Annotated in this window: 25 protein-coding genes and 1 pseudogene; 8 read left to right on the top strand and 18 right to left on the bottom strand. The window is 73.9% G+C overall.

Annotated elements, in window-relative coordinates:
- Positions 1 to 19: 19 nt before the first annotated feature.
- The 5 genes from ACWGKU_RS22585 to ACWGKU_RS22605 form a co-directional block, all read right to left on the bottom strand.
- Positions 20 to 3172: a non-ribosomal peptide synthetase gene (locus tag ACWGKU_RS22585; protein ID WP_452191541.1), complete on the bottom strand. Its 3153-nt coding sequence runs from the start codon at positions 3170 to 3172 to the stop codon at positions 20 to 22.
- Entirely contained in the window at positions 3169 to 8739 is a 5571-nt protein-coding gene (locus ACWGKU_RS22590) for an amino acid adenylation domain-containing protein (protein WP_452178665.1), read from the bottom strand. The genes ACWGKU_RS22585 and ACWGKU_RS22590 overlap by 4 nt, the downstream gene beginning before the upstream one ends.
- Positions 8740 to 8794: 55 nt before the next feature.
- The gene (locus tag ACWGKU_RS22595) at positions 8795 to 11839 is read right to left on the bottom strand and encodes a non-ribosomal peptide synthetase (protein WP_452178666.1); all 3045 of its coding nucleotides are present in this window, start codon (positions 11837 to 11839) and stop codon (positions 8795 to 8797) included.
- A 499-nt stretch (positions 11840 to 12338) separates the two neighbouring features.
- On the bottom strand, positions 12339 to 14249 hold the full coding sequence (locus tag ACWGKU_RS22600; protein ID WP_452178667.1) for a glycoside hydrolase family 5 protein: 1911 nt from the start codon (positions 14247 to 14249) through the stop codon (positions 12339 to 12341).
- Positions 14250 to 14384: 135 nt separating this feature from the next.
- On the bottom strand, positions 14385 to 14570 hold the full coding sequence (locus ACWGKU_RS22605) for a hypothetical protein (protein WP_452178668.1): 186 nt from the start codon (positions 14568 to 14570) through the stop codon (positions 14385 to 14387).
- Between ACWGKU_RS22605 and ACWGKU_RS22610 the strand changes: the two are divergent.
- From ACWGKU_RS22610 to ACWGKU_RS22635, 6 genes and pseudogenes are all read left to right on the top strand, one after another.
- Positions 14535 to 15128, top strand: a pseudogene (locus ACWGKU_RS22610) (nitrate reductase subunit alpha); the annotation flags it as partial. The gene ACWGKU_RS22605 and the pseudogene ACWGKU_RS22610 overlap by 36 nt on opposite strands.
- Positions 15123 to 15461 carry a respiratory nitrate reductase subunit gamma gene (locus tag ACWGKU_RS22615; protein WP_452178682.1) on the top strand — a complete coding sequence of 113 codons (339 nt, stop codon included), beginning with the start codon at positions 15123 to 15125 and terminating at the stop codon, positions 15459 to 15461. The pseudogene ACWGKU_RS22610 and the gene ACWGKU_RS22615, both read left to right, overlap by 6 nt.
- A gap of 165 nt (positions 15462 to 15626) precedes the next feature.
- Complete coding sequence (locus tag ACWGKU_RS22620; RefSeq protein WP_452178669.1) at positions 15627 to 16256, top strand: DUF4255 domain-containing protein; 630 nt, start codon at positions 15627 to 15629, stop codon at positions 16254 to 16256.
- Complete coding sequence (locus ACWGKU_RS22625; RefSeq protein ID WP_452178670.1) at positions 16253 to 18343, top strand: ATP-binding protein; 2091 nt, start codon at positions 16253 to 16255, stop codon at positions 18341 to 18343. The genes ACWGKU_RS22620 and ACWGKU_RS22625 overlap by 4 nt, the downstream gene beginning before the upstream one ends.
- A 204-nt stretch (positions 18344 to 18547) precedes the next feature.
- Positions 18548 to 18925: a hypothetical protein gene (locus ACWGKU_RS22630; protein WP_401054600.1), complete on the top strand. Its 378-nt coding sequence runs from the start codon at positions 18548 to 18550 to the stop codon at positions 18923 to 18925.
- A 142-nt stretch (positions 18926 to 19067) separates the two neighbouring features.
- Complete coding sequence (locus ACWGKU_RS22635; protein ID WP_452178671.1) at positions 19068 to 19901, top strand: hypothetical protein; 834 nt, start codon at positions 19068 to 19070, stop codon at positions 19899 to 19901.
- A 15-nt stretch (positions 19902 to 19916) separates the two neighbouring features.
- Here the strand turns inward: ACWGKU_RS22635 and ACWGKU_RS22640 are convergent, their stop codons facing one another.
- Positions 19917 to 20606, bottom strand: coding sequence for a phage baseplate assembly protein V (locus ACWGKU_RS22640; protein WP_401049461.1), 690 nt, complete (start codon positions 20604 to 20606; stop codon positions 19917 to 19919).
- A gap of 290 nt (positions 20607 to 20896) precedes the next feature.
- On the opposite strand from ACWGKU_RS22640, the gene ACWGKU_RS22645 reads away from it, so the two are divergent.
- The gene (locus ACWGKU_RS22645) at positions 20897 to 22417 is read left to right on the top strand and encodes a phage tail sheath C-terminal domain-containing protein (RefSeq protein WP_452178672.1); all 1521 of its coding nucleotides are present in this window, start codon (positions 20897 to 20899) and stop codon (positions 22415 to 22417) included.
- Between the two features lie 30 nt (positions 22418 to 22447).
- Positions 22448 to 22888, top strand: a complete 441-nt coding sequence (locus ACWGKU_RS22650; protein WP_401049464.1) for a phage tail protein — start codon at positions 22448 to 22450, stop codon at positions 22886 to 22888.
- Between the two features lie 8 nt (positions 22889 to 22896).
- Here the strand turns inward: ACWGKU_RS22650 and ACWGKU_RS22655 are convergent, their stop codons facing one another.
- From ACWGKU_RS22655 to ACWGKU_RS22710, 12 genes are all read right to left on the bottom strand, one after another.
- Positions 22897 to 26748: a beta-propeller fold lactonase family protein gene (locus ACWGKU_RS22655; protein WP_452178673.1), complete on the bottom strand. Its 3852-nt coding sequence runs from the start codon at positions 26746 to 26748 to the stop codon at positions 22897 to 22899.
- A gap of 49 nt (positions 26749 to 26797) precedes the next feature.
- Entirely contained in the window at positions 26798 to 30115 is a 3318-nt protein-coding gene (locus ACWGKU_RS22660) for a putative baseplate assembly protein (protein ID WP_452178674.1), read from the bottom strand.
- Positions 30112 to 30645 (bottom strand): phage tail protein, encoded by a 534-nt coding sequence (locus tag ACWGKU_RS22665; protein ID WP_452178675.1) that lies wholly within the window; start codon positions 30643 to 30645, stop codon positions 30112 to 30114. Before ACWGKU_RS22665 ends, ACWGKU_RS22660 begins: the two co-directional genes overlap by 4 nt.
- The gene (locus tag ACWGKU_RS22670) at positions 30642 to 32780 is read right to left on the bottom strand and encodes a hypothetical protein (protein WP_452191542.1); all 2139 of its coding nucleotides are present in this window, start codon (positions 32778 to 32780) and stop codon (positions 30642 to 30644) included. The genes ACWGKU_RS22665 and ACWGKU_RS22670 overlap by 4 nt, the downstream gene beginning before the upstream one ends.
- Entirely contained in the window at positions 32777 to 33223 is a 447-nt protein-coding gene (locus tag ACWGKU_RS22675; RefSeq protein ID WP_401047200.1) for a GPW/gp25 family protein, read from the bottom strand. Before ACWGKU_RS22675 ends, ACWGKU_RS22670 begins: the two co-directional genes overlap by 4 nt.
- Positions 33224 to 33274: 51 nt before the next feature.
- Complete coding sequence (locus tag ACWGKU_RS22680; RefSeq protein ID WP_452178677.1) at positions 33275 to 34990, bottom strand: VgrG-related protein; 1716 nt, start codon at positions 34988 to 34990, stop codon at positions 33275 to 33277.
- On the bottom strand, positions 34987 to 35724 hold the full coding sequence (locus tag ACWGKU_RS22685; RefSeq protein ID WP_401054726.1) for a CIS tube protein: 738 nt from the start codon (positions 35722 to 35724) through the stop codon (positions 34987 to 34989). Before ACWGKU_RS22685 ends, ACWGKU_RS22680 begins: the two co-directional genes overlap by 4 nt.
- 35 nt (positions 35725 to 35759) lie before the next feature.
- Positions 35760 to 36191: a phage tail protein gene (locus tag ACWGKU_RS22690; protein WP_401054724.1), complete on the bottom strand. Its 432-nt coding sequence runs from the start codon at positions 36189 to 36191 to the stop codon at positions 35760 to 35762.
- Positions 36192 to 38089: 1898 nt separating this feature from the next.
- The gene (locus tag ACWGKU_RS22695; protein WP_401056713.1) at positions 38090 to 38266 is read right to left on the bottom strand and encodes a DUF6760 family protein; all 177 of its coding nucleotides are present in this window, start codon (positions 38264 to 38266) and stop codon (positions 38090 to 38092) included.
- On the bottom strand, positions 38263 to 38658 hold the full coding sequence (locus ACWGKU_RS22700) for a hypothetical protein (RefSeq protein ID WP_452178678.1): 396 nt from the start codon (positions 38656 to 38658) through the stop codon (positions 38263 to 38265). Before ACWGKU_RS22700 ends, ACWGKU_RS22695 begins: the two co-directional genes overlap by 4 nt.
- A 54-nt stretch (positions 38659 to 38712) precedes the next feature.
- A complete protein-coding gene (locus ACWGKU_RS22705) occupies positions 38713 to 40254 on the bottom strand; it encodes a hypothetical protein (protein WP_452178679.1) in 1542 nt (513 codons plus the stop codon).
- Positions 40254 to 41840, bottom strand: coding sequence for an NHL repeat-containing protein (locus tag ACWGKU_RS22710; RefSeq protein ID WP_401054486.1), 1587 nt, complete (start codon positions 41838 to 41840; stop codon positions 40254 to 40256). The genes ACWGKU_RS22705 and ACWGKU_RS22710 overlap by 1 nt, the downstream gene beginning before the upstream one ends.
- Between the last annotated feature and the right edge of the window lie 91 nt (positions 41841 to 41931).

The raw sequence follows: 41931 nt of genomic DNA on the forward strand, positions 1-41931 counted from the left end.
GAAGCCGGGCCCCGCCCGCTCAGCCGGAGAGGCGCCCGGCCGCCTCCTCCTCGGTGAGCGCGTCGATCTCCGCGATCAGCAGCGCCTCGATCCGGGCCGCGAGGGCGGCCGGTGTGCTGCTGTCGAACACGTCGCGGATGGGGATGTCGAGTCCGATCCCGGCCCGGATCCGCGCGGCGACCCGGGTGACCAGGAGGGAGTCCCCGCCGAGCGCGAGGAAGTCGTCGAACACCCCGACCCGCGGGACTCCGAGGACCTCCTGCCACAGGTCGGTGACCAGCTGCTCGGCGTCGGTGCGCGGCGCGACGTAGCCCGACCCGGCGGCCGGCCCGGGGTCGGGCAGGGCCGCGAGGTCGGGTTTGCCGTTCGGGGTCAGCGGCAGCCGGGCCAGGGTGAGCACGGTGTCCGGGACCATGTAGGCGGGAAGCCGCAGGGCGAGGTGCTCGCGCAGCTCGGCCGGTCCGGGCTCGGCACCCGGGCACGGGACGGCGTACGCCAGCAGTCTCCGGCCGTCGCGGACCAGCACGGCGGCCTGCGCGACGGCCGGGTGCGCGGTCAGCGCGGACTCGATCTCCGCGGGCTCGATCCGGTAGCCGCGCAGCTTCAGCTGGGCGTCGCCGCGCCCCAGGAACTCCAGCCGGCCGTCCGCCCGCCACCGGGCGCGGTCCCCGGTGCGGTACATCACGCCGCCGAGGAACGGATCGGGCACGAAGGCGGCCGCGGTCAGGTCGGGCCGGCCCAGGTAGCCCCGGGCCAGGCCGCTGCCGCCGATGTACAGCTCGCCCTCGGCTCCCCGGGGCAGCAGCCCGCCGCGCTCGTCCAGCACGTGCAGCCCGACCCCGGGCAGCGGGCGGCCCAGCGAGGGCCGGCGCTCGGTGTCGGCCGCCGTCAGCTCGGCCGCGGTGACGATCACGGTGGCCTCGGTGGGGCCGTAGGTGTTCACGAGCCGGACGGCGTCCCCGTGCCGTCGGCGCCACCGGGCGACCGTGTCGGCGCGCGCCTCGGAACCGCCGATGACCACCAGGCGCAGTGCCTCCGGCCAGCGGGTCTGCTCGCCGAGGCCGACGAGCTCCTCCCAGTAGGCGGTCGGCAGGTCGAGCACGGTGACGGACCGGCCGGACGGGCCGTCCAGCAGGTCGGGCAGGGTCCGGCCGCCGCCGGGCAGCAGCACCACGCACGCCCCGGCCGCCAGGGCCGGCCAGAGCTCCTCCACGTGGGTGTCGAAGCCGAGGGAGGCGAACTGGACGATCCGGTCGGCGGGGCCCAGCGCGTAGCCGTCCGGGCCCGTCATCCAGTCGACCCGGGCGGACACCGCCGAATGGTCGACGGCGACGGCCTTCGGCGTGCCGGTGGACCCGGAGGTGTAGAGGACGTAGGCCAGGCCCCGCGGGTCGGGCCGGGCGAGGTCGGCGGTCCCGGCGCCGGGCAGATCGGCGGTACCGGCGCCGGGCAGGTCCGCGCCGGTGAGGGTGAGGACGGCGTCGGCCTCGCGGACCATCAGGGCGCGGCGGTCCTCGGGGTGGGCCGGGTCGAGCGGGAGGTAGGCGGCGCCGGCCTTCCAGACCGCGGTCAGGGCGACGACCAGGTCGAAGGAGGGCGCCATCGACACCGCGACCACCCGGCCGGCCACCGGGCCGAGCCGGTGCGCCAGTTCGGTGGACCGCCGGTCGAGTTCGGCGTAGGACAGCGTCCGGCCGTCGCAGTCCAGGGCGGGCGCGTCCGGCCGCGCGGCGACCTGGTCCGCGAACCGCTCCAGCACCGTTCGCACGGTGGCGGGAGCCGTCGGCCCCGCGCCCAGGGCGAGCAGCGCCGCCCGCTCCCGCGCTCCGACGAACCATTCGCCGTGCAGGGGGAGTTCCGGGTCCTCGACGATCCGCGTGTACAGCTCGCGGCACCGGCCGCCGAGCGCCTCGACGGTCTCCCGGTCGAAGAGCTCGCGGTCGTAGCAGAAGGAGAGCGTGATGCCGCCGTCGGCGGTGCGCCAGCTGTCGAGCAGCAGGTCGGTCTTGGCCTGCTCGAAGCCGGAGTCCATGCTCGCGGTGCGGACGCCCGCGGGCAGCGCGGGTTCGCCGGAGCCGTCCGCGAGGTCGTTCTGGCTCTGGTGGACGAAGACGGCCTGGTAGAGCGGTCCGGCTCCGGTGTCCGCGGGCAGGCCGAGGTGGGCGGCGAGCCGCTCGGCCGGGGCGTCGGGACGGCTCAGGGCGGCGAGCGCGGCGGACCTGGTCCGCTTCAGCACCCCGCGGAAGTCGGGGTCCCCGGTCAGGTCCGACCTGATCACCGCGGTGCGGTTGAAGTAGCCGAGCAGCGCTTCGTGCGCCGCCTCGGTGCGGCCCGCCAGCGGGGTGCCGACCACGAAGTCCCGGCAGCCGGTCCAGCGGGCGAGCACGCACTGGTAGCCGGTGAGCAGCACCATGAACGGGGTGCACCGCTCCTGGCGGGCCAGCCGGTCGAGGGCGGCGGTCAGCTCGGGGCCGAGGTCGACGGTGACGAAGCCGGCGGGTCTGGTGGGGTCCGACGGTCTCGGCCGGTCGAACGGCAGGCGCAGCGCTCCGGTGCCGGCGAGCCGGTCCGCCCAGAACCGGAACGCCTCCTCGCCCGCCTCCCCGCCGGTCCTGGCCTGTTCGGCGCGGGCGAAGTCGCCGTACTGCAAGGGGAGTTCGGGAAGATCGGCCGGTGCCTCGCCGATCGCCTCGCGGTAGAGGGCCAGCAGTTCGCGCCACATCGTGCGGAAGGACCAGCCGTCGGCGACGATGTGGTGGACGACGACGCTGACCGCGTGTTCCCGCTCCCCCGCGCTGATCAGGGTCGCGCGCAGGGGCGGCGCGGCGGCGAGGTCGAACGGCGCGTTGACGTACGGGCGGCAGGCGTCGGTGAAGTCCGCCTCGGTGGCTCCCTCGGGCAGGCGGAGGACGACCAGGTCGATCGCGGCGGGGGGCTGGACCAGTTGGACGGGCTCCGCGGCCTCGGGGTCGTCGTACCCGAAGCGGGTGCGGAGGATCTCGTGCCGTTCGGCCAGTCGGCCGAGGGCGGTGCGCAGGGCCCGCGGGTCGATCGGCCCGGTCCAGCGCCGGTTGAGGTACATGTTGAAGCCGGCGTCGTCCGGGTGGAGCTGCTGGAGGAACCAGAGCCGGCGCTGTTCGGCGGTCAACGGGTGGGTGGCGGTGGTGGTCACCGGACGGTCACCTCGGTCTCGGAGCGGTGCGGGAGGGTGGGCGCGGCGGCGGCGTCGGCGTCGGCGTCACTGGACGGCCGGGCGGTGCCGGCGGCCCGGTCCTGGATGGCCTTCAGGCCGACCAGGTCGTCGGGCTCGGCGTCGGGGACGTCCCGGTCGAAGTGCCGCAGCACCGGGACGGCCAGGCAGACCAGCGCGAGGGCGGCCATGGCGAGGCCGAACAGCAGGTAGAGCAGTCCGATGCCGCGGCCCTCGCCGGTGCCGATGAGCCGGCCGACGGTGGAGGCGAGGGCGCCGCCGCGGTCCATCAGCGGCTGGAGGAGTCCGGGGCCGAAGGGGGCGACGACGGCGAACCCGACCGGCAGGGTCGACCAGGCGACCATGGTGTTGACCGCGATCACCCGGCCGTGGAAGCGCAGCGGCACCTTGGTCTGCACGATGGTCGCGTAGGCGCCGTTGAGCAGGGCGAGCGCGAAGGTCATGCCGAACGCGCCGAGGGCGACCGTCCAGATCGACGGGCGCAGCCCGGTGAGCAGGCAGGCCCCGGCGACCGCCAGGGTGGCGAGCAGCACCCCGCGCAGCTTCCGTCGGCGCGGTCCGCCCCAGGCCACCAGGGTGATCCCGCCGAGCACGGCGCCGAGGCCGGCCGCCGTGGACACCCAGCCGGCCGCGGAGAGCGGGGCGAAGGAGAGCACGAGCGGGGTGGTGAGCAGGAACAGCGGGGAGAGGAAGACGTTCAGGACCGCGAAGTACAGCAGCATCGCGCGGAAGTGGCTGCTGCCGAGGGCCCGTCGGAAGCCTTCGCGGATCTCGGCGGGAATGCTCTCCCGCCGGGTGGAGCCCATCACGTCCGGGAAGCGCACGGCCAGGGTGACGCCGACGGCGACCGCGTAGCCGGCCACGTCGAGGGCGAGGATGCCGCCGAGTCCGATGGCGGCGAGCAGGCCGACGGCGAACAGCGGGACGAGGAACTGGGCGAGGCCGAAGGCCATCTGGACCACGCCGTTGGCGCGGCCGAGGTAGCGCTTGGGGACGAGCTGCGGCACGGCCGCGTTCCAGGCGAGCCGTTGGAAGGAGAGGGCGGCGGACAGCACGGCGACGAGCGCGTAGGCGTGCCAGACCTCCAGTCCGCCGGTGGCGTACAGCAGGAGCAGGACGACCTGGGTGAGGCCGGCGGCGAGGTCGCCGAGGAGCATGGTCCGGCGCCGGTCGCCCCGGTCGACGATCGCGCCGGCGATCGGGGCGGCGAGGATGCCGGGCACCAGGCCGCAGGCGGCCAGCAGCCCGAACTGGGCGAGGGAGCCGGTGCGCAGGTAGATCCAGACCGGGAGGGCGAACTCGGTGAGCGCCGATCCGATCATCGACACCTGCTGCCCGGAGGCGACGGTGAGGAAGCGGCGCATGGTCGGGCGGACGGGCGCCTGCGCGTCCTGCGTGACCGGCCGTTCGGCGCCCCGGGAGAGCCCGGCCAGCCACCAGGTGGCGCCGTCCGTCCGACGGTGGCGGTCCTCCTGCCCCGCGGCGATCGACCGGTGGACGCCGGTGACGACGGCCGCGAGTTCGGCGGCCCGGTACTTGAGGTAGAAGTGGCCGGCCTCGTCGAGGACCACCACGGCGGTGGTGTCGGCGATCCGGTGCCACTCGCGGAAGCGCTCCTGGTAGAACTCGGTGGCCGGGTCGCGGTCGCCGCAGACCGCGATCACGGGGGCCTTGATCCGTCCGCCCTCGGTCCCGAACATCCGGGTGAAGTACCGTTCGACGTCCTTGGTGCCGGTGCGGCGGTTGCGGACGATCAGCCGCAGCTGCTCCGGGTCCAGGTCGTCGGTGTCCATCCCGGCGGCGGCCAGACCGTTGATCATGTCCTGGTCGCTGCGCATCCGGTCGAGGAGTTCGGCCCACCGCTCGCCGACGGCCGCGCCGCGTCCCCTGGGGCGGGCGAAGGGGAAGATGCCGCCGAGGTGGACGGCGTCGATCTCCCGGCCGGCGGCCTCGACCCGGCGGGCGATCTCGACGGCGAGGCGCACGCCGACCCCGCAGTGCCCGTACAGCACGATCCGGCCCTCGACGCCCTCGACGATCTCGCGCGCGCACCGGTCGGCGACCTCGTCGACGTCCATCGGTTCCTCGCCGAGTTCGTGGCCGGGGACGGCGATGGAGTGCAGCGCCCAGTCCTCGGGCAGGGCGTCGGCGAGCGGCTTGTAGATCAGCGCGCTGCCGCCGCCGTAGGGGGCGCAGACCACGCTCGCGGTGGTGCGGCGGCGTTCGGGGGTGAGCCGGTGCAGCAGCCGCTGCGGTCCGCGGTCGGCGCCCGGGTCGGTGACGAGCCCGGCGAGCTGCCGGACGGTCGGGAAGCGGAAGAGGTCCATCACGCCGACCGGGGTCGGCAGGTCGGGGAAGGTGCGGCGCAGCCGGGCGACGACCTGGGTGGCGAGCAGCGAGTGCCCGCCGATCTCGAAGAAGTCGTCCAGGGCGCCGACCTTCGCGACGTCGAGCACCTCGGCCCAGATCGCGGCGATCAGCGTCTCGGTGTCGCCCTCGGGTTCGACGTGTCCGGCGGCCGGGGCGGTGTCCTCGGGTTCGGGCAGCGCCTTGCGGTCGACCTTGCCGTGGGCCAGCAGCGGCAGGCGGTCCAGGACGACGTACCGGGCGGGGACCATGTAGTCCGGCAGGACCTCGCCGAGCGTCACCCGCAGTTCGGCCGCGGCGGGGACGGCCGCGTCGGCCGCGCGTTCGAGGTAGGCGACGAGGTTCTGCCGGATCCCCTCGCCCCGGACGGTGACGAAGGCCTGGGTGACGCCGGGCAGCGCGGTGAGCGCGGCCTCGATCTCGCCGGGCTCGACCCGGTAGCCGCGGACCTTGATCTGGTCGTCGGCGCGGCCCAGGTACTCCAGCACGCCTCCCCCGGCCTCCGGCCGCCAGCGGGCCAGGTCGCCGGTGCGGTACATCCGGCCGCCGGCGAACGGGTCCTCGACGAAACGTTCCGCCGTCAGCTCGGGACGGCCCAGGTAGCCGCGGGCCAGCCGGTCCCCGCCGAGGTACAGCTCGCCCGTCACGCCGGGCGGCACCGGCCGCCGGGCCGTGTCCAGGACGTAGCAGCGCGCGCCGGCGAGCGGGGTGCCGATCGGGGTGTTCCCCGGGCCGTGCTCCCCCGGCAGGACCTCGTGGACGGTGACGCCGACCGTCGCCTCGGTGGGGCCGTAGTGGTTGAACACCGCGCAGCCGCCCCGGCCGGCCAGGTCGGCGGCCCAGGCCCGGGACGAGGCCTCCCCGCCGAGCACCAGGGCGCGGCGCGGCAGCAGGCGTTCGAGCGGGGCGTCGGCGGACAGCGCGGCCAGGTGGGAGGGCGTCATCTTGAGGTAGTCGAGCGCCGACGCCTCGATGTGTGCGGCGAGTTCGGCGCCGGCGATGCGCCGCGGCAGCAGGTGCACCCGGCCGCCGGTGGTGAGCGCCAGGTAGAGCATGGTGATGCTGAAGTCGAAGGACAGGGACTGCAGCAGCCCGTAGCGGGCGCCGGGCTCGATCCGCAGCCGTTCCCGCACGCCGGCCAGGTAGTTGAGGATCTCGCGGTGCTGCACCGCGACGCCCTTGGGCTGCCCGGTGGAGCCGGAGGTGTAGATGACGTACGCGAGGTCGTCCGGTCCGGACGCCTCGGCGAGCGGCGCGTCGTCCGAAACCCGGTGCGGCGCGGGGTCGGCGCGGTCCACCAGCAGCTCCGCGCCCCCGTACGCGGGGAACCGCTCCCGCAGCTCCGAGTCGGTCACCAGCACCCGCACGTCCGCGTCGGCCACCAGGTGGGAGAGCCGCGCGGGCGGCTGCTCCGGGTCCAGCGGCAGGTAGCAGCCGCCGGCCTTCAGCACGGCGACCAGGGCGACCGCCAGGTCCGGGGACTGTTCCAGGCACACCGCCACCCGGTCGTCCCGGCCGACGCCCAGCGCCCGCAGCCGCCGGGCCAGGGCGGTCGCCCGTGCGTCGAGTTCGCGGTGGGTGACGGTGGCGTCCTCGAAGACCAGCGCGGGGCGGTCGCCCGCCCGCCGGGCCGCCGCCGCGAGCAGCGCGGTCAGCGTTCCGGGCCCGTCCTCGGGGAGCGCCGGGCCGGCCGCCCACTCCTCGACCAGGTCGCGGTGCTCGGTGCCGGTCGTCACCGGCAGGTCCTCGACGGCCCGGTCCGGATCGGCCGTGGCCGCCGTCATCAGGACCTCGAACCGCTCGGTGAGCCGTCGCACGGTGTCGGCGTCGAAGAGGTCGGTCCGGTAGGTGATCAGCCCGAAGAGCCCGCCGTCCTTCTTCTCCCGCAGGTAGAAGGCGAGGTCGGAGTGGCTCGTGGTGGCGGCGTGCCCGAATCCCTCCGCGGTGGCGGCGGGTGCGGTGGGGGCGGCGCGGTCGCCGTAGTTCTGGAACGCGAAGGTGGCCTGGAACACCGCCGAGCGGCTGACGTCGCGCTCGATGTCCAGGTCGGCGACCATCTGCTCGAAGGGCACCTCCTGGTGGGTGTAGGCGTTCAGCGTGGTCTCCCGCACCCGGCCGACCAGCTGTCCGAAGGTGAGTCCTTCGTCCAGCCGGGCGCGGATCGGCAGCATGTTGACGAAGGCCCCGACCACCGCCTCCAGTTCCCGGTGGAGACGGCCGGCCACGGCCGAACCGATCGCGAAGTCCCGCTGGCCGGTGTGCCGGCCGAGCAGCACCTGGAGCCCGGCCATCAGCACCATGTACGTCGACGCGCCGCGGGCGCGGGCGCACTCGGCGACGGCGCGGGCGAGTTCCGGGCTCCAGTGCAGTTCCACGGCGGCGCCGTCGAAGGTGAGCAGCGGCGGCCGGGGGCGGTCGACGGGCAGTTCCAGGGCGGGGACGTCGGCGAGTTCGGTCCGCCAGTAGTCGCGGGAGGCGGCCAGGGCGCCGCTGTCCAGCCGGTCCCGCTGCCAGCGCGCGTAGTCCCCGAACTGGACGGGGACGGGCGGGAGTTCGTGCTCCGTGCCGTGGGCGTACCGGGCGTGGAGCAGGTCCAGTTCGCGGTTGAGGATGTCGATCGACCAGCCGTCGCCGACGATGTGGTGCATGACCAGGGCGAGGACGTGGTCCTCGGCGGAGAGCCGGACGAGCAGGGCGCGCAGCAGCGGCCCGGTCGCGAGGTCGAAGGGTCTGGCGACCAGCGCCCCGATCTCGTCGGCGGCTCTTCGGCCGGGGTCGGGATCGTCCGAGGCGTCCACGAACGCGGCGGCGAAGGGGCCCGGTTCGGCGATCAGGACCTCGGCCCTGCCGTCCTCCGTGACCGGGAAGGTCATCCGCAGGCCCTCGTGCCGTGCCACCAGGGCGGCCAGGGCGGTGTCCAGCGCCGAGCGGTCCAGCGGGCCGCGCAGCCGCCGGGCCGGGGCGAGCGTGTAGGCCGTCCCGCCGGGCGAGAACTGGTCCATGAACCAGAGCCGTTCCTGTCCGCTGGACAGGGGCGGGGCGCTGCCCTCCGGGCGGGGCTCGACCACCCGCACCGGGGCCACGGCGCCGCGCAGGCGCTGGGCGAGGAGGGATCGTTTGGTGGCGGACCAGTCTGCGGGCAGGTCCTGGGTGTCGGTCATCGGCAGTCCGTTCGGGCGTGGAGCGGGGAGGACGCGCAGGGGCGGTCGGCGGCGGTCAACGCCGCTCTCGCACGACGTCGGCCAGGGCAGCCGGGGTGGAGGCGTCGAAGAACAGGTCGAAGGCGAGCTCGACCCCGAAGGCGGCGCGGATCCGGGCGGTGATCTGGATGATCGTCAGCGAGTGTCCGCCGTGGTCGAAGAGGTCGTCCTCGGGGCCGAGGCCGCAGACACCCAGGACCTCCTCCCAGATCGCCAGGACGCCCGCCGTGACGTCGTCGGCCTCCGCCGCTACCGCGGCCCGCTCGCGCGGCGGGTCGGGCAGCGCGCGCCGGTCGAGCTTGCCGCTCGGGGTGAGCGGCAGGCGGTCGAGGGTGACGAACTGCCGGGGCACCATGATCGCGGGCAGGGTGCGCAGCAGGTGGTCCCGCAGGTCCGCGTCGGGCAGCGGTGCGCTGTCGGGAGCGGGCACCCGGTAGCCCACGAGGGCGGGCTCCCCCTCGGCCTGCTCGCGGACGGCGACGGCCGCCGCGGCGACGGCCGGGTGGTCGAGCAGCGCGGCCTCGATCTCGCCGAGTTCGATCCGGTGGCCGCGGATCTTCACCTGGTCGTCGATCCGGCCGTGGAACTCCAGTTCGCCGTCCCGCGTCCACGCCACGAGGTCGCCGGTGCGGTACATCCGGCCGCCGGCGAACGGGTCACCGACGAATCGTTCCGCCGTCAGTTCGGGCCGCCCCCGGTAGCCGTCCGCGAGGCCGTCGCCGCCCAGGTGGAGCTCTCCGGGGATCCCGATCGGCACCGGGAGGCCGTCGGCGTCCAGGACGTACGCCCTGGTGTTGGCGACCGGCCGGCCGATCACCACGGTGTCCGGCTCCGCGGGGACGTCGGCGCAGGTGGCGTAGATCGTCGCCTCGGTCGGGCCGTACCCGTTGATCAGCCGGCCGAGGGAGCCCCGGAGCTCGCGGGCCAGCGGGAGCGGCAGCGCCTCCCCGCCCACGATCCCGGTCAGCCCGGCCGGCAGGGGCCCGGCGCTGAGCAGCACGCGCCAGCCCGAGGGGGTCGCCTGCAGATGGGTCACGCCCTCCCGCCGGATCAGCCCGACGGTGCCCGGCGCGTCCAGGGCGGCGCCGTCCGGTGCGAGGACCAGCCGGCCGCCGGTGACCAGCGGCAGCAGGATCTCCAGCCCGGATATGTCGAAGGAGAGCGAGGTCAGGCCGAGCCAGACGTCCTGCGGTCCCGAGCCCAGCCGGTCCGCGAAGGAGGTCAGGAGGTTCACCAGGGCCCGGTGCCCGATCTCCACGCCCTTGGGCCGCCCGGTCGAGCCGGAGGTGTACAGCACGTAGGCGAGGTCGCCGGACGGGGCCGGCTCCGCCCCCGGGGCCGTCGGTTCCGTGCGGCCGCCGCCGAGGCGCAGGACGGCCGGTGCCGCCGCCACCACGTCGGCAGCGGGCTCCCGGTCGGCGACCAGCAGGGCGGCGCCCGAGTCGGCGAGCAGGAACGCGAGCCGCTCGGCGGGGTGGCCGGGGTCGAGCGGCAGGTAGGCGGCCCCGGCGGCGTGCACCGCGAGCAGGACGGCGGGCAGGTCGGCGGAGCGCTCCAGGTGCAGGGCGACGACGTCACCGCGGCGGACCCCGGCCCCGCCCAGGACGGCGGCCAGTTCGTCGATCCGCTCCACCAGCGCGCGGTAGGTCAGCCGCTCGGTGCCCGCGCTGACGGCGACGGCGTCCGGCGTCTCGGCGGCCCGATCCCGCACCAGGTCCAGCGCCGCGCGCTCGCGCGGATAGGCGTGGGCGGTGGCGTTCCACTCCTCCGCCACCAGGTGCCGCTCGCACTCGCCCAGCAGCGGCAGGGCGCTCAGCGGCGTCTCGGGCGCGGCCGTCGCGGCCTCCAGCAGGGCCGTCCAGTGCCCGGCGATCCGGTCCACGGCCTCCGGCGACAGGACCGCCGGAGCGTACTGGAGCGAGAACGCGAGCCCGTCGGCGGTGTCGACAGCCTGGAGGTGCAGGGTGTTGCGGGCGGCGCCGTTGAACACCGCGCGGTCCACCCGCACGGTGCTTCCCGGGAACACCGGGTCCGCGGCCGCGCCGCGCCGGTAGCCGAACGACACGGGGGCCAGCCCGGCGCGCGGCGTGAGGCCGCCGACCGCCGCACCGAAGGGCACCGGGCGGAACGGGTACCCGCCACGGGCCTCGGCCCGCACGGCCCGGGCAAAGGCGGCGAAGGACGTCCGGGCGGTCACCCCGGCCGGTGCGTGCACCGGCAGCTCGTTGACGAACAGCCCGATCTCCCCGGCCTGTTCGGGGGTCCGGACGGACAGCGGCACGGCGACCGGGACGGCCTCGCCGCCGTAGCGCAGCAGCAGGGCGTGCAGGGCGGCGAGCAGGAACTCGAAGACGGTGACGCCGCAGCGCTCGGCGGCCTCGGCCAGGTCCGCCCGGCCCCGCGCGTCGATCCGCCACGCGTCGGACTCGCCGGACGCCGGGGCCGTGACGGCGTGCGGCAGTCCCGGGAGGACGGGCTCCGTCGCCGCGGCCCACCGCGGGTCGTACCAGTCGGCGGCCCGGCGGACGAGGTCGGGGTCGGGCGGGGAGAGGGGCGCGGACGGGATCCGGTCGGCGGCCGGGGCGGCCTCGCCCAGGGCCTGCGCGTAGGCCGCGGCGAGTTCCGCCACCAGGATGTCCTTCGACTCCCCGTCGAAGACCGCGTGGTGCACGACGGCCAGCAGTTCCGCCGCCTCACCGCTGCCGCGGTAGAGGGTGAACCGGGCCAAGGGGCCCGCCTGGAGGTCGAACGGTCGTGCCGTGTCCTCGGCCAGCCGCTTCTCCCGGCCCCGCGCGCACTCCTCGGAGGCGTCGACCACGTCGAGGACCGGGACGGGGCCGGGCTCCAGCACGAGGCTGCCGTCGCGTTCCACGAACACCCGGGACAGGGCGGGGTGACGTGCCGTCACCGTCGAGACGGCCCGGGCGAGGGCCTCGGCGTCGACCCGGTCGAAGGAGAGCAGGACGGGCATGTGGAACACCCCGTGCGCCCGGCCGAGGCGCTCGGTGAACCAGACGCCCCGCTGGAAGGGCGAGGCGGGCAGGGGGAGGGAGTGTGGCATGTGCGGCTCGATTCGGCAGTCGGTGAATGGCGCGTTCCCCGTGGCCGGGCGCCGACGTGGCCGGCACCGCGGATGCTCTGGCGGCCCGGCCTCCGGGTGGCGTCCGACCGGCTCCCGGCCGGCCGACGGGCCGCTCCGGCCTCGACCCTCCCGGCCCGCAGATCCCCCCTGCGCACGACCGGTTCGGAGCCGGTCCTCTCCCCCGATGAAAAAGACCGATCTTGGTCCAGACCTGCCGAGAGGTTGGCAGAGATGCCCACCGCCGTCAAGGGTCGTCCACCCCGCTGACAAAGGCGTCATGAACGCGTCCAGCCTGCGGGAATGCCGTCCCGGGAGGCCTTCTGATCGTTCGTCATCGTCGTACCGCCCGCCGACCGGACCACGGGGCGCCGACGGGCCCCGCGCCCTCGCCCGGCCGTGCCCCGCCCGGGGCGCGCCGCTCCGGGCTACCCCGGCGGGTCCGCGTGACGCCGCGGAACCGCCCCGGGCCGGCTCCGGATCAGGCGAGCGGGCGGCAGAGCAGGGCGGCCGGGGCCCCGTACTGGAGGCGCTGCCAGGTGGAGGCGACACCGGCCAGGTACTCGCCGTCCGCGCACTGGCCCTTGTAGCGGCCCGGCGCCCAGTCGCTCGCCACCGAGCCGCCCGTGGCGGGCCGGTTGTCGCCCCGGTCGAACCAGAGGGTGCGGCCGTTCAGCGGCAGCGGGGCGGCCGCGGGTGCGCACAGCAGGGCGGCCATGCCGTTGCCGTGCACGCCGTAGCCGACCGCGAAGGTGCGGTCGGGGCACTGGAGCTTGTCGTAGCCGGACGCCCAGTCGCCCCCGGTGACGTAGCGCTCGTCGGTGACGGTGGTCCAGTCGCCGCTGCCGGCGGCCGGTTCGCCCGCGTCGGTGCACAGCGCCCGGCTGTCGCCGCGAGCGAGGGCGGTCAGCCGCTGGCCGTCCGGGCAGTTGCCCTTGCGGTTGCCCGGGCTCCAGTCCGCGCGGGCGAGCATCCGCCGGGAGAGGTCCTGGTCGCCGTGGTCGAGGGCGAGCAGGTTCCAGTGGGTCACCGCAGGCACCGGGCCGCTCGCCGCCGGGGCGTCGATCAGCCTCGTCCAGTCGGCGGCCCGCCAGTCGCCGGGGTCGGTGAGGCCGGTGCGCCTGCCGTCGGGGCCGTAGGAGAGCAGCGCCCAGGTGTCCAGCGGGCGGCCGGCGGCGTCGGCCCAGCCGACCAGCGGCCAGAAGGCGAAGTCGGCGTCCTCGCGGACCAGGATGTCGGTGAACGCGTGCAGCCAGGCCTGCTCCTTGGCGTCGGTCGAGCCCCGGCCGCCCGCGCCGAACTCGCTGATCCACACCGGGGCGGTGAAGTGCTGCCCGGCCCCGGTGACGAACAGCGCCTCGTCGTCCACCACCCGGGCGAGCTGCTCCGGGGTGAAGTCCTGGTAGCGCGGGTCGGCGGTGGATCCCGGGCCGCTGCCCGCACCGGTGTTGGCCGGGCCGGTGTAGGCGTAGAAGTGCGCGGAGTAGACCAGCTTGCCGGAGTCGATCAGGGTGTTGGAGAGGTTGCGCACCGGGGTGAGCATCGGGCGGCCGTGGCTGAACCCCGCGGCGGGGACGCCGTACCAGTTGATGCCCTCCATGACGACCAGCAGGTCCGGGTCGGCCTGGAGGATGCGGTTGCCCGCCTCCTCGAAGGCGGCGTACTCGTCGTGGGCGTCGCCGAGGCCCCAGTTGGGGTCGTCCCAGACGTCCCGGCGGACCTCGTTGCGCAGGTCGGCGCCGACCACCCGCTTGTCGGCCTTGTAGCGGTTCACCATGAACAGCCAGTCGTCCTCCCACTGCGCGGTCGACTGGCCGCTGTTCCAGCGCTCGTTGCCGTCCAGGCCGCAGCAGAAGCGGTAGCTCGTGGTGTGGTTGTTGAGGATCACCGCGAAGCCGTCGGCGGTGAGCGCGGCCACCACGGCGTCGAAGACCTGGAGCGGGGTCCGGCCGCGCAGCTGGGGGTTGGCGGCGACGGCGGAGTCCGGGACGGGGACGGTGTCGTGGATCATCGCGTTGGCGAACGGCAGCCGGATGCTGTTGACGCCGAGCCCGTGGAAGTCGGCCAGCAGCCGGGCCACCGGCACCCGGTCCAGGCCCAGCGGGATGTTGTGCGACACCTGCCCGGCCTGGTTGTTCGCCGGATCGTCGGCGCTCCCGCTGCCCTGCCAGGTGCCCTGCGCACCGGCCCAGTTGGCGGACTTCAGCTTGAAGCGCTCACCGTCGGCGTCCACCACGTAGCGCCCGCGGGTGCTCAGCGGTCCGGTCCAGGACGCGGCCGGTCGGGCCTCGGGTCCGCCGTCCGGCGCCGCGACCCCGGGGCCCGCCGCCAGGACGGCGAGCACCGGCAGGGCCGCGGCCAGGGCGAGCAGACGCGCCGCAAGACTCTTCATGATCGTCCCCGCTGTGGTGAGGTGGCTCGGGCCGTGACCGGGCGCACCGGCGCCGTCGACGGGGGACGACGATATGACGGAACCTCAGGCACGGGAAGGGCGCGTGCCGTCCTCCCGGCGAAATCCGGGTGAACGTCAGCGGACGCGCCACAGGACGCGGCGCACCCGGGGCCACCGTGACGCGGCGGCGAGGAAGCCGGCCGCCGTCAGCAGCCGGGCGCCCGCCGAGATCCACAGCAGCACCCGGCCGAGTGGGCGCAGCCAGTCCACCCGCGTCGCCGTCGCGGCGGTCAGGGCGGCGACGGCGGCGGCTGGGCGCACTACGTCGGGCAGGAGAAGTGCCGCCCGTCCACCGGCTGGGCGACGCTGGCCGGGGCCGCCGACTGGGCCCGCCCCGCGCGGCAGGCCATCGGCACCGGGTGGTTCTTCCTCCACACCGACCAGTGGCGCTACGACCACTTCCGCGCCGAGGTGCTCGCCTCCCCGCTGGGCTCCGGGGCCTTCCGGGGGATGACCGCCGCCGACTGCCTGGCCCAGGCCGCCCGCACCGGCTGGATGCCCTCCTACCCGACCTTCGACCGCAACCCGCTGGACCTCGGGGACGCCGAGGACCCGGTGGCCTCCACCGTGGCGGAGCTCGGGGCCGGGACGCTGCGGTTCGCCGGCGAGGACCCGGACGCCCCCGGGAACTGGCCGCGGGTACTCACCCTGTGGCGCTCCAACCTGTTCGGTCCCTCCGCGAAGGGCGCCGAGTACTTCTCCCGGCACCTGCTCGGCACCCACTCCGGTCTGCGCGCCGCCGAGGCCCCCGAGTCGGTCCGTCCGCGCGACGTGCGCTGGCGCGACGAGGCCCCGGAGGGCAAGCTCGACCTGCTGCTCTTCGGCGAGATCTGCCTCGGCCTGTACAGCAAACTCACCAACTCCGGCCCGAGCGGGGGCTACGACTACCGCTCCACCATCGCCCCCTGGGCCCGCAGCCTGTTCACCCTGCGGCCCGACACCGGCCTGTGGGCCGGCGTCCCCACCACCTGCCAGGCCCACGCCGTGCTCGGCATGCTGGTGATCGCCGTGGTGCCGTACACCCGGCTGGTGCACATGTTCAGCGCGCCGTGGTTCTACCTGTTCCGCCCGTACCTGGTCTACCGCAGCCGCCCCGCCGGGCAGCCGGCCGAGCGCGCGCCGCGCCGCGGCTGGGAGGGCATCGACTCCTGAGCCGGCGGCCGCCGGGCCCTGCCGGCCTGGCTTCAGTTCCCGCTGGGCCGGTTGGGCGGACTCCCCCACCTCCTGCCGGGCGTGTCCGCCGCCCAGGCCGGACACTGCAGGTGCTGCGGATCGGCCGGACTGCGCCGCCCGGCCCCCCGGGACGAAGGGAACTCGGTGTTCAACCTCGTGGATCTGGCGTTGGAGAAGGTCATCACCGACCGGCTGCCGGGCGTGCGCGTCGACTTCGCGGTGCCCACCCGCGCCTGGAGTGCCCATGCAGCGGCGAACACCGTGAACGTCTATCTCTACGACGTGTGCGAGGACCTGGAACGCCGTCAGGCCGGCAGCGTACGCGCCGGCGGATGGCCCCTTCCATTCGTCCTGGAGTCGGATCCTCCCCGCTACGCCCGGGTGTCCTATCTGATCAGCACGTGGGGCGGCGCCCCACAGGACCACCACAAGCTGCTGGGGCGGCTCTTCGCCGCCCTGACCCACGTACGCTCCCTCGACCTCGGTGCCGCCGACTCCGACTCCACGGCCCCGTTCCACGTCGGCCTGCCGTGGGCCGGGGACCGTACGCACGCCGAGCTGTGGAACGCGGTGGACAACGCGCTCTCCCCTTCCCTGCACGTCACGGTGAGCGTTCCGCTGCCCGCCTACGATCCACCGACGGAGGTCCTGGTGGTGCGGTACGACCCGGTCGTCACCGTCCACCCCGGGGTGGAGAACCCGGAGGGGACGGGCAGCCCGGCGGACGACGGGCCGTCAGCCGACACCACCGTGCCCACCGGGGGCCGGCCATGACACAGACCGCCACTCCGTCCTTCGAGGCCCCGCCCGCCGAGTCCCCGGTTCGGCCCCTGCCCGCGGCGGGCGTCACCGGACATACCTGCCTCCTGGACCAGCTCGCCTCGCTGGAACGGCGGGTGCACCACGCCCTCTCCTCGCGCACGACGCCGACGGGCTCCCCCGGTCCACCGGACGACGAGGACGCGGTGCCCTTCACCACGCTCGAATCGCCCGCCGAGCACGCCACCCGGTCGTCACCGCTGCGCCGCCTCGCGCACACCTTCGGCCTGGGCCCCGTCGACCTGTCGGTGTTCCTCATCGCTCTCGCCCCCGACCTCGACCGCCGCTTCGAACACCTCTACGCCTGCCTCAACGACGACCCGACGCTTCCCCATGCGACCGTCGCCCTCGCCCTCACCCTCAGCGGCGTGCCCGCCCTCTCGACCACCGCGAGGGCAGTCGTCTCGCCCACCGGGCCGTTACGCTCCGGCGGGCTGCTGGCCGTGGAGGACTCCGGCCGCCCCTTCCTGTCCAGGGCCCTGTGCGTTCCCGACCGGGTCGCCGACCACCTCCTCGGCCACGACGCGTTCCCCCGTCGGCTGCGCCCGTTCCTGACCTCCCTCCCGACGCCACCACCGCTGCCGGGCCCGGTCCGGGCGGCCGCCGACCGCCTCGCGGCGGTCCTGGGCGCGCCCGAAAGGCGGCCCGTCCACCTCCGCCACCGACCCGGGCACGCCGGCGGAGAAGCCGAGACGGTCGCCGCCGCGGCAGCGCACGCACTCGGCCACCCGGTCCTGCGTCTGGACTGGGACGGCCTCGGCGCCCATTCCGACGCGGACGCCCTCCTGGCCGCTACCGTCCTGGAAGCCCGGCTGCGCGAGGCCGTCCTGCTGGTCGTCCTGCCGCCCTCGACCACGGCCGACCACGACCACGACCGCGCGCCGGAGCTGTGGTCGCGCCTCGCCGAAGCCGCGGGCGTGCTCCCTCTGGTCCTGACCGGCACGAACCCCGGGGACACCGCACCGACCCGCCTCGCCCCGGTGTTCCTGGACTGCCCCGCGACCACGGCCACCGAACGGGCCGCACTCTGGCGCGCCGAACTGGCCGGCCTGCCGGGCCTGGACCCGGACCGCGTGGCCGGCCTCATGGCCTCCTACCGGCTGGCGCCGCACCTGGTCCCCGCCGTCGTGGCCACCGCCCGCCGCCAGGCCCACTCCATGGACCGCGCCCCGGCCCCGGGGGACCTGGCCGCCGCGGCCCGCCTGCACCGCGGCGGTGCCCTGACCCGCCTCGCACGCCGGGTGGATCCCGCCGCGCGATGGGCGGACCTGGTGCTCCCGGACCCGACCGCCGGCAGCCTGCGGGCCCTCGCCAACCGGGTGCGCCACCGCGACCGGGTGCTGGGCGAATGGGGCCTGCGCCCGGGAGCCGCCCGCGGACACGGTGTGAGCGCCCTGTTCACCGGCCCCTCCGGCACCGGAAAGACCCTCGCGGCCGAAGTGGTCGCCGCCGACCTCGGCTTCGACCTGCACGTGGTGGACCTCTCCACCGTCATGAGCAAGTACATCGGCGACACCGAGAAGCACCTGGAGAACCTCTTCGCCGAGGCGGAAGGCCTCAACGGGATCCTCCTCTTCGACGAGGCCGACGCCGTGTTCAGCACCCGCACCGCCGTCCGCGACGCCCACGACCGCCACGCGAACGCCACCACCGCCTACCTGCTCCAGCGTCTGGAGGCCTTCGACGGGGTCACCCTCCTCACCTCGAACCTCCACGCCAACATCGACAGCGCCTACCTGCGCCGTTTCGACTTCGTCATCCCCTTCCCCCTCCCGGACGAGGAGGGACGCCGCGCCCTCTGGGACGCCTGCCTCGGGCCGTCCGCGCCACGCACCGACGGCCTCGACCTCACCCTGCTCGCCCGCAGGTTCGAGCTGACCGGTGGGGACATCCGCTGCTGCGCCACCACCGCCGCCTATCGCGCGGCCCACGACGGCCGGCCCATCGGCACCGCCGACCTGCTGGACGCCGTACGGATCGAACACCACAAGCTGAACCGCTACGTCGACGAGCAGAAGTTCACCCTCCCCGGCCCCGACTGACCGGAGTTCCCCGTGTACGCACACCCGAAGAAAGCCGGACCCCTGAACGACAACCGGTCCCAGCAACCGCCCGCCCACAGGACGGGACGGGAGGTGTCCCGACGGGGCGGCCTCCTCGCCTTCTCCCGGGAAACCGGAAAGGGTGCCGCTTTCAGCCAGTACTCGGCACCGTCCCGCACCGACCGAACATGCTTCTACCGAGCCATGACGGAAGAGGAGTTCCGCCATCTGGAGCGGACGGATCAGATGCCGGTGCAGGAGAAGGGCTACCAGGGGCTGTCCCCCACGCGGCAGTACGCGGAGCGGTATCTCGGTAAGCCTGGGTACCTGGTCGAGTTCGCCATCGATCCTTCCGTGTCACTGGAGGACGACCTCTTCTCCTACACCGGCGTCCATGCGAAGCCCGAGGACGGGGTGATGTCCTACGGGTTGGCGAAAACCGCCACCCTGGCGCCGTGGGTGAAAGCCAAGCCCAAGAAAGGCACGCAAGGGTTCGCCCGACCCGGCGATGCGGTCCGGTACTTCAATCAGTGGCTCTCGGTGAAGCTCGTCACCTGGCGAGTTGTCGCCTGCAACGTCTGACACGGAGGAGACCGCAGTGCCGCACCACCCTCCGCGCCGAAGAAGCCTCCCGGGCTCGACCGGCCCCGTCGCCGGACCGGCTGGCAGGCAGCCCAGCCCCGCACTCGACCTCGCGACGACGACGTTCCGGCGTCCCGGCCCCGTGCGCCCGGACCTGTTCCTCGCCTACGCGACGCTTCCCCAACTGCGCACCGCGCGTCTTTCCGCCGGAACGGGCACCGAACTGGCCGCGGCGATCGACCGGAGGATCGCGGAACTCCTGACCGTCCACGGAATCACCGAGGCCCCGAACGCCCGACTCAATCCCAACTGGACGCCGGACGAACGGATCCTCACACAGCCGCGCCTGCCACCCCCTCACACGCTGCGGATCGACCCCGTCAGCCGCCGCATCTGGGAAGACGGCGCGCCCGACAACTCCTTCACCGGACTGGTGCACCTTCCCACCCGCACCATCCATCTGGTACCGCTGAAGCCGGCCGGGAGGTCGACCCCTTTCCCGATCGGCGGAATCGCCGACTACCGCGCCATGCCCGTCGTGCACACCGCCGGCGGCGGCCGGGGAGCGCAGGCCGTCAACCGAGCTGCCGACCAGGCCCGGGTGGAGGAACGGACGGTGGCGGAGCGGATCGCCGCCGGCCCGTCCCGACCCCCCACCGGGACCCCGAGCCACACCCAGCTCGCCGAGATCATCGGCCTGCAACAGGAGGACTGTGTGGGGTTCTCCGTGGCCCAAGGAGAAGACGGCTTGGTCAAGTCCTTCAACTGGACCTCGCGCTCGTCCAATTCCTCGCAGTTCTTCGTGAGCAACATCCTCAAAAAGAAGGAGGGCACCTCTCAGGTCTCCCGGAGCTGGGCCGAGTCCATCATGGAAACTCTCAACCGCGAATTCGGTGCGACCCCGGCACCGGAACCGGCCCCCTCCGCACCGCCGGCGAGCGCCCCTCCCCCTCCCCCACCCCCGCCTCCCGTCTAGGCGGTGCGGGCCTTTCTAGGCGGTGCGGGCCTTCTTGGCGAAGACAGCGGGGGTGAGCAGCGGCACCGGCGGCGACGGCGTTCCGGGGCCGGCGGTCGCGTGGGTGTGCGCGTTGAACGCGGCGAACATCGCCTGGCCCAGGAGCAGCGGCTGGGCGGTGGCGTCGCCGCCGAGGTTGATGGCGGGCGAGTCCACCGTCACCTCCGGCGCCTTCAGGAAGATCTTCGTCGATGACGTGACCTCGTAGTCCCCCTTCCCCGCCAGAGTGACGGCACCGCCCGGGGCCAGCGCGATCCGGAGGGTGGACCCTTCCTCGTCCAGGTCCACCACGTGCCCGGCGGCCGACCTGATCGTGACGGCCGCCGAGGACGAGGAGTCGTCCAGCACCACTTCATGGCCGTGCCCGGAGCGGATCACCCGTCGGCCGACTTCGCCTGCCTCCGCGTCCGTCCCGTTCTCCCCGCCGGGCAGGCGGCCCAGCACCACCGCGCGGTCCGGGTCACCCTGGACGAACGCGGCCAGCACCCGGTCCCCCAGGGCGAGGAACGGCTCCGCGGCCGTTCCCAGGACCTGGCACCAACCGCCGGGCTCCGCACGGCCGGACGCCGGGAACCGGAGCCTGACCCGGCTTCCGCCGTCCGGCTCCACCTCTGCCACCCATGCCTCGACGACGCTGTGGTTCGGCGACGTGCTGTCGGCGTTCATACGACCTCCTGCTGATCCGTTGCCCCATCGGGAGGGCGGGACGAGGCGACGCCCGGCGACGGCTACGGCCACCGACCCGCCCACCCGTGTCCCGGCTGTGGTGCCTCCGGGCGACCTGTCCTCATGTCGCGACATTCCGATGGTGCACGAATGGTTCGCTGGGCGCATGTGCGTGACCGCGCCGCACACAACGACCTGCGCGCGACGGAACCCTCGTTCCGCCGGTTCGGGTGACCTGACCGATCGGCCGCCCGCTGCCGGACGGCCCGAGCCACAAGGGTGTGACGCCCATGTCCCCGAATCCCCTGGCCCCTGGTGTCTACATCGACGAACTCTCCAGCGGCATTCACACGATCACCGGCGTGGGAACCTCCACCCCGGCGTTCCTCGGCTTCACCGTGAAGACCCCGGATGATCCCGCGACACCACGGCTGGTACGGAGCTGGACCGAATTCATTGACCTGTTCCACCACCAACCGGGGGTGACGCTGGACGCCCTGGAGAAAGAGCTCAAGAAGAGCACGGAATACCGCGAGAAGCTCGACCAGTCGCGGCAGGACGCCCAGGAGAAATTCAAGAGTCTGGCCGTGCCGAAGGAGCTCACCGAACCCGAATTCGACAAGCTCCTCGCCGTCCAGAACAAGCAGAAGAACGGTGACAAGCTCACCGAGGTGGACAAGAAGGTGGTCTCCGACTCCATCACGAAGCTCACCAAGTCCCTTGACGCCTATCTGTGCTGGGACGACGCGGTCAAGGCGTTCGTGGCGGCCAAGAAGCACGAGGACGAGATCCAGGAGGAATACTGGGCGATCATGCAGGCCCGACCGTCGTTCCTGCCGGACGCGGTGTACGGATTCTTCGCCAACGGCGGAACAGCCTGCTACATCGTCCCCCTCAGCCGCGAGGGTGACTTCAAGGCTGCGCTCAATGGCGATGATCTGAAGAGAACCGGGCTGGCCGGGCTGCGTACCCTGCACGACGTCTCGATGGTCACCGCCCCGGATCTGTGGATCGGCGCCCAAGGCGCACACGACAAGTTCGCGGAGCTGGTCGGCCTGGTGGTGGCCCACTGCTCCGACATGCGCAACCGGGTCGCCGTGGTGGAGCCGCCCCGCGACCTGAACAGCGAACAGGTGAAGACCTTCCTCGGTCTCCTCCCGTCGCAGGACACGACCGACGCCGAGTTCACCGCCCTCTACTACCCCTGGCTGACCGTCCTCGACCTGAACGGCGAGCGCTCGACCGTTCCGCCGTGCGGGCACATCGCCGGAGTCTGGGCACGGACCGACGCGGAGCGCGGGGTGTTCAAGGCTCCGGCCAACCAGAACCTCCGGGGCGTGCTGGAACTCCCCACTCTGCTGAGCGACGCGCAGCACGGCGAGCTCAACGAGCTGGGGCTGAACTGCATGCGGGTCCTGCCCGGGCAGGGGCTGCTGGTGTGGGGGGCGCGTACCCGCTCCAGGACCCGCGACTGGCGCTACCTGAACGTACGGCGCCTGGTCTGCTTCCTCGCCGAGTCCATCAAGCAGTCGTCCACCTGGGCCGTGTTCGAACCCAATGACCAGCGGTTGTGGGCCAGCCTCCGACATGCCGTCACCAGCTTCCTCACCGACCAGTGGCGGCAGGGCGCCCTGCTCGGCCGTACCCCGGCGGAGGCCTTCTACGTCACCTGCGACGACACCAACAACACGCCCGACACGATCGACGCGGGCAAGGTGATCTGCGCGGTCGGCGTCGCTCCTGTACGGCCGGCGGAGTTCGTCCACTTCACCCTCACGCAGATCACCGGCCAGCCGGCCCAGACCAGCTGACCCGCAAACCGAGGAGAGGAGTGGATCACGATGCTGACAGGTGACTCGTTCAGTGCCAACGCCTTCGCCATCGAGCTCGGCAAGTTCCAGGTGGAGACGGTCCAGGACGTGTCCGGGCTGACCCTGGAGCAGGACGTGGTGGAGGTGCGCCAGGTCTCCGCGACGGGGCAGCTGGTGGTGCGCAAGCAACCCGGTGCCCGGCGCAGCGGGGAGATCACCGTGACCAGGGGCATGGACAAGAGCAAGGCGTTCACGGACTGGATCAAGGCGACGCTGGTCAACGCCGATCTCGACAGTGCCCGGCAGAACGTCACCGTCTCGCTGATGGATGCGAAGCGGAACACGGTCAGACGCATCCACCTGGCGAACGCGTGGGCGTCACGGTGGACCGGGCCGACGCTGGGTGCCGCCGAGTCGGGGCCCGCCACCGAGCAGGTGACGATCACCTACGAGGACATCACCGTCGACTGACCGTTCGGTCACTCGCAGATGACCTGCCGGACGTCGAGGCCGACCGGTTGGCTGCCGGTCCGCCTCGGGGCGGCGGTGTCGACGATCACCAGCCGGCCGTTCCCGGTGTCGGCGACGTAGGCCCGTTCCTTCGCGGGGTCGGGGTGCGCGGCGACACCGGCGAGGCCGGCGCCGCTCGACACGGACCGACGGAACCGGCCGGTGGCGGCGTCGACGATGTGCAGGACCCCGCTGTTCTCGCCGGTCACCAGGACCCGGCTGCCGTCCGCGGTCACGGCGAGGTTCTGCGGTGCGGTCAGCCCGGTCCAGGGGGCACCGGCCGCCGCCGGCGCGCCGAGTCCCACTCCGGTGACCTCGGCGCTCCGGACGAGCCATGCTCCGTTCCCGTCCGGCCTCGCGGCCAGCACGCCGGCTTCCGTGACGTCGATGCTGCCGACCGGGGCCGGAGCGCCGGGATCGGTCAGGTCGACCAGGTGCACCCGGTGGTCCTCGGTGCTGACGTAGGCGTGACCACCGCCGGGGTGCAGGGCCATCGAGCGCGGACGGCCCCCCAGGTCGAGCCGGGCCCGGGAACGTTCGACCACTGTCGACGGATCGTCGGCGGGGAGTTCCCACACATGCAGAGCGCTGCCCGACGCACCGGCCGGGGCCAGCAGGTACAGGTGCCCGGGGCTGCCCGGGAGCAGGGCCAGGGCGGTGACCGGAACACCGACGGGAACGGTGGTGAGCAGTGCCGGTCTGTCGGCCGCGGTGAGGTCCAGGACCCACAGGACGCCGGTTCCACCGGCCGTGCTGCCGGCCGCGTAGGCCCGGTGGGGCGGCGACGGGTTCAGGGCGAACGCCGTCGGTGTCGCTCCCGTGCCCAGGTCCAGCGGCGCTCCGGTGGGTTTCGGTGCGTTCGGGGTGGAGAGGTCCAGGGCCCGCACCGTCGGTTGGGCTCCGGCACTGAGGACGTACCCGAACTTCCCGCCGGCGCGGGTCGCCAGGGCGCACGCGCCGGGAACGGACAGCTTCTGTCCGTCGTCGGTGCCGGACAGCCGGACCGGGATGACGTCGTCGCCGCACACCCGGTAGAGGTGCTCGCCGTCCGGGTGGGCCGCGGCGGCCTTGGGAGCCTCCGGCGGAGTGAGGGGCACAGGCGGGACGTCGAGCAGCACCGGGGGGCGGCGCAGCACGCTGATGCTTTTACTCTGGTGGCAGGCGACGTAGGCGTGCAGGCCGTCCGGGGAGCAGGTGACACCCATCGGGTCGGCCGGAACCGTCACGGCCGTCACCGGCCACGGGTCGGCGAGTCGCACCGTGTGCACGGCGGGCTTGCTCGCGTTCCGGTCGGTGACGCACGCGTACCGCCCGTCCGGAGTGCAGGTGACGTCCCACAGCCGGGATTCGGCGTCCCCCAGCGGCAGCTGCCTCACCTGGGTACCGCGGACCTCCACCGTGCCCGGTGTGTCGTCCGTCAGGAAGACGGGTCCGTCCGCGGAAAGGGCGGCCACGCCGTTGCACCCGCCTTCGGCGAGCGGCTCCTCGTCCGGGACGGCGTGAAGTGCTTTCAGCCGGTTGTCGGGGTCGAGGGTGACGGTGAACAGTTGCGGGGTCCCGCCGGACGGGCGGGTGGCGATGTGCAGGGTGCCGCTGCCGGAGGCCGCCACTGCTCGCGGTGCTGTCACCTTCTCCAGGTTGTCCAGGGCTGTCATCTGGGCGTCCGCCGCCTGCGGTACGGCGATGCCGTACACCTGGTCGGTGTTCTGCGAGGTGGCGTAGAGGTAGGTGCCGTCCGCGGAGAGGGCCAGCGATGCCCAGTTGTCCTCCTGTTTCGACGTCTCCAACCAGCACTCCAGAACCGACGACTCGCCGTCCAGGCTGAACTGGGCCACCGTGCCCGTCTTACTGCTCGACACGTACAGCCGCTGCCCGTCCGGCGACACCGCGATCCCGTGCGGCTGGCTCACCGCCCTCTTGGCGTCCTTGCCCTTGAGGTAGTGGTGCGTCCAGGTGTCGCCGTCGCTCCGGGTGAAGACCGAGACGGTGCGGTCGGCGGCCGGATGAGTGCCCCCGGCCTCGGAGTAGTTGGTGGCGTACAGCGTGGTCACCTTGCCGCTGCGGTGGACGGCGACCTCGTGCGGGCCCTGCAGGTGGGTGCTGTCCTTGGTGATGGACGCGCCCTCGTCCAGGGTCCAGGCCTCGCCCGATCGGCGCAGCACGCTGATGCGGCCCCAGTCGTCGCCCCACCCCATCCCCTCGGGGCAGTCGGAGACGTACAGGGTGTTGCCGTCGTCGGCGACCGCGACACCGACCGGCCTGGTGCAGCCGGTGACGGGCTTGGGAATGGTGGTGGAGCCGCTGGCGAGGTCGATGACCAGCAGGTCCTTCGCCGTCGGGCCGGTGCGGGAGTCCGCGACCAGGGCGTGCCGGCCGTCCGGGGTGACGGCGACCCCGCGGGGCTCGGTCCCCTGGGGCAGGGCGATCACATGGGTGGTGACGTGGTCCGTGTCGCCGAGCCGGTGGCCCGTTTCCGGGACGAGGGTGGCGAAGGTGCCGGTGTCGGGGCTCGTCACGCAGGCGAACGGTTCGCCGCCGGGGACGGCGCCGGTGGCGATCCCCCAGGGTCGGAGCGTGGCCGGTACGAGGGTGAGGGGTTTCGCGGGGCCTTCCTTGGCCAGCTCGGTGACCGTGACGTGGTTGGACGCCGAGTCGGCGGTGCAGAGCCACGTGTGGTCCGGTGTGACGGCGGCGGCCACCGGCCGCGAGTCCTTGCCGGTGTCGATGGTGCCGTCCTGGGCCGGCCCGGTGCGCAGGGTGAGCAGGTTCCCCTGGTCGGTCAGGTAGGCGTGGGCGCCGTCGGTGGCGAAGGCGACGTGGCTCGGTGTCGCGCCGCCGGCGAGGTCGCGCCGGTTGCCGCCGGCCGGACGGGTGGGGTCGGCGAGGTCGAGGAGGAGGGTGCTGACCCGCCCGGTGGTGCGGCTGGTGACGCAGGCGAGACCACCGTCCGAGGACAGGGCCAAGGCTGAGGGCCTCAGCACCACGGGCAGGACGACGGGTGCGCCGGGCAGCCCGGTGCCCGTGTCCAGCGCGGCCGCCCAGAGGCAGGCGGACCCCTGGCAGACGACGCCCAGCGTACGGCCGTTCCGGCTGACGGCAACCGACACGGGGTCGGCCTCCATCAGGACCGTTCGGATGACGCGCGGGGTACCCGCCGGGTCCACGACGGTCAGGCTCCCGGAGCCGTCGTCGAGCCGGCTCACGGCGTAGAGGAACTTCCCGTCCGGCGAGGCCGTCAGGTCCCGCACCGTCCCGGGCACGGTGTCCTGCAGGGGGAGCAGGGCGGGCTGCGCGGGGTCGGTGAGGTCGATCACGACGAGCGGCCTGCCCGCGCTGTCGGGTTCGGTGAGCGCCACCCCGACGCGGGTGGCACCGCTGCGGCCGGCCGCCAGGGCGAACGGCCGGCCGGGCACCGTGACGTGGCCGGTGGGCGCGGTGTCCCGGGCGTGGAACACCTGGACGAGGCGGTCTCCCGAGGACGCCAGGCACACGTGGTCGTCGTAGAGGTCCGCCAGCACCGCGCAGGCGCCTCGGGCGGCCCCGTAGGACTTGGCGTCGGAGGGTTTGTCGAGCGGGACGCAGGACAGAGCCGCCGTGGGCGCGGCGTGGTTGGCGGTGTGGGCGACGGCGCTCCCGGCGCCCACGGCGACCGCCCGGGGGTTGGTACCGGTCTTCGCCGTGGCGACGGTGGGGAGGCCCGTCTGCGGGTCCGGGGCCGCCACGATCAGGGTGTCGGAGGCCCAGTCCACGGCGAGGAGCTTCCCGGGAACGGCGTGCACGTCGGTCCCGTCGGTCCGGTCCGGGTCGGAAGGTGGTTGCATCGGTGGATCGCGGCCTTTCTGATTCATTGCCGGCGGGCCGAAGGGAGGGTCAGGGGGTTTCGGCGACGGTGACGTGGTGGCCGGTCGAGTAGACGGTCTCCTCGGGGCCGCAGTCGACGACGTCCACCTCCGCCGCGTTGGCGCTGGTCGGCGGGCGGACCTCGAAGAGCCGCACGATGTCGGCCCGGCCCACGCCGGGGACGTCCTCCAGGACGTGGTGCACCTCCCCGGCGTACGCGTGGCGGCCCAGCGGCCATCCGGCTCCCTGCGGGCCGCCGCGGACGGGGTCGAACCACCGGTAGAGCGCGCGTTCCGCGGCCTCGCCGAGCAGGGCGCGGTCGCGGTCGGTGAGGTAGTCGGTCGGCACCACCCGGGCCAGGACCTGGACGCCGCGGTAGCCCGGGGGGCTCAGCCACACCGGAACTCCCGGGGGCTGGCGGGCGTGCAGGGCGCGGCGGAGGGTGTCGTAGGAGTCCTGGGAGGGAGTCAGCATGTGGAAGGGGAACCAGCCGCGCCGGTCCGGGGTGACGAAGGGGATGCAGCGCAGGTGCACCCCGGCCTGGAGGGTTCCGCCGCTGGTGTCGGTGTAGCCGTCGACGCCCCCGGCGGATTCGGTGGTGCTGGTGACCCCGGCCACGCCGGCCACCGGGTGGGGCAGCCGGTTCACGGTGCCCGCCTTGACGCCGTTGCCCTTGGAACCGAGGGTCGTGCGGTAGTCGGCCGCCGAGACGAGAACACCCTCCGCCGGTACCGCGCCGTACTGCCGCTGAACGTTGTTCGGGTCCGGCACGGAGGGGCCGAAGTGGATGCGGCCGCTGCTGGGGTTGACCACCACCACGGTGTCCTGCGCGCCCCTTCCGGTGAACGACGGGACCGTGGTCCAGGGCTTCCCGTCCACCGTGACCGTCGGCAGGGGATCGCAGAGCGCACCTTTCAGCACACCGTCGTAGTACTGCCCCGGCTTGTGCACGGCCGGGCGGGACCCGGCCTTCTCGGTACGGTACTGCGAGGCCTCGACCTCCGCGGTGGTCCCGGTGTCGGCCGTCACCGTGTACGTGGTCGCCGGTTTGCCCAGGGGGTCGTCGATCTGGAGGACCAGCCATGACCCCGCGTCATCGGGGCAGTTCCCGTGGCGGGGTACGGCGTCCCCGGCCCGGGTGGCCGGGGGGTGGGTGTCCGGTCGCCAGTCCGGCGACGAGGACAGGTGGATCGGGTGTGCCAGCACCGTCGCGTCGCCGGGGAGGGCTTCCGGGACGTCACAGGCGTAGGCCGCGGGCGTGTCGGGGGTCCACCATGCGGTGCCGGTGCGGGGCAGGAACACCGACAGCGCCATCCGGTCCGCGGCCTTGACGGTGCGGTCCTGGTCCCGGGGCCGGACCCGCAGGGTTAGCTCCTTCAGCGGTTCGCCGGGCGGCAGGTGCACCAGGACCAGCACCAGGCGGCCGCCCGACCGGAACTCGCCACCCACCGGCCCGTTCGCCTGGTAGGAGCCGGTCACCGCCAGCGGGTCCGTGGCGCCCGTCGCCAAGGGGTCCAGCCGCAGGGCTGCCAGACCGGCCTTGAGGCCGGCGGCCCGCTCGGCCTTGCCGGTGGTGGTGAACACGATGCCGTCGGCCGTGGCGACCTCGGTGCCCGCGGCGACGCTGTCGGTTCCCGCGTCGAGGGTGAAGCGGACCCTGAGCTTCGCGGGGTCGGACAGCCGGTAGAGGTGGGCGGGGTCCAACGCGTCGTCGCCCGCCGGACGGACGTGGTGGACGCGGGCCATGCCCGCCGAAGCGGCGAGCGCCCGGTCCTCGTAGTCGCCGGGGACGACCGCCCGCTCGGGGACCGGCGAGCCGAGCGGGCGCCGGACGGCACAGTCCTGGAGGGACTCGGCCTCGGTGCCACCGGTGGCGGGGGCCGGATTGGTCACCGCGCAGATGTACGGCAGGGGCTTGCGCAGTGCGGTGACGGTGCGGGCGGCGACGTTCCCCACGGCTCCGCCTCCGGTGCGGTACCGGGGTGCGCGCACCAGGGCGCCGGCGGGCAGTGGCGCACCGTGCCGGCGCGGGCCCCGTTCTCCGGGCGTGTCGACGGAGAAGACGGCCTGTCCGGTACCGGGCACGAGGGTGAAGTGCCAATCCTCGGGGCCGGAATCGGCGAGCGAGGCGACCCAGGTCCAGGTCCGGCGGTGCCCGTCGCGTTCCGCCTCGATCACCAAGGGTTCGGTGGGGTGGAGCGTCGGCGGCCGCGCGAAGCACAGCCGCTCACCGGCCACGCCGGTGGCGGTTCCCAAGGCCTCGTCCACCACCGTGCTGCCCTGGACGGCGGCCAGCAGCGTGGTGAGGACCGGTCGGAGCACCACGCTCTTCAGCGGGTACACCAGGGGCCGCAGGTAGCGGAGCAGACCGACGTCGGCCAGCCGCCACACGGCGCCGGCCCCGTCCTCCGGGAGGATCCGGTCCACCGGGGCCGCGTGCGCCACCAGGAGGGCGGGCGCGTGCGTCGGCGGCATTTCCAGGGTGAACCGCGCCTCGCCCTGGGGGCCGGTGTCCTGTGCCACGACCCGGCACGGGGCCCAGCGGTCTCCCTGCCAGGCCTCCCACACCCCGTCGGACAGATCCACGTCCACGAGGTGGACCTGCGGATCCGGGGTCAGTTCCAGGGTGATGCGGGTGCCGGGCACGGCCCCGGACAGCACTCCCAGCAGGTAGGGCGGCTGGAACCCCGAGTCGCGAAGGTCCGGGAGACGGGCCTCCCGGACCGGTTCGGGGTCCGTGCAGAACGGCCAGTCACCGAAGTAGGGGAGGTTGAGGTTGAGGGGCGGCCCACCGAACGGGGTACCGGCCAGATCGAACCGGTCCTGTCTGCTCGGGTCCAGCGCGATCAGGACGCCCTCGACGACCCCGTCCCCGGCGGCCTGTTCCCCGAAGACGCCGGCTGTCAGCAGCACACACGGGTTGAGCACCCCGCCCTCCAGGGTGCTGAACACCACCGGCTCGCCTCCCCCCGCCGGCCGGGTCGCCACCTCGGTCCCGGCCGGGATCACCACCGGTTCCGGGGCGGGGGCGGAGAGCCGGAACTGCACCTCCGCGCGGGCCGGGACGGCCGGAAGCGGGCGGGGTCCGAGCAGACGCAGCATCCGGGCCCGGCGCTGGTCGGGGGCCAGGTTCAACCGGTCGCGCAGGGCCTGGGCCATGTCCGCGCAGGACTCCAGGAGTGCGTACCCCGGCTCGCCGCGGTCCTGTCCCGTCCAGGCCGGCAGGGCGGCCCGGACGGCGGTGGCCGCGGCGCCCGTGGTCTCTTCCCGTGTCCCGGGGTCGTACGGCAGCGGCGTGCCCCTCCCCGGGTCTCCGGTACTCCCCGCCGGGGGCTGCCATGCCGTCATGAGCCGACCACCACGGCGCGGAACGGGATGTGCGCGGGGCAGTGGGCCTCCACCAGACGGGTGAGCCGGGCCGTCAACGCGCTCTGGTTCTGCGTGCTGCCGGCGGTCAGGGTGACGGTGACCGCGGCGGCGGCCGGCGGGACTTCCGTACCCGTGAACACGCCCCCGGGGTCGTCCACCGACAGATGCCAGTCGTAGATCTCCTCGGCCTCCCGCAGCAGCGCCCGCGGGGTGCCGCGGCGGGCGTCCAGCCACGGGGCGAGGGCGACGGCGGTCCTGCGCCGGACCTCGTCCCAGTCCGCCTCGACCCGCGCGCCGGTGATCCGGACCAGCCAGGGCAGGCAGTCCGGCGGCGACAGCCACGGGTCGAAGACGTCCTCCAGGCGGTCGAGGAGGTACTCGGTGGGCGCCAGCGCCGCGCCCACGCCGCCGGCGAACGCCTGGACCACCGTGTCGTCGGCGTAGACCGACGGAAGTGCGAGCGGGCGGGGCGCCGATGCCCCGGCCCGGGCGACGGGCTGTTCGCTCACCGGCTGCCTCCGTTCTGCTCGTCGGCGACCGTGCAGTCGACGGCGGTCAGATGGACCAGCCCGCTGTCCGGCACGCCGATGACGGGTCGCACAGCGCCGTCCTTGTCCTCCACGGCGGCGTCGGCCACCTCACGGACCTCCGCGACGGCCGCCAGTGCGGTGTACACGTCGCCGGTCTGGACCAGCCGTCCCCACGGCCAGCCGCTGCCGTCGGCGCCCCCGGCCGTGGGGTGGAAGAAACGGAACAGCGCCTTGCGCACCGCCCGCTCGGCCGCCTCCTGTCCGGCGGGTGTGGCGTCCCAGGGGCGGACGACGACGGTCACCGAGAAGTCGGTGTAGTCCGGCGGGCCCACCCTGATCCGCTCACCCAGCAGCCGCACCCCCTCCAGTACGGCGCGGGCCTGTTCGACCTCGTCCCCCGCGGCGAGTTCCCGGTCCGTCAACGCGTGGTCCGCGGGAGCGGGCAGGGTGCCGGTCACCAGGACGCGCAGCGCGGCGTTCTCGCTGCGCCAGGCGGTGGCCTCGGTGCGGGGGCCCTGCATGAAGTAGAAGACTCCGCCGATGCTGACCACGGGTTTCGGGTCCCGGGTCAGGCGGGGCGGGAGCTGGGGGAACGCCTCGGCGATCAGCGACTGCACACCGCGCTCCGGCGTCGGGGTCAGGACCTGGTTCGCGTACGTGTAGCAGCGGTGGTGGAAGGAGTCGCCGCGGAAGAGGAAGATCCGGAACCCGCCGCCGGGCAGGGCCGTCGCGGTCACCGCGTGCACCCCGGTGGTGAACTCGGTGGGAAGCCCGGGGAAGACCGTGCCGATCGGCTGCGAGGCTCCGCCGGTCCACCCGCATTTGTCGGCGGAGAACCACAGGCGGGGGATGTCCGGGGCGAGGAACAGTACGGCGTCGAGCTGCTTCAGGGCGAACTCCGGCGGCGTGTCCTCGTCCCCCGGCCGGGGCGCGGGCGGAGGAGGCAGCGGCAGGATCGGGCCCGGATGGAAGACCGGGTCCAGCGGCACCCTGGTCCAGTGGACGCCCTGCGCGTCGGCGGTGTAGTGCACGGCGTACGTGGGATCGACCGCGGCGACGGCGCACGCCGTCACGGTGTCCGGCCGCCTGGGGGGCACCAGCGCCTCGGGGACCCGGGAGCCCGCCGGCCGGACGGTGGCGGTCGCCCGGCAGCGAACCACCAGTCCCGCCCGCTCCGCCAGCAGCCGCTCGTGGTCGGACACCGTCACGGCCCTTTGCAGCGGGGCCAGTTGGAGGCCGGCGAGGTCCACCGCCTGCCGCCAGCCCTGCGCGTCCTGCCCGTCGGCGACAACCGCCGCCACGACGGCGGTCATCGCCGGGCACAGCTGCGCCGGCAGCAACAGCACGGTGCCGACCGGCACATGGCCCCGAGCCCCCCGGTAGGCGGTGTACCGGGCGCGGACGGCCTCCCCCTTCCCCGGTACCGCTCCGGCCTGCCGCGGTCCGTCCTTCAGGGGCATCCGGGGGGCGAACACCACCTCGGCCGCGGTCTCGTCCCACAGGTAGCACGCCTCATCGGGCCGGGTGCGGGCGAAGCCGCCCACCGCCGGCCAGACGCTCCCTCCGACCGTGAGCTCCTCCAGCGGCGAGTACGGCGGGCTGTCCCCCGGTCCGCTCCACGGCCGCCTACCGGTGGCGAACCGCTGCCCCGACGTCCCGTCGGAGACTCCGAGTTCATCACTGATCCGCTCCGGCACCTCCACCGCCTCCACCGACACCCCCTCGTCGGCCGCGGGCACGGTGACCTGGCGGACGGTGGTCAGCACGAGGGCGCCGCGGCCGGGGACGGTCAGCGGGGTGCCGGCCGGCACCGTCGTCCGGGCGCCGCGGGAGCACAGCCGGACGGCGTAACGGGCCGGAGTCGCGGGCGCCGGACGGATCCCCATCAGCCGCAGCAGCCGCATCCGCTGGCCCGGGGTCGTCCGACCGACCCGGTAGAGCAGGGTGTCCACCCGGGCCGCGCAGGACTCCAGCAGGGTGACACCCGGGTCGGACACGTTGTGGTCGGTCCAGTGCGGAGCCCGGCCGGGCAGGGCGCGCTTGGCCGCGTCGACCATCGCCTGGAACGGCCAGTCGTCCAGATCGGGCACGGGGAGCCCGGGTTCCGCCGTCACGACGTCCCACCCGCCGCGGCCGGGACGGGCTCCTGGGGCAGGGTGTAAAAGGGGAAGACCAGGTTGCGGGGCTCGTTGGTGGCCCGCAGGCGGTAGCGGACGTCGATGTAGAGGACGCCCTCGCGCTCGCTGTCGGTGGCGAAGCCCAGGTCCTCGACCGTGATGCGCGGCTCCCAGCGGTCCAGCGCGGTGCGGACCGCGTGCTCCGCGCGGGCCACGGTTCCCGCGTCCAGCGGCGCGAAGAGCAACCGGTACAGGTCGCAGCCGAACTGCGGGCGCATCGGCCGTTCCCCCGGCACGGTGCGCAGGATGATGCCGATGGCCTCCTCCACGTCCAGGGCGCCCGAGGCCAGAGCGACCGTCCCGGACGGGGTCAGCCGGGCCGGGTGGCTCCAGCCGGCGCCGATGATGTCCGGTGTCGCGGTCGGGGGTGTGCTGTCCACTGCGGTGCTCCTCCTCGTGTGGCCCTGCGGGTGTCATCGGGGCGCCCGCCCCTACGTGCTGCCGCCGTTGCCGAGCCCGGCGTGCTGTTCGATCGATCCGGCCTCGATGCGCACGGTCCCGCCGCGCAGCACGAGCGTGCCATCGTCGCCGGCGTCCACCGTGACCGTCCCGCCCTCGCGCCCGTCGAGCCGCACCAGCACCTCGCGGCCGGGGTCGCCGGCGGTGAGGCTGATGCTGGTCTCCCCCCGGTCGAGGTGGGCGGTGAGCCGGCCGTCGCCGCTGCGCAGCCGCACTCCCCGCGGTCCGGTCTCGGTACTCAGCAGTTCCACCCGGTCGCCGGTGCGGGCGGCGATGGACCGCCGGTTCGCCCGCCCGCTGGTCGCGTCCACCAGTGGCAGGTCGTCCGGGCTGGGCTCGTCCTTGCCGTTGTAGAGCCCGCCGATCACGTACGGCCGGTCGAGCCGCCCGTGTTCGAAGGCCACCAGCACTTCGTCACCGACCTCCGGCACGAAGACGCCGCCCCCACCGAGCCCGCCCCACTGCACGGTGCGGACCCAGTCGCTCTGGTAACTCTCGGACAGCCACGGCAGTTTCAGGCGGACGGCGCCGCGCCTGCCCTGCCCGGGCTCGCGAATGTCGGTGACCTGGCCGACGGCGACGCCCCGGCTGCACAGCGGCGGCGGGGGCGGCACCACCGGCGCGGGCGGCGCGTCCACCCGGACCTCGGTGAGGTAGCCGTGCTTGCGGTCGTAGGTGTGCCGGCAGGAGGTGGCCGTGTACTGCCCCGTGAACGGCGCCCCCACCCCGCGCAGGGTGACGGGCCGGCCGGCCCGCAGCTGTGGGGCGCCGTCGGCCAGCGCCTCCAGTCGCATCGCGCCGGCGGCCGTCCGGTCGGCCAGGGCCCGGGCGGCGGCACCGGCCTGCTCGGGGAGCGAGTACGGGCCGGCGACCAGGAGCTCGGGGGTGCCGCCGAACACCTCGGCGAGATTGCCGGCGCTTGCCGAGGGGTGCACCTCCGGGCTGGAGAGCGCCGGTTCCCGCTCGGCCACCGGCGCTTTGGCGGCCGGGTCCCAGCCGGTGACCCGGACCCGGCTGACCTGGCCGACCGAGGACACCGCCGCCCGCAGGGAGCGCAGGTTCACCCCTCGCTGCAGGACGAACACGCTGCGGTCCGCCCCCGTGTCGGGCGAGGGGGCCTGCGCGGCGGGCCGCAGGGGACGCATCGTCACCATCTTGCCGTCCACGGCGAGGTGGAGGCCGCGCTCGTCGGCGAGATGGGTCAACAGCTCCCAGTCGGTGAGGTTGGGCTGTGCCAGGTAGGGGATCTCGGGACCGGTGAGACCGGAGGTGTCGGCGTCCAGGCCGTGGCGCCGGGCGGCCTCCTCCAACGCCGCGGCGAGGGTCCTCGGGCCGTCCGCCTCCGCTCGCCGGCCCCGCTCCAGGCGGTGCCCGCGATCGGTGGCGTGCACGATGGCGAAGGTTCCGGTGCGGTCCAGGGAGGCCTCCACCGCGGTGACCTCGCCGTCGAAGATCCGTGCGCTGGTGCGGTGACGGCCGGTCGACACGGCGACCGTCAGGGACCGGCCCACCTTCACGTCCGTCCGCTCGAAGAACCGGTGCTTGCCGTCGCTGTAGCGCAGCCGCGCCGTGGCGGGCGTGTTGACGGCGCTCTCCACGACGAGGTCCACGAGCCGGCTCTCCCACTGGTCCGGCAGCGGCTGCCCCTGGACCTCGATCAGCGGGCGCGCCTGGTGGGTCCTGGTCACCGGCCCTCGCCCACGTCCGCCGTCGGTGCGCCCGTCGTGGTGTCCAGGACCGGCAGGGCGAGCACCGTGCCCACGGGGATGCGGTCCGGGTCGTCGACGTCGTTGGCCCGGGCGATGGCCCGCCAGCAGGTGGCGTCGCCGTAGGTGTGCCACGCCAGGCTCGCCAGGCTGTCCCCGGCCACCAGGCGGTGGGTGGCGACCGGGCCGTCCCCGCCCGACGTCGGGTTCTGCCGGGGGGTGCGGCCGCCGACCTCCTCCAGGACCAGCGAGCACTCGGCACGCAGCGGCCTCCCGTCGGTGGAGAAACGCGTGTACGTCACGCCGACCCGGGTGACCAGGGCGAGGAACGCCGTGCTGCGTCCGTGTCCCCACTCCAGGCGCACCCAGGGTGCCGACGCGGTGTCCGTCGCCGCGGCCTGAACCGCCGGGGTGCAGCAGGCCAGCAGCTTCTCCGTCGCCTTCTCCACCCCGCTCCCGGGCCCCGGGGCGTCGAGGAACACCTCCAGGGTCATGGTCCGCGGCTCGGAGTACACGAACTGCGGGCTGCCGGCGGGGGCGTTCGAGGGAGCGCTGCGGTCCCAGTGGGCCTGCTTGTCGAGCGACACGCGGTCCGGGTTGAACTGCAGGGTGATCCGGTCGCGCTCACGTCCGACGGAACCGCCCTCGTCGGCCGGCGGCTCGTAGATCACCAGAACGGCACGGACGGGCGTACCCGGCAGCGGCAGGGCGGGCATGGGTCTCCCTTCGGCAACAGGTCGGCGGGACGGGCTCAGACGGTGACGTCCAGGAATCCGTCGTGGGTGATCTCCAGCGTCTCCCTGGCCGGCTCGGACACGTCGGCGGTGAACGAGGGGCCGTTCCAGCGCACCGGCAGCACACCGTCCAGCACCCACCGCACCAGGGGCCGGCGGTCCGGGCCCAGCGCGACGATCTGGCCGCGCATCCGGACCGGTTGGAGGACCTGGAGCTGCAGCCACGCCCACACCAGCGTGGTCTGCCGGTTCAGGGGCCGGCCCAGCACCACGTTGGTGTACCTCAGTCGGGTCGGGAGATGCCAGACGCGACCGTTCTCGCCGCCCTCGGCCCGCTCCTCGATGTCCATGGCGCAGCCCAGGCCGTCGCAGGAGGTGAACGACCCGAGGGCGTGGTCGCCGATGGAGAGCTGGAAGAGGGAGGTGACGGCGAACGGCTGGTCGCTCATGGCAGGGGCTCCGGGGCGTGGGCGGGACTCGGGCTGGGCCGGTTCGTGGGCCGGATGGGGCGGGACGGATCACCGCGGGGGGCGGTCGCCGCCCCAGGGCGCGTGCCCGCCCGGCGGTTCGGACCACGGGCGCCGGCCCTCCCCGTGGCCGGACGCCGGCCCGGCCAGGACGTCCGCGTGGACCTGGACGATGCGCCTGACCACCTCGGCGACCAGGGCCCCGGACACGGGGGGAGCGGCGCCGGAAGGACCACCGGGAGGAGAGCCGGGAGGCCGTTCCCGCGCCGGATCGGGCCGGTCGGGACGACTCCTCGGCACGGCGGCGGGAGCCGCGGGGAGGTCGGTGCGGTAGGTCTGCGGCCCGTGACCGGGGGACGGCCCCGCCGCGGCTGCCGGGTGGGCCGCCCCGGCGGCGCGGGCGGGGCCCGGGCCGGGCTCGGAGTACGGCCGCCGGTCCGGGGGGCTCGGTGGAGCACCGGATCGGGTGTCGCCCCTGAGGTGCTGCCGAGGGGCGTCCGTGGCCGGAGGTTGATGCGCCGTGCGGGCCGGGGAGAAGGGGACCGCGGTCAGGGGCAGGCGGTCCATCGGCGTTCCGACGGCAGCCGCCGCGCCGGGCGGCAGTGGCGGGCGTCCGGTCACGTCGCGCTCGGGCGCGTGCTCGCGGTCCGCCGGACCGTACCGGAACGCCGCCGGGCGCGGTGTCGGGGCCTTGGTCGAGGGTGAACTGCCGGGGCGGACAACGGGGGGAGCCCACCGTGGCGCCGGGCCGGTGCCGGGTGCCGGGGCGTGCTCCTGCGACGGTGGCAGGCCGCCGGCCGGAGCCGGGTCGGGCGCAGCCGTCCGGGCGCTGTCCACGCCACGGACCGGTCCTGGCCCTGGAACTGGCGCTGGAACTGGAACGAACGGGGCGAAGGGGAGCCCTGGTACCGGCTCCGGCCGAGGCCTGTGCGCCTCGGCCGGTCCTTGCCGCTCCCGCCCGTCGGCACCGGGGCGCGCGCTCCGGGCCCCGCCTCCGGGCGGGGAAGTGACGGGCTGGGGGGTGACCGACCGGGGGGTGACGGGCTGGGCGGGGCCGCCGGCCGGGCCGTGAGTCGAGGGAGGGTCCGTCGGCCCCACGACGGTCGACCGCACCGCCGGGTTCCCCTTCGACGGGACCGGCGGCACCGGCCGCGGCGGTGCCGCCCGCCCGGACGATGCCGGGCTGGGCGGGGCCGCGGGGACAGGCCCGGGAGCGGCCGGGCGAGGACGGCGCGTCAACGGCAAGGACCAGGAGGGCGGGAGGATCCGGCGCTTGGTCGGCGCTCCGGGGGCCGCGGGCCGGTGGGCGGGCGGTGCGGGGGCGCCGGGAACGGGGGCCTGCGCCACCGGGCGAGGCCCGATGGACCTTCGGCCACCAGCCGTCGGCAAGTCCCGGCGGCGAAGGCGGTCCCCCATCGCCCGCAGCGCCGCACGGACCGGATTCCCGGCCCCGCGGTCGGCGGCGGGCCGGGCACCGACGCGAGCGGACTGCGTCGTCGTGTCCCCGGCCGCCGCCGGGGACGGTACGTACTCCGGGCTCCCCGGCACGACCTCGACGTACGGAGGGGGCGGCAACATCAGGTCCGGTGGCCATGTGCCGTCTGCCGCGACCTCCGAGCCCACGACCGGAAGCACGGGCCGCCGGACGCACACCGGCACCGCTCGCGGAAGCAGCGTCGAGGCCGCGGTGACCAGCGGTGCGGGCCGCCAGGCCGCCAGGCCGTCCCGGAAGGACACCAGGTCGGTCACCGGCACCGGGAGCGCCCGGACCAGCGTGCGGCCTTCGGGTGCGGACCGGTCCCCGCCCAGGGGCGGGATGGCCGCCGCCCCCGGACGGGCCGCTTCCGGCAGCCGTCCCAGCAGACTTGAGAGCGCCCGCCTCAGCCGCCCCACGGTGGTGCTCCCCGCCCGGTCGCCGAGGTGTTGATCCGGACGGCCTCGGCCACCCACGACCGCCGTTCGCCGTGGGTGAGACCGACGAGGTCCGCGTACGACCAGTGGAAGTGGTGGGCGAGGTACGCGATTTCCTCCCGGGTCCGGCGCGCCGAGCGCCTCACGGTTCCCCCAGGCGCCCACCAGGGGCCGGTTCGCGCACCGCGAAGTGGGCACCGCACGAGGGACACGCCACCGCCCGGTGGTCGGGGCCGACGCCGTTGATCTCCAGGTAGAGGTCCTGGAGGTGGGCCAGATCGGCGGCGAAGAGCTCCTCCATCACTCCGGCGTGGATGTCCGGCAGGTCGCCGAGCCGGGTGACGACCAGGCTGAGCAGCACGATGCCGAGGTAGGCCGGGTTCTCCCGGACCCGCTGGTCCACGAGGGGGGCCAGCTCGTCGCGGGCCGTGGCCATCCGCATCCGGCCCCGGCGGTGGACCCGGCCGTCCGGCCCGACGTAGCCGTGCGGCAGTTCGAAGTCGAATTCGGTGCGCAGCCCGGCGGCCGTGCGGGTCATGGTCCCTCCCGGGGGTCGGGGCGCCGTCCCCGCCCGGCGCGGGGCGGTGCGGGGTCAGTCGACGGGGTCATGGACGTACTCGTGCACGACGAGACCGGCGGCGGCCTTCGTCGGCCACATCTCGACGACCGCTCGTCCCGCTTCGTCGCCCGCGGTCAGCACGGGTGATTCGACCTCCCCGTCGGTGCCGCTGCGGACCACCGCGGTCGCGCTCCCGCTGAAGGAGACCGTGTCGTCCGTCACGCGGAAGGCCACGTCCACCTTCGGAACCGGGGTGCCGAAGGCGTCGACCGCCCGCACCCGGAGCGGCTCGGGGAAGTCCTCTCCGGGCAGCGAAGACTGGCCCGCTCCCGAGAGGTAGACGAGGTGGTCGACCGGTCCGGCCTCGGGGCGCACGGTGATGCCGTTGAACGGGACGAGCAGGCCCTCGTCCTTCCATTCGGCGACCACGTCGCAGGGTTTCGGCCCCGCTTTCCTCGCCGTCAGCGAAGGACTGGTCGCCCTGCCGTCCGTGCCCGTGGTCGCGGTGGCGGTGGCCTTGTCACCGGGGAACCGCGCCTGGTCGTCCCGCACGGTGAACGTCACCGTGGCCCCTTGGTGCCCGGTGCCGTCGAGGGCGGTGACCCTGACGGACAGCCGGTCGGGGAACGTCCCGCCGACCGGCGCGCTCTGGTCCTCGCCCGACAGGACGGTCATCCGGTACTTGGACAGGGACGCCATCTCGCTCGTGCCCTCCAGGCCCACCCACAGGGCGCCGTGCCCGTCCGCGGCGATCCCCGACGGGCGGGTGTCGGAGTCGAAGGGGACGTACTTCGCCTCCGTCCGCCCCGGCAGGACGTAGCCCACCGCGCCCGCGGACGGCATGGTGAACCAGAGGCTTCCGTCGGCCATCGGGAAGAGCCGGTCCACCACCTTCCCGGTGTCGACGGGCAGGAAAGACCCGTCGTGCAGGTCGTGGCGGAGGATCGTGGACTGGTGGGTCGCGATCCACAGGAAGTCGCCGCCGGTCTCCGTGATCGCCAGGTGCTGCGGCACCACGTCGTCCGGGAGGGTGACGGGCGAACCGTCGAACTTCCCCGTCGCGGCGTCGTAGCTGACCACGGTCTTGGCCTCGGGGCAGCTCAGCCAGTACGTGGCGGGGGTCTTCGTGCCGATGGCGAGCCCGTACAGCGGATGGGTGTGGGGCTTGGAGGTGGCGACCTTTCCGCTGTCCGCGAGGACGAGGTCGCGTCTTCCCTCGCGGGTGCAGACGACCCGCTGGGCACCGTGGTTGTCCGCGCCGACGGCCATGGCCACGGCAGTCGCCGGTTCGAGCTTCTTCCGGTCTGTGTAGGCGCCCTCGGCCGTGCAGGTGACGACGTAGCCGGCTTCGGAATCGGTGGCGTACGTCCAGGCCAGACCGCCGGCCAGGGCCAGGGTGCGGGTCTTCCGGCCGGTCTGCATCGGGGCGAAGAGCTGGCTCTCGTAGAGGCCGGAGGGGGTGAAGGAGCCGAACTCCGCGTCGGGCGTGACGAACCAGATCGTCCCGTCCCCCGGGTGGTAGGCGATGGCAGCGGGGTGGGCCGATTTGGTGAGGCTGTGGGCGTTGGCGGTCATCAGGGCTTCACCGTGAGGGTCTTCGAGACCGCCTTCTCGGCTGCCGAGTACTGCATGATGAGCGTGACGTCCTTGGTGGCGGTCCTGATCCTCGGGAAGAGGGCGACACCGCGCTGGTTGGTGTGGACGACTCGCACGAGGCCGCCGCTGCCCTGGACGAACGTGGCACCACTGGCTTTGTCGATGCTGCAGGTGATGGGGATCCCAGGGGTGTCATGCCCGTCGATGACGTACTGGGCGATCATGGGAATGTCGACGACCTTGTTCTTGTCGGACGTGGTGGCGGCGCCTTCTTTGATCTCCACGAGTTCCGCGGCGGCGGTGGCAACTTTGATCGCGTACTGGCCGATCGAGCACTTCGCCGGGTCGGTGAACCACAGTTGCTTCTTCTCGGCGTCGACGAACAGGCCTTCGGCCTCACTGCCCTTGTCCAGGTCGGGGCTCGGCAGGGTGGTGACGCCCGGGTCTTTCTTGAAGCAGTAGATGGCGCCGGCGGCCGCGGCCCAGATATTGCCGTCCGGCCCGAAGGCCAGCTGCCGGGGTTCGTGGTCCAGGGTCTTCGAGGAGGTCCACGATCCGTCGGAGATGTCGTACCGGCACACGCGGTTCGGGTTTCGCGTACCCACCCAGACAGCCGTGGAGTCGGTGATGACGTGGATGGGAACCTGCGAGTTCTGGTTCGGATCCGGGTCCGGAAGTGGAATGCGCTGCCAGGGCTTGCCGGACTGCCCGGGGGTGAAGGTGTAGAGGCCGTTCTTCTTCCGCAGGAAATTGCCCGTCGTGGACACCTGGCCGGTGGCCCAGTAGGTGTAGTTGTTGACCGTCTTGTCCACGCTGACGGCCACCGACCAGAGCCAGGTGTCGAAGTCGTCCCCGTTCGGAAGCTGGTGGGTGCTGGGCTGGCCGGCCTCCCCCACCTTGACGTAGCCGACCCGGCGGTGGACCGGCTCGGCGAAGAACACGTAGTAGATCGGGGTGTTGTAATTTTCCCCCGGATCCGGGACGACGGACGGGTTCCAGGCGTAGGGGACCTCGTCGAGGTGTTCCCCGCTGCCGTCGATGGTCGCGCTGAGCCTCTTCACTTCCTTGGTCAGCACCGCCCAGGTGAGGGTCTGGGCCCGGGCGTCGTCGTCGAGTTTGTGCTGGCTGGTCTCGGCGCACTTCACGACGTCCCATTCGTAGATGGGATCATAGTCCTGCTCGTGGGCGGGCGAGGCGTACCAGAGGATGTTGCCTCCCTCCGGGACCATCACGATGCCCGCCGAGAGCAGACCTGCCGTCTCTTTGTTGTCCTGGGCTTCGGGATTATCCGGATCCACCTGCATGAGCCTCTTGTTGTGCGTCGTCACCCAGAGGTTGCCGTCAGGGCCCAGGGTGATCGAATGGGGCTTCGGTGCCGGAGTGCCCTTCAGCAGCGTCTCCGGTGGGTAATTGGTCATGAAGGTTCTCCTCGAACCGGCCAACAGAAAAGGGGAGTTGGCCTGAAGGGTGGATTCCGCACCCGGGTGGCGCGGCGGGCAGCGCCACTGTAGGAGAACCGCTGTCGACGCCGCGCGGAGCAGCGGTGACACCTCGGAAGTTTTCATGCGAACAGCCTCATGCCCCAACCGTTTCGGCCCGGCGGCCGCCATCCGGCGGCGACACACGCGAGGGGGCGGGGTCCGACCGGTCGGACCC

This window comes from Kitasatospora sp. NPDC054768 (assembly GCF_053612025.1).

Excerpts from the sequence above, each read along its gene's own strand:
- ACWGKU_RS22655 (WP_452178673.1), bottom strand. The coding sequence starts at position 26,748 with ATGCAACCACCTTCCGACCCGGACCGGACCGACGGGACCGACGTGCAC.
- ACWGKU_RS22645 (WP_452178672.1), top strand. The coding sequence starts at position 20,897 with ATGTCCCCGAATCCCCTGGCCCCTGGTGTCTACATCGACGAACTCTCC.
- ACWGKU_RS22625 (WP_452178670.1), top strand. The coding sequence starts at position 16,253 with ATGACACAGACCGCCACTCCGTCCTTCGAGGCCCCGCCCGCCGAGTCC.
- ACWGKU_RS22690 (WP_401054724.1), bottom strand. The coding sequence starts at position 36,191 with ATGAGCGACCAGCCGTTCGCCGTCACCTCCCTCTTCCAGCTCTCCATC.
- ACWGKU_RS22700 (WP_452178678.1), bottom strand. The coding sequence starts at position 38,658 with ATGACCCGCACGGCCGCCGGGCTGCGCACCGAATTCGACTTCGAACTG.
- ACWGKU_RS22705 (WP_452178679.1), bottom strand. The coding sequence starts at position 40,254 with ATGACCGCCAACGCCCACAGCCTCACCAAATCGGCCCACCCCGCTGCC.
- ACWGKU_RS22685 (WP_401054726.1), bottom strand. The coding sequence starts at position 35,724 with ATGCCCGCCCTGCCGCTGCCGGGTACGCCCGTCCGTGCCGTTCTGGTG.
- ACWGKU_RS22630 (WP_401054600.1), top strand. The coding sequence starts at position 18,548 with ATGACGGAAGAGGAGTTCCGCCATCTGGAGCGGACGGATCAGATGCCG.
- ACWGKU_RS22710 (WP_401054486.1), bottom strand. The coding sequence starts at position 41,840 with ATGAAAACTTCCGAGGTGTCACCGCTGCTCCGCGCGGCGTCGACAGCG.
- ACWGKU_RS22660 (WP_452178674.1), bottom strand. The coding sequence starts at position 30,115 with ATGACGGCATGGCAGCCCCCGGCGGGGAGTACCGGAGACCCGGGGAGG.
- ACWGKU_RS22590 (WP_452178665.1), bottom strand. The coding sequence starts at position 8,739 with ATGACCGACACCCAGGACCTGCCCGCAGACTGGTCCGCCACCAAACGA.
- ACWGKU_RS22595 (WP_452178666.1), bottom strand. The coding sequence starts at position 11,839 with ATGCCACACTCCCTCCCCCTGCCCGCCTCGCCCTTCCAGCGGGGCGTC.
- ACWGKU_RS22600 (WP_452178667.1), bottom strand. The coding sequence starts at position 14,249 with ATGAAGAGTCTTGCGGCGCGTCTGCTCGCCCTGGCCGCGGCCCTGCCG.
- ACWGKU_RS22650 (WP_401049464.1), top strand. The coding sequence starts at position 22,448 with ATGCTGACAGGTGACTCGTTCAGTGCCAACGCCTTCGCCATCGAGCTC.
- ACWGKU_RS22640 (WP_401049461.1), bottom strand. The coding sequence starts at position 20,606 with ATGAACGCCGACAGCACGTCGCCGAACCACAGCGTCGTCGAGGCATGG.